General features: G+C 30.9%; 52 protein-coding genes, 7 tRNA genes, 1 rRNA gene, 1 pseudogene, 1 riboswitch and 1 other annotated feature. Of the genes and pseudogenes, 45 read left to right on the forward strand and 16 right to left on the reverse strand.

Annotation, left to right across the window (positions count from 1 at the left end):
- Nucleotides 1-84 precede the first annotated feature (84 nt).
- The 8 genes from rrf (at nt 85) to BQ7358_RS04985 (ending at nt 856) form a co-directional block, all read left to right on the forward strand.
- A 5S ribosomal RNA gene (gene rrf, locus BQ7358_RS04950) occupies nt 85-199 on the forward strand.
- Between the two features lie 36 nt (nt 200-235).
- Nucleotides 236-312: transfer RNA gene (locus BQ7358_RS04955), tRNA-Asn, on the forward strand.
- Nucleotides 313-316: 4 nt separating this feature from the next.
- Nucleotides 317-391 (forward strand) — tRNA-Glu (locus BQ7358_RS04960).
- Nucleotides 392-399: 8 nt separating this feature from the next.
- Nucleotides 400-475: transfer RNA gene (locus tag BQ7358_RS04965), tRNA-Val, on the forward strand.
- Nucleotides 476-493: 18 nt separating this feature from the next.
- Nucleotides 494-577, forward strand: a tRNA-Tyr gene (locus BQ7358_RS04970).
- A 12-nt stretch (nt 578-589) separates the two neighbouring features.
- A tRNA-Gln gene (locus BQ7358_RS04975) sits at nt 590-665 on the forward strand.
- A gap of 1 nt (nt 666) precedes the next feature.
- Nucleotides 667-739 (forward strand) — tRNA-Lys (locus BQ7358_RS04980).
- 45 nt (nt 740-784) lie between these two features.
- Nucleotides 785-856 (forward strand) — tRNA-Glu (locus tag BQ7358_RS04985).
- Nucleotides 857-1,075: 219 nt separating this feature from the next.
- Here the strand turns inward: BQ7358_RS04985 and BQ7358_RS04990 are convergent.
- On the reverse strand, nt 1,076-2,377 hold the full coding sequence (locus BQ7358_RS04990) for a cytidine deaminase (RefSeq protein WP_062174139.1): 1,302 nt from the start codon (nt 2,375-2,377) through the stop codon (nt 1,076-1,078).
- A gap of 280 nt (nt 2,378-2,657) precedes the next feature.
- Nucleotides 2,658-2,875 (forward strand) — a binding site (T-box leader).
- A 60-nt stretch (nt 2,876-2,935) separates the two neighbouring features.
- Here BQ7358_RS04990 and BQ7358_RS04995 point away from each other — a divergent pair.
- Together BQ7358_RS04995 and BQ7358_RS05000 are read left to right on the forward strand one after the other, a co-directional pair.
- Entirely contained in the window at nt 2,936-5,581 is a 2,646-nt protein-coding gene (locus BQ7358_RS04995) for a valine--tRNA ligase (protein WP_174222377.1), read from the forward strand.
- A gap of 406 nt (nt 5,582-5,987) precedes the next feature.
- Nucleotides 5,988-6,737 (forward strand): YSIRK-type signal peptide-containing protein, encoded by a 750-nt coding sequence (locus BQ7358_RS05000; protein WP_072520281.1) that lies wholly within the window; start codon nt 5,988-5,990, stop codon nt 6,735-6,737.
- A gap of 186 nt (nt 6,738-6,923) precedes the next feature.
- Here BQ7358_RS05000 and BQ7358_RS05005 read toward each other — a convergent pair whose 3' ends face one another.
- Entirely contained in the window at nt 6,924-7,082 is a 159-nt protein-coding gene (locus BQ7358_RS05005) for an LPXTG cell wall anchor domain-containing protein (RefSeq protein WP_062174131.1), read from the reverse strand.
- A gap of 16 nt (nt 7,083-7,098) precedes the next feature.
- Complete coding sequence (locus tag BQ7358_RS05010; RefSeq protein WP_072520282.1) at nt 7,099-7,680, reverse strand: hypothetical protein; 582 nt, start codon at nt 7,678-7,680, stop codon at nt 7,099-7,101.
- Nucleotides 7,681-7,952: 272 nt separating this feature from the next.
- Between BQ7358_RS05010 and BQ7358_RS05015 the strand changes: the two genes are divergently transcribed.
- From BQ7358_RS05015 to dusB, 10 genes are all read left to right on the forward strand, one after another.
- Nucleotides 7,953-8,570 (forward strand): helix-turn-helix transcriptional regulator, encoded by a 618-nt coding sequence (locus BQ7358_RS05015; RefSeq protein WP_021753345.1) that lies wholly within the window; start codon nt 7,953-7,955, stop codon nt 8,568-8,570.
- Between the two features lies 1 nt (nt 8,571).
- Nucleotides 8,572-9,381 carry a pyruvate, water dikinase regulatory protein gene (locus BQ7358_RS05020; protein WP_062174129.1) on the forward strand — a complete coding sequence of 270 codons (810 nt, stop codon included), beginning with the start codon at nt 8,572-8,574 and terminating at the stop codon, nt 9,379-9,381.
- 36 nt (nt 9,382-9,417) lie between these two features.
- Nucleotides 9,418-12,054, forward strand: coding sequence for a pyruvate, phosphate dikinase (gene ppdK, locus BQ7358_RS05025; RefSeq protein WP_062174127.1), 2,637 nt, complete (start codon nt 9,418-9,420; stop codon nt 12,052-12,054).
- A gap of 446 nt (nt 12,055-12,500) precedes the next feature.
- Nucleotides 12,501-12,713 (forward strand): AbrB/MazE/SpoVT family DNA-binding domain-containing protein, encoded by a 213-nt coding sequence (locus BQ7358_RS05030; protein WP_062174124.1) that lies wholly within the window; start codon nt 12,501-12,503, stop codon nt 12,711-12,713.
- Nucleotide 12,714: 1 nt separating this feature from the next.
- Nucleotides 12,715-13,449: an ABC transporter ATP-binding protein gene (locus tag BQ7358_RS05035; RefSeq protein ID WP_072520283.1), complete on the forward strand. Its 735-nt coding sequence runs from the start codon at nt 12,715-12,717 to the stop codon at nt 13,447-13,449.
- On the forward strand, nt 13,449-14,099 hold the full coding sequence (locus tag BQ7358_RS05040) for an ABC-2 transporter permease (RefSeq protein ID WP_062174120.1): 651 nt from the start codon (nt 13,449-13,451) through the stop codon (nt 14,097-14,099). The genes BQ7358_RS05035 and BQ7358_RS05040 overlap by 1 nt, the downstream gene beginning before the upstream one ends.
- 524 nt (nt 14,100-14,623) lie before the next feature.
- The gene (locus BQ7358_RS05045; RefSeq protein ID WP_072520284.1) at nt 14,624-16,795 is read left to right on the forward strand and encodes a hypothetical protein; all 2,172 of its coding nucleotides are present in this window, start codon (nt 14,624-14,626) and stop codon (nt 16,793-16,795) included.
- Between the two features lie 155 nt (nt 16,796-16,950).
- Nucleotides 16,951-17,334, forward strand: coding sequence for a dihydroneopterin aldolase (gene folB / locus BQ7358_RS05050; protein WP_062174115.1), 384 nt, complete (start codon nt 16,951-16,953; stop codon nt 17,332-17,334).
- On the forward strand, nt 17,331-17,801 hold the full coding sequence (gene folK, locus BQ7358_RS05055; RefSeq protein ID WP_072520285.1) for a 2-amino-4-hydroxy-6-hydroxymethyldihydropteridine diphosphokinase: 471 nt from the start codon (nt 17,331-17,333) through the stop codon (nt 17,799-17,801). Before folB ends, folK begins: the two co-directional genes overlap by 4 nt.
- Before the next feature lie 15 nt (nt 17,802-17,816).
- Nucleotides 17,817-18,809, forward strand: a complete 993-nt coding sequence (gene dusB, locus BQ7358_RS05060) for a tRNA dihydrouridine synthase DusB (RefSeq protein ID WP_062174111.1) — start codon at nt 17,817-17,819, stop codon at nt 18,807-18,809.
- Nucleotides 18,810-18,960: 151 nt separating this feature from the next.
- On the opposite strand, the gene BQ7358_RS05065 is transcribed toward dusB, so the two are convergent.
- Nucleotides 18,961-19,287, reverse strand: a complete 327-nt coding sequence (locus BQ7358_RS05065) for a thioredoxin family protein (protein WP_062174109.1) — start codon at nt 19,285-19,287, stop codon at nt 18,961-18,963.
- A gap of 447 nt (nt 19,288-19,734) precedes the next feature.
- Between BQ7358_RS05065 and gorA the strand changes: the two genes are divergently transcribed.
- Nucleotides 19,735-21,087, forward strand: a complete 1,353-nt coding sequence (gene gorA, locus BQ7358_RS05070; RefSeq protein ID WP_072520286.1) for a glutathione-disulfide reductase — start codon at nt 19,735-19,737, stop codon at nt 21,085-21,087.
- A gap of 298 nt (nt 21,088-21,385) precedes the next feature.
- On the opposite strand, the gene BQ7358_RS05075 is transcribed toward gorA, so the two are convergent.
- The 5 genes from BQ7358_RS05075 to cysS are packed head-to-tail and all read right to left on the reverse strand — an operon-like array spanning nt 21,386 to nt 25,449.
- On the reverse strand, nt 21,386-21,913 hold the full coding sequence (locus tag BQ7358_RS05075; protein ID WP_062174105.1) for an NYN domain-containing protein: 528 nt from the start codon (nt 21,911-21,913) through the stop codon (nt 21,386-21,388).
- A 33-nt stretch (nt 21,914-21,946) separates the two neighbouring features.
- A complete protein-coding gene (locus BQ7358_RS05080; RefSeq protein WP_062174102.1) occupies nt 21,947-22,831 on the reverse strand; it encodes a YwqG family protein in 885 nt (294 codons plus the stop codon).
- An 11-nt stretch (nt 22,832-22,842) separates the two neighbouring features.
- Entirely contained in the window at nt 22,843-23,652 is an 810-nt protein-coding gene (rlmB, locus tag BQ7358_RS05085) for a 23S rRNA (guanosine(2251)-2'-O)-methyltransferase RlmB (protein ID WP_062174100.1), read from the reverse strand.
- Complete coding sequence (locus BQ7358_RS05090; protein WP_062174098.1) at nt 23,636-24,067, reverse strand: Mini-ribonuclease 3; 432 nt, start codon at nt 24,065-24,067, stop codon at nt 23,636-23,638. Before BQ7358_RS05090 ends, rlmB begins: the two co-directional genes overlap by 17 nt.
- Nucleotides 24,052-25,449 carry a cysteine--tRNA ligase gene (cysS, locus tag BQ7358_RS05095; protein ID WP_062174096.1) on the reverse strand — a complete coding sequence of 466 codons (1,398 nt, stop codon included), beginning with the start codon at nt 25,447-25,449 and terminating at the stop codon, nt 24,052-24,054. Before cysS ends, BQ7358_RS05090 begins: the two co-directional genes overlap by 16 nt.
- 174 nt (nt 25,450-25,623) lie before the next feature.
- Here cysS and BQ7358_RS05100 point away from each other — a divergent pair, with 174 nt between their 5' ends.
- Both BQ7358_RS05100 and BQ7358_RS05105 read left to right on the forward strand, forming a co-directional pair.
- On the forward strand, nt 25,624-26,499 hold the full coding sequence (locus BQ7358_RS05100) for a YitT family protein (RefSeq protein WP_231723768.1): 876 nt from the start codon (nt 25,624-25,626) through the stop codon (nt 26,497-26,499).
- 291 nt (nt 26,500-26,790) lie between these two features.
- Nucleotides 26,791-27,966: an AAA family ATPase gene (locus BQ7358_RS05105; RefSeq protein ID WP_062174092.1), complete on the forward strand. Its 1,176-nt coding sequence runs from the start codon at nt 26,791-26,793 to the stop codon at nt 27,964-27,966.
- 290 nt (nt 27,967-28,256) lie between these two features.
- Here BQ7358_RS05105 and BQ7358_RS05110 read toward each other — a convergent pair whose 3' ends face one another.
- Complete coding sequence (locus BQ7358_RS05110) at nt 28,257-29,507, reverse strand: peptidoglycan bridge formation glycyltransferase FemA/FemB family protein (RefSeq protein WP_062174090.1); 1,251 nt, start codon at nt 29,505-29,507, stop codon at nt 28,257-28,259.
- A 143-nt stretch (nt 29,508-29,650) separates the two neighbouring features.
- Here BQ7358_RS05110 and BQ7358_RS05115 point away from each other — a divergent pair, with 143 nt between their 5' ends.
- Nucleotides 29,651-30,415, forward strand: coding sequence for an alpha/beta fold hydrolase (locus BQ7358_RS05115; protein WP_072520287.1), 765 nt, complete (start codon nt 29,651-29,653; stop codon nt 30,413-30,415).
- A gap of 98 nt (nt 30,416-30,513) precedes the next feature.
- On the opposite strand, the gene pssA is transcribed toward BQ7358_RS05115, so the two are convergent.
- Entirely contained in the window at nt 30,514-31,032 is a 519-nt protein-coding gene (pssA, locus tag BQ7358_RS05120; RefSeq protein ID WP_062174085.1) for a CDP-diacylglycerol--serine O-phosphatidyltransferase, read from the reverse strand.
- A 169-nt stretch (nt 31,033-31,201) separates the two neighbouring features.
- On the opposite strand from pssA, the gene BQ7358_RS05125 reads away from it, so the two are divergent.
- The 3 genes from BQ7358_RS05125 (at nt 31,202) to BQ7358_RS09030 (ending at nt 33,489) form a co-directional block, all read left to right on the forward strand.
- Nucleotides 31,202-32,107 carry a YitT family protein gene (locus tag BQ7358_RS05125; protein WP_062174083.1) on the forward strand — a complete coding sequence of 302 codons (906 nt, stop codon included), beginning with the start codon at nt 31,202-31,204 and terminating at the stop codon, nt 32,105-32,107.
- Nucleotides 32,108-32,607: 500 nt separating this feature from the next.
- Complete coding sequence (locus tag BQ7358_RS09025) at nt 32,608-33,045, forward strand: chloride channel protein (protein WP_234971578.1); 438 nt, start codon at nt 32,608-32,610, stop codon at nt 33,043-33,045.
- Between the two features lie 150 nt (nt 33,046-33,195).
- The gene (locus BQ7358_RS09030) at nt 33,196-33,489 is read left to right on the forward strand and encodes a chloride channel protein (RefSeq protein WP_231723766.1); all 294 of its coding nucleotides are present in this window, start codon (nt 33,196-33,198) and stop codon (nt 33,487-33,489) included.
- 169 nt (nt 33,490-33,658) lie between these two features.
- On the opposite strand, the gene BQ7358_RS05135 is transcribed toward BQ7358_RS09030, so the two are convergent.
- Genes BQ7358_RS05135 through BQ7358_RS05150 form a run of 4 tightly spaced genes read right to left on the reverse strand, consistent with a single transcriptional unit; the run spans nt 33,659 to nt 36,404 of the window.
- Nucleotides 33,659-34,381 (reverse strand): ATP-binding cassette domain-containing protein, encoded by a 723-nt coding sequence (locus tag BQ7358_RS05135; protein ID WP_062174080.1) that lies wholly within the window; start codon nt 34,379-34,381, stop codon nt 33,659-33,661.
- Entirely contained in the window at nt 34,381-35,379 is a 999-nt protein-coding gene (locus BQ7358_RS05140) for an ABC transporter substrate-binding protein (RefSeq protein ID WP_062174078.1), read from the reverse strand. The genes BQ7358_RS05135 and BQ7358_RS05140 overlap by 1 nt, the downstream gene beginning before the upstream one ends.
- The gene (locus BQ7358_RS05145; RefSeq protein ID WP_062174076.1) at nt 35,360-36,145 is read right to left on the reverse strand and encodes an ABC transporter permease; all 786 of its coding nucleotides are present in this window, start codon (nt 36,143-36,145) and stop codon (nt 35,360-35,362) included. The genes BQ7358_RS05140 and BQ7358_RS05145 overlap by 20 nt, the downstream gene beginning before the upstream one ends.
- Entirely contained in the window at nt 36,120-36,404 is a 285-nt protein-coding gene (locus tag BQ7358_RS05150) for a thiamine-binding protein (protein ID WP_021753315.1), read from the reverse strand. The genes BQ7358_RS05145 and BQ7358_RS05150 overlap by 26 nt, the downstream gene beginning before the upstream one ends.
- 38 nt (nt 36,405-36,442) lie before the next feature.
- Nucleotides 36,443-36,547: riboswitch (TPP riboswitch) on the reverse strand.
- Nucleotides 36,548-36,746: 199 nt separating this feature from the next.
- Here BQ7358_RS05150 and BQ7358_RS05155 point away from each other — a divergent pair.
- The 18 genes and pseudogenes from BQ7358_RS05155 to BQ7358_RS05245 all read left to right on the forward strand — a co-directional run bounded on the left by BQ7358_RS05155 (nt 36,747) and on the right by BQ7358_RS05245 (nt 54,981).
- Entirely contained in the window at nt 36,747-36,980 is a 234-nt protein-coding gene (locus BQ7358_RS05155; RefSeq protein WP_021753314.1) for a DUF1858 domain-containing protein, read from the forward strand.
- A complete protein-coding gene (locus tag BQ7358_RS05160) occupies nt 36,980-38,323 on the forward strand; it encodes a DUF438 domain-containing protein (RefSeq protein ID WP_062174073.1) in 1,344 nt (447 codons plus the stop codon). Before BQ7358_RS05155 ends, BQ7358_RS05160 begins: the two co-directional genes overlap by 1 nt.
- 502 nt (nt 38,324-38,825) lie before the next feature.
- Entirely contained in the window at nt 38,826-39,245 is a 420-nt protein-coding gene (rpsL, locus tag BQ7358_RS05170) for a 30S ribosomal protein S12 (RefSeq protein WP_021753312.1), read from the forward strand.
- Nucleotides 39,246-39,294: 49 nt separating this feature from the next.
- Nucleotides 39,295-39,765 carry a 30S ribosomal protein S7 gene (gene rpsG, locus BQ7358_RS05175; RefSeq protein WP_040461137.1) on the forward strand — a complete coding sequence of 157 codons (471 nt, stop codon included), beginning with the start codon at nt 39,295-39,297 and terminating at the stop codon, nt 39,763-39,765.
- A 105-nt stretch (nt 39,766-39,870) separates the two neighbouring features.
- Entirely contained in the window at nt 39,871-41,946 is a 2,076-nt protein-coding gene (gene fusA / locus BQ7358_RS05180; RefSeq protein WP_021753310.1) for an elongation factor G, read from the forward strand.
- 115 nt (nt 41,947-42,061) lie between these two features.
- Complete coding sequence (tuf, locus tag BQ7358_RS05185) at nt 42,062-43,249, forward strand: elongation factor Tu (protein WP_021753309.1); 1,188 nt, start codon at nt 42,062-42,064, stop codon at nt 43,247-43,249.
- Nucleotides 43,250-43,462: 213 nt separating this feature from the next.
- Nucleotides 43,463-44,002 (forward strand): TetR/AcrR family transcriptional regulator, encoded by a 540-nt coding sequence (locus tag BQ7358_RS05195; protein ID WP_062174065.1) that lies wholly within the window; start codon nt 43,463-43,465, stop codon nt 44,000-44,002.
- Nucleotides 44,003-44,142: 140 nt separating this feature from the next.
- Nucleotides 44,143-45,880, forward strand: a pseudogene (locus tag BQ7358_RS05200) (oleate hydratase).
- 847 nt (nt 45,881-46,727) lie between these two features.
- A complete protein-coding gene (locus tag BQ7358_RS09035; RefSeq protein ID WP_231723765.1) occupies nt 46,728-46,964 on the forward strand; it encodes a hypothetical protein in 237 nt (78 codons plus the stop codon).
- Nucleotides 46,965-47,060: 96 nt separating this feature from the next.
- Nucleotides 47,061-47,591 (forward strand): sugar O-acetyltransferase, encoded by a 531-nt coding sequence (locus tag BQ7358_RS05210; protein ID WP_083577636.1) that lies wholly within the window; start codon nt 47,061-47,063, stop codon nt 47,589-47,591.
- Between the two features lie 183 nt (nt 47,592-47,774).
- Nucleotides 47,775-48,290, forward strand: coding sequence for a ClbS/DfsB family four-helix bundle protein (locus BQ7358_RS05215; protein ID WP_062174059.1), 516 nt, complete (start codon nt 47,775-47,777; stop codon nt 48,288-48,290).
- Nucleotides 48,291-48,545: 255 nt separating this feature from the next.
- Entirely contained in the window at nt 48,546-49,208 is a 663-nt protein-coding gene (locus BQ7358_RS05220; RefSeq protein WP_062174056.1) for a gamma-glutamyl-gamma-aminobutyrate hydrolase family protein, read from the forward strand.
- A gap of 127 nt (nt 49,209-49,335) precedes the next feature.
- Nucleotides 49,336-49,626, forward strand: a complete 291-nt coding sequence (gatC, locus tag BQ7358_RS05225; RefSeq protein WP_062174055.1) for an Asp-tRNA(Asn)/Glu-tRNA(Gln) amidotransferase subunit GatC — start codon at nt 49,336-49,338, stop codon at nt 49,624-49,626.
- A 21-nt stretch (nt 49,627-49,647) separates the two neighbouring features.
- On the forward strand, nt 49,648-51,105 hold the full coding sequence (gene gatA, locus BQ7358_RS05230; protein WP_062174053.1) for an Asp-tRNA(Asn)/Glu-tRNA(Gln) amidotransferase subunit GatA: 1,458 nt from the start codon (nt 49,648-49,650) through the stop codon (nt 51,103-51,105).
- Between the two features lie 13 nt (nt 51,106-51,118).
- Nucleotides 51,119-52,546 carry an Asp-tRNA(Asn)/Glu-tRNA(Gln) amidotransferase subunit GatB gene (gene gatB / locus BQ7358_RS05235; RefSeq protein ID WP_072520289.1) on the forward strand — a complete coding sequence of 476 codons (1,428 nt, stop codon included), beginning with the start codon at nt 51,119-51,121 and terminating at the stop codon, nt 52,544-52,546.
- Between the two features lie 155 nt (nt 52,547-52,701).
- Entirely contained in the window at nt 52,702-53,526 is an 825-nt protein-coding gene (locus tag BQ7358_RS09180) for an ISL3 family transposase (RefSeq protein WP_062172723.1), read from the forward strand.
- Nucleotides 53,495-54,103 carry a transposase gene (locus BQ7358_RS09185; RefSeq protein ID WP_234971554.1) on the forward strand — a complete coding sequence of 203 codons (609 nt, stop codon included), beginning with the start codon at nt 53,495-53,497 and terminating at the stop codon, nt 54,101-54,103. Before BQ7358_RS09180 ends, BQ7358_RS09185 begins: the two co-directional genes overlap by 32 nt.
- 137 nt (nt 54,104-54,240) lie before the next feature.
- Nucleotides 54,241-54,981: a nitroreductase family protein gene (locus tag BQ7358_RS05245; protein ID WP_062174049.1), complete on the forward strand. Its 741-nt coding sequence runs from the start codon at nt 54,241-54,243 to the stop codon at nt 54,979-54,981.
- A gap of 715 nt (nt 54,982-55,696) precedes the next feature.
- Here BQ7358_RS05245 and BQ7358_RS05250 read toward each other — a convergent pair.
- Nucleotides 55,697-56,245 (reverse strand): DDE-type integrase/transposase/recombinase (locus BQ7358_RS05250; protein WP_159428386.1); only part of this gene is annotated, 549 nt, incomplete at its 5' end.

Consider the following 56,245-nt stretch of genomic DNA (forward strand, 5'->3'; position numbering starts at 1 on the left):
GGACTTAATCAGAGAGTAGAAGCAGAGAAGTAAAGAAGTTGACAAAAGGAGAGGAATTGATATAATATGAGTATAAAGTTTTCGTCTGGTGGCGATAGCAAAGAGGACACACCTGTACCCATACCGAACACAGAAGTTAAGCTCTTTAGCGTCGAGAGTAGTTGGGTTTACGCCCTGCGAGGCTAGATCGTTGCCAGGCTTTTGAAGTCTTTAGCAAATGCTTTAGGCTTATTATTCCACAGTAGCTCAGTTGGTAGTAGCATCTGACTGTTAATCAGAGGGTCGCAGGTTCGAGTCCTGCCTGTGGAGCCATTTTGGCCCGTTGGTCAAGCGGTTAAGACACCGCCCTTTCACGGCGGTAACACGGGTTCGAGTCCCGTACGGGTCACCATTTTTGGAGGAGGTTTAGCTCAGCTGGGAGAGCACTTGCCTTACAAGCAAGGGGTCAGCGGTTCGATCCCGTTAACCTCCACCATTTATTTTGTCATAAATAGGGGAGATAGCGAAGAGGCTAAACGCGACGGACTGTAAATCCGTTCCTTAGGGTTCAGTGGTTCGAATCCACTTCTCCCCACCATTCATTTATTATTGGGATATAGCCAAGCGGTAAGGCAACGGACTTTGACTCCGTCATTCCCCTGGTTCGAATCCAGGTATCCCAGCCATGAGCCATTAGCTCAGTTGGTAGAGCATTTGACTTTTAATCAAAGGGTCGAAGGTTCGAGTCCTTCATGGCTCATTAAATAAAAGGCTAATCAATTAGCATTAGCCTTTTTATATTTTTGGCCCGTTGGTCAAGCGGTTAAGACACCGCCCTTTCACGGCGGTAACACGGGTTCGAGTCCCGTACGGGTCATTTAAGATGTAGCATTTGCTACATCTTTTTTTCTACAAAATGAAATGTAGGAATGATGGGAAAAATTGTGAATTTCAAATCAGTTATGTGTAAAACATGGAGCAGGAGAAAAAATGTACTGATCCTAAAAGTAAGATTTTTTATATCTAATTTTTTAGGTTCAGTACATTAGTATATTTTTGGGTAATACATTGTTAAATGTATTTGAATAGTTAAATATTATTGTTTTAAATCTTTTGATGTAAAACTAAGTGGTAATACTTCTTCAAAAAAATTATAAACAGTGTAGTTATCCGGAGAATCACCTAGCAACATTTTGAAGTCTTTTTCTGCAAATTCTGCAATCACTTGGCGACAAACACCGCATGGCGGGCAGTAAGGATTTAAGTTGTCGCCTTTTTTACCGCCTACAATAGCAATTTTTTTAAAATTACGCACACCTTCACTGACAGCTTTAAATATTGCTGTTCTTTCAGCACAGTTGGTTGGTGAGTAACTGGCATTTTCTATATTACAACCGGTATAAATAACACCATTATCTGCCAATATTGCAGCACCGACTCTAAAGTTGGAATATGGAACATAAGCGTAGTCGGCAGCTCTTATTGCCTCTTTCATTAATAATTTATTTATATTATCCTCATTTAATATATTATTCTCCTTTTCCAGTATGGGAAAAATTGTTTCTGCGACACCTGCTTCAGTATTATCTTTGGTAGTAATATAGGTGGAAATATTTTTTAACTTGTCCATACCATTTATCATAGCAACACTGATATTTGATATTTCTAACATAGAAAGATCATTTAAATTATCTCCTATTGAAATTATATCTTTTAGTGAGATATTGTATTTATCGGAAATTTTTCTTAGTGCCTTACCTTTGGTGGCATTTTTATCCATAATTTCCAAATTATTGATTCCGGATGAAGTTACTGCAAGATTTTCATTGGCTGCTAAAAGTTGCTGTGCTTTTTTTAATTTTTCCGGATTGGCATCTAATCCAATTACCTTTATAGGAGGATTACTTGGTTGATTAAAATAGAATTCTATATTTTTCACTTCTGTAAGATAACCGTTTTCGACACGTTTGAAAGCATCTTTACGCAAATGTTCAATATTTGGTTCCTGACCGTTCGCACGAATAAGGTCAACATAAGCTTGAATATCAGTTTCTAAATTTTCTGTGAATACTGTGTTTTTTGTATATAATTGGTATTTTATATCTAAAGTTTTGAAAATTTCAACAGTATAGTATAAATCTTTTAGTGAGATAGGAATAATATCTAATATATCTCCTTTGCTATCATAAATTATACCCCCGTTAAAACTTATTATATCGCATTTTATGTTTTCTAATTTTAGTGCCGGTAGTGCTTCATAATATGGTCTGCCGGTTGCAACAACAAATTTTATATTATTTTGCTGAGCAATTTTTATAAGTTCAACATTTTTTTTAGGAATGATATGTTCAGAATTTAATAAAGTTCCGTCCATATCACAGGCTATTAATTTTATCATATATCAAATCATAAAGACTATTATTTTTGATCTTTATTCCTTTCGTAATAGTGTATTATGATTATAACATAATAATTAGTTTAAAATAAAGATAAATTTTAAAATTGTATAGGTAAAATAATAATAAATGCTCAATTATAATTTTCCATTTTATTAAGTAGTTAATTTCATTTTATAATATACTATCAAAAAATTTATAAAAAATTAAAATAATTACTTCTATATTGCTTGAATTATTATTTCAAATATGGTATTATAAGGAACGTATTTTAATTATAAAATATATGCGATGAGCCGATAAGTAAAAGTTCTTGCGTACCGTAGGATACAGAAAAGAGATCAGTGGTTGAGAGATTTCTCCTAGGCAAGACTTTGAAGTAGACGGTGAGCATTTAAAGTGAATGGTAGGTAGCTTTAAACGTGGAAAGAGCGTTAATCTTTAATAAGTGCTAAATTATTTAGAATAAAGGTGGTACCACGGAAACTTTCGTCCTTGTCATTAAGGAAGAGGGTTATTTTTTTTACCTAAGTAGAATTGAAACAACAGTATAGGAGGATATAGATATGACTGAAATGTCAACAAAATATAATCCAACAGAAGTAGAGAATAATCGCTACAGTTGGTGGTTAGAAAAAGAAGTATTTAAAGCAGATAACAAAAGTAAGAAAAATCCTTATACAATTGTTATTCCGCCACCAAATGTAACAGGTAAGTTACATATTGGTCACGCATGGGATACAACATTGCAGGATATGTTAACACGTTTTAAACGTCTAAAAGGGTATGATGTATTGTATTTGCCGGGAATGGATCATGCCGGTATTTCAACTCAGGCGAAAGTAGAAGCAAAAATACGCGAAGAAGGAATTTCACGTTATGATTTAGGGAGAGAAAAATTTTTAGAGCGTGCTTGGGAATGGAAAGAAGAATATGCGGGGTATATCCGTGAACAGTGGGCAAAACTGGGACTAGGTCTTGACTATACAAGAGAAAGATTTACTCTTGACGAGGGATTAAACAAAGCTGTTACAAAAATTTTTGTTGATCATTATAATAATGGGACTATTTATCGTGGTGAAAAAATTATCAATTGGGATCCTATACAACGTACAGCATTATCAAACATTGAGGTAATTCATAAAGATGTGGAAGGTGCATTTTATCACTTGAAATATTTTTTAGCGGATAATAGCGGAGAATATTTAGAAGTAGCAACAACACGCCCGGAAACATTGTTTGGAGATGTGGCGGTTGCGGTTCATCCGGAAGATGAGAGATATAAAAAATATATTGGAAAAACAGTATTATTACCGGTAATAAATAAGGAAATTCCTATAATTGCCGACAAATATGTAGAAAAAGATTTTGGAAGTGGGGTTGTAAAAATTACTCCGGCACATGATCCTAATGATTTTGAAGTAGGAGAACGTCATAATTTGGAAAGAATTATCGTTATGGACGAAGGTGCTGTAATGAATGAGTATGCTGATAAATATGCTGGAATGGATCGCTTTGAATGTCGTAAAGCATTAGTTGCGGATCTAAAAGAAACCGGTGTATGTTTCAAAATAGAAAAACATCTACACTCTGTTGGACATTCTGAACGTAGCGGTGCAGTAGTAGAACCTTATCTGTCAAAACAATGGTTTGTTGATATGAAACCATTAGCTGAAAAAGTGTTGAAAAATCAAAAAAATGATAAAGAAAAAGTAAATTTTTATCCACCTCGTTTTGCTCATACGTTGAATACTTGGATGGAAAATATTCAGGATTGGTGTATTTCTCGTCAATTATGGTGGGGGCATCGTATTCCGGCATGGTATCATAAAAAAACCGGTGAGATATATGTTGATGTTAATCCCCCAAAAGATATTGAAAATTATGTTCAAGATGAAGATGTACTTGATACATGGTATTCATCAGCATTATTCCCATTTTCTACATTAGGCTGGCCTGATTTGGAGAGTGAAGATTTTAAACGTTATTATCCAAATAGTTGTTTAGTAACCGGATATGATATTATATTCTTCTGGGTGGCACGTATGGTATTTCAAGGTTTAGAGTTTACCGGAGTACGTCCGTTTGAAGATTGTTTAATTCATGGTTTAGTTCGGGATGAACAAGGTCGTAAGATGAGTAAATCACTTGGCAATGGGGTAGACCCTATGGAGGTTATAGCAGAGTACGGAGCTGATAGTTTGCGTTACTTCTTAGCTACTAATTCAACGCCGGGGCAAGATCTTCGCTATTCAACAGAAAAAATAGAAGCAAGTTGGAATTATATCAATAAAATTTGGAATGCCTCTCGTTTTGTTATTATGAACTTGGAAGATTTCAAATACGAAGATATTGATTTGCGTGGAGAAAAAACATTAGCTGACAAATATATCTTAACTAAATTAGCGAAAACAATAGAAGATTTTGAACGGTTGTTTGAACGTTATGAGTTTGGAGAAGCGTCACGTATTCTTTATAATTTTGTGTGGGAAGAATTTTGTTCATGGTACATCGAAATTGCAAAAATTTCATTAAATGGAGAAGATGAAGAAGCTAAAAAAACAACTAAATCAGTATTAGTTCATGTACTTGATGCGTCATTAAAAATGTTACACCCATTTATGCCGTTTGTAACGGAAGAAATTTGGCAACATATTCCCCATATCGGCGATAGTATAGTAACATCAGAATTTGTTGAAGTTAACCCGGAACTGGTATTCGAGCGAGAAACTGAAAATATGCAATTTATTCAAGAAGTTATAATTGCTGTACGTAATATTCGTAGTGAAGTAAATGCTCCGATGTCACGAGAAATTCCGATTAAAATAAAATACACTCAAGATAGTGTAAAAGACATATTATTAAATGGAAGTGCTTATCTGGAAAAATTTGCTCGTCCTAGTGAGCTTATTGTGGAAAGAGATATAGCTGTAAGTGAAACGGATATTAGCAGAATTTTATCAGGTGCCGAAATTTATGTATCACTAAGTGATTTAATTGATATTGATAAAGAAAAAAAACGTCTAAACAAAGAATTGGAAAAATTAGCTAAAGAATTAGAGCGTGTTAATAAAAAGCTGTCAAATGAAAAATTTGTCGGTTCTGCTCCGGAAACGGTAGTAGCAAAAGAAAAAGAAAAACAAGTATTATATCAAGAGCAGTATGATAGTGTAAAAGAGCGTCTTGAGTCTTTGGATAATTTATAATAAATGATTAATAAAGAAGTGGGTTTATAAACTCATTTCTTTTTTTGTATTTACATGGAATATATAAAATTCCTTAAATTTTAATTTTAAAAAATATATTTATATAGAGGTTTGAAATTAAATAAAAAGTGAATAATTATTCACCCTAATACAAGATAATTATTGATTGTATTTATTTAATAAACTTATAAAAATTTTAAGTTTACATAAAATTAAATAAACACAAATATGCTGTTAAATAAGGAAATAACAACTATTTTTTCACTATTAACAATATTAAAAAAACAATAAAAAACTAAATTTTAAGTATATTTATATTGAAAAATATTAAATTATATGTTATTATAAACAATGTTCTAGGGTTGGTATACCCTAATATAAAATTTAAGAAAACGAGGAATATAAAATGAAAAATAAAGAAAAATTTTCTATAAGAAAATATAAAATAGGAGTAGCTTCTGTTTTAGTCGGACTGGGAGTAGCAATAGGAGGAAGCGCAGTTGAAGCACATGCAGCGGACACTGCCGGTACAGCAACAACTCAATCTAAAGTACAGTCTAATAGCGAAAAACCAAGTAGCAAGAAATTAACAGGTGAAGAATTAAAAAAACAAAGAGATGCATTAAAAGATGAATTAAATAAAATGAATTTAAGCGAAAAGAGAAAAGAAGAATACAGAAAAAAAATTGATAAGGAAGATATTTTTGATAAATTGTTAGAATTAAGTAACAACTTCCATGAAGAATCAAGATTAGAATCTTTAAAGAGTTTTAAAAATGATAAAGTTAAAAACTTCGCAAAAGGATTAATGGAAGAAATTAAATACCAAAAAGAAAAAATAAACAAAATGAAATCTCTAACAGAAGAAGAGAAAACAAACGCATTAGAAAATTTAGAAAAAATTGAAAAAGAAACAATAGAAAAACTTTCTTCATTAACAACTGATGCACAAATCAATAAAGTGCGATATGAGGTTATAAAAGAATTATCTAAACCAGTTGTACCATTTAAATTCTATGTAGAAAAAGAATTAAATGATTACGCTAATAAGAAATTAGAAACATTAGGAGAAGTACATAAACAAAACCTTTTAACAGGTGAAGAATCTTTTGAAGCGGATTATAATAATTTAGTGGAAAAATTGAAAAAAAATTAGATTACAAGCTTTTGATGGAATAGATAAAGCAGCTAAGAAAGATGAAATTTTAAAAATAAAAAAAGAAGCAGAAACGAAAATAGATAATGCCGTTGAAGCGTACCAAAATAACAAAAAGGTAGCTGTTAAGTAAAATAGAAAGGGGTTGACCTAAAAGGAAAGCCCAAAAAAGAAACAAGCAAGAAACTAATCTTGCTTGTTTTCATCGTTGTTATTGTTGTCTTTAATTTTTCTCCAAATGAGAAAAATTATAACAAGAATAATGATTACAATACCAATATAAACTCCGTAATTTTTAACTATTTCACCTGTTTGTGGTAGGGTGCTAGTAGATAATAGTTTCATATAATATACCTCTTATTTATTTATTATTATGTAGTACATCTGTTTGTACTTGTTCTTTAACATTTTCTAATGTTTCAATCGCATTCTTTTTAAATGCCTCTATTTTTTCCTGTGTTTGAGAATCTGTTACCGTTTGTTTAATATTTTCTACTTGATCCTTAATAGAATTTAGAGTTGTTTGCATATGTTTTTTATAAGAATCTAATGCAGGTTGTGTTTTTTCGCTGATTTCTTTTGCAACAGCAACGTTTTCCTTCAATTCTTTTGAATATTCTTTTATGTCACATGCTTGTTCTTTAATTTGAGAAACATTCTCAGATAATTCTTTTCCATACTCAACGGCGTTATTATACCTTTTTTCCAGATTATTCTTAGTTTTATTTATAACGTTTTTAAAATCATTATACATATATTTAGTTGCATCTTCGATACCATTTTTTTTAGTATAGCTAATCATACACTTAGTATAACCATAATAATCTTTAGATTTTTTCTTAATAAATTCAGCATGCTCTTCTATTTTATTAGGATTTTTTGTATAATAATTTGCTACCGCAATACCGGTTCCAATAACAAAAAGTTTAGATAATTTTGACATAGAATAAGTCCTTTCTATAAATTTTTCAATACGTTACCCTACTAATTATATCATACACAGCTTTAAAAGAAAATAAAATTATATATATTTTGTGATAGAAAAAACTAGATATTAGTATAACATTATAACATTGAATTAAACGTGTTTTTATAGAAAAAAACTAGAAAGAAACACATTAAAGAATTATTATTACATATTAATTTTATTTTTTTATTGAATTAATATGTAATATATTGTATAATTGTTAATGTAATATAAATAAAGGAGGAACAATGAAACTTACAGATAGACAAAAGGCGATAATAGAAATAGTGAAAAGTTTTGAACCGATTACTAGTGATGAGATTGCTGAAAAGCTATCTTTGGGGAAATCAACATTAAGAAATGATTTAGCCGTACTGGGAATGTTAGAAGTATTGGAAGCTAAACCTAATGTTGGTTATTACTACAATTACGACTTTTCACCGGGAGAAAAAAGGGAGGAATTTAAAAGTAAGTTAATAAAAGAAGTAATGGGAATTGCTATAACTGCCAGAAGCACAGCTAGTTACTCAGATGTATTATCAAAATTATTTATTTATGATGTAGGAACTATTTTTATTGTTGATGAAGATAATCATTTAGTTGGTGTAACATCACGAAAAGATATGCTTAAATTATCACGTAATGCAGAGGCTGATAAATTACCTATAGCACTTGCTATGACAAGGGTGCCTAATGTTGTTTATATTCACGAAGATGATTTGGTAAGTGATGCACTTAGAAAGATTATTTTACACGAAATTGACTGTTTGCCGGTAGTAAGGGAAGAATCAGGCGGCAGAATTATCGTGGGAAAAATTTCTAAAACTACATTAATAAAAATATTATTGGAGATATTGGAGGGGTAGTATGTTAACTGTGCATATTATATCGGATTCTATAGGAAATACTGCTAAAGATGTTGTAGATGCAGCGTTAGTTCAGTTTTCTTATTCTGATGTTAGTTATAAAATTTTAAAAAACTCCAATGTGGGAACAAAAGACAAAATTGAATCAATTTTAGCTAATATAGAAAAAGATGATATTATTGTTCAAACATTGGTAGATAAAGAACTGGCAAGTTATGTAAAAGAATTAGCTAAAATTAAAGGGATAGTAGTTATTGATTTACTAACTGATATATTAAATATTTTTGAAGAAAAATTAAAAGTTAAACCGGAAAATAATCCGGGGTTAATAAGAAAAATGGGAGCAGAATACTTTAAACGTGTAGATGCGTTGGAATTTGCCGTTAAGTATGATGATGGAAAAGATATTAACGGATTAAAAGAAGCGGATATAATTATTCTTGGCGTATCAAGAACATCTAAGACACCACTTAGTTTATATTTAGCTAATAGAAACATTAAGGTAATGAACGTACCTATTGTTCAGGATTTAATTTTACCGGAACAATTATACGAGGTTAAAAGAAAAATTATTGGTTTAACAAATTCTGTAGAACAGTTAAATAAATTGCGGGGAGAACGTTTAAAAGCGTTAGGTGTAGATCATGGAACAGATTATACCGATGAAGTTCAAATTTTTGAAGAATTGGAATACGCAATGAATATAATGGAGAAAATGGGTTGCCCTGTTATTGATGTTCAAAACAAGGCAATAGAGGAGACCGCGGAGCTTGTTATTAATATAATGAGAGAACGCGGATTAGAAATATAAAAAGTAAGTTTAAACAAAAATATGGGGGGGAAGACCATGACAAAAAAATATGTATATAATTTTAGCGAAGGTAATAAAGATATGCGTTCTTTATTAGGAGGAAAAGGTGCAAACCTTGCAGAGATGAAATCTCTTGGAATTAATGTACCGCCGGGGTTCACTATTACTACGGAAAGTTGTAATAGCTATTATGAAAATGGGGAACGTATTAAACCTGAAATTTTAAAACAAATTAATGAGCAATTAGAAATACTGGAAAAAGAAATCGGCAAAAAGTTAGGAAGCCTTGAAAATCCGCTATTAGTATCAGTAAGAAGTGGAGCAGTTTATTCAATGCCGGGTATGATGGATACAATTTTGAACCTTGGTTTAAATGATGAAACAACTATAGTATTAGCTAAGAAAAATAATAATTATCGTTTTGCATACGACAGCTATCGTCGCTTTATTCAAATGTTTTCTGACGTGGTAATGGGTGTAGAAAAGTATAAATTTGAAGAAGTGTTAACACGTGTAAAACAAGAAAATGGTTATGAACAAGATAGCGATATGAATGAAAAAGATTTGTTCAAAGTAGTAGAAGAGTTTAAAGCTATTTACAAAAAGGAAACCGGAAAAGAATTTCCGATGAGTGTAAAAGAACAACTAATGCTTGCGGTTGAAGCGGTATTTAAATCATGGAATAACAACCGTGCTAAAGTGTACAGACGTTTACACAGTATTAGCGATAAATTGGGAACAGCGGTTAATATTCAAGCTATGGTATTTGGTAACATGGGAGAAAATTGTGGTACTGGGGTATCATTTAGTAGAAATCCGGTAACCGGAGAAGATGAATTATTTGGTGAATATTTAATTAATGCTCAAGGTGAAGATGTTGTTGCAGGTATTAGAACACCGAAAAATATAAGTGTTCTTGAAGAAGATATGCCGAATTTATATAAGGAGTTTGTAGATATTTCTAAAAAATTAGAAAAACATTACAAAGATATGCAAGATATTGAGTTTACTATTGAGGATGGAAAACTTTATATTTTACAAACACGTAATGCTAAAAGAACACCGAACGCTGTAGTAGAAGTTGCTGTTTCATTGGTAGAAGAAGGCGTTATTACCAAAGAAGAGGCTATTTTACGAATAGGTTCTGATGAAGTAAATAAATTATTACATGCAACATTTGAAGAAAAATCTTTAAAAAATGCAAAACAATTAACGCAAGGATTAGCAGCTTCACCCGGTGCTGCTACAGGACATATTTATTTTTCAGCGGAAGAAGCTGTTGAAGCTGCGAAAAAATATCCGGTAATATTGGTAAGAGAAGAAACATCACCGGAAGATATTGAGGGAATGGTAAGTTCTCAAGCTATCGTTACATTACGTGGAGGTATGACATCACATGCTGCGGTAGTAGCTCGTGGTATGGGTAAATGTTGTGTCTGCGGTTGCCAAAATATGATTATAGATTATAAGGATAAAACACTACGAGTATCAGATGAAGTGTTGAATGAAGGTGATGTAATTTCGGTAGACGGAAGTAGCGGTAAAGTATATTCAGGCGAAGTAGAAAAAGTAGAAGCACAATTCAGTGAACGTTTCAAAAAATTATTAAGTTGGGCAGATGAAATTCGAGAAATGCGTGTATTTGCTAATGCTGATAATGAAACAGATGCAAAAGTTGCTTTTGATTTCGGAGCTGAAGGGGTTGGATTATGTAGAACCGAACATATGTTCTTTGAAGAAGATCGTATTAGTTTAGTAAGAAAAATGATTCTTGCTGCCGATACACAAGAACGTGTGAAATTCTTGGATCGTCTTCAACCAATTCAAAGTGAAGATTTTTACAAAATATTTAAAGCAGCAGACGGAAAATCAGTAAATATTCGTTTATTAGATCCACCGCTACATGAATTTTTACCAAAAGATGATAAAACAATAGAAGTTATTGCCGAAGAAATTGGGGTAACAGTAGCACAACTGAATGCAAAAATAAAAAGTATTGCAGAATTTAACCCGATGATGGGTCACCGTGGTTGTCGTTTAGGTATGACATATCCGGAAATATACTTAATGCAAGCAAAAGCAATTAGTGCAGCAGCAATTAGAGCAAGAAAAGACGGTCATGAAGTAACGGTTGAAATTATGATTCCGTTAGTAGGATTAGAAAAAGAAATTTCTGATTTACGTGAAAAAATTGTTGAGTTAGTGGAAAAAGAAATTCATTTATATGGTACAGATTTCAATTACAAAGTTGGAACAATGATTGAAATACCACGTGCTTGTTTAATTGCAGATAAAGTTGCAAAACATGCAGATTTCTTCAGTTTTGGTACAAATGACCTAACTCAATTAACATTTGGATATTCTCGTGATGACGCCGAGAAATTTATAGATATTTATAAAAAGAAAAATATCTTAGAATCTGATCCGTTCGTTCACTTAGATGAAAGCGGAGTTCTACAATTAATGGAAATTGCAGTAAACAAAGCAAGACAAACTAAACCTAATATCAAACTTGGTATTTGTGGTGAACACGGTGGAGATGAAAAATCAATTTTACTATGTTCAAAAATTGGGCTTGGTTATGTATCTTGCTCACCTTATCGTGTAATTATTGCGCGTATAGCGGCTGCTAAAGCTGCTATTGGTGCAGAAGAAAGTGCAACAACAAAATAATGATTGAATGACGGTAAAGAAACTCTCAATTAAAAAGTTGGGAGTTTCTTTATTGGCTGTATAATAAGGTTCTGTGTCAAATGTGTTGCATCTGACCTCAAAAAGTTAAACTTAGGATAGTGTAGTAGTTTTAATGACTGCTACGCTACTATTTTTTATTATACACCCCTTTTTTCAAGAACAACCCAATTATGGAAATAGAAGGATTAATAAATAGTTTTCAAACTTAAAAATTTCTTTTCTATTGACTTATAATGTGAATAGAAATCTTAATTTTTCTACTTATAAAACTAAAAAATAGAATTAGATTTATTCGTATTGGGTGTAACGGTAGCGAGTTTTATGTTATAACATCGGTGCTTGTATTTTTTGAGATTACATAGTATAATAAGTTATATAAATCATACAAGTTATACAAATCATACCAAAAAAGGAGATTAATTATCATGAAAGCACCAAAGGGAAAACATGCTTGGATAGCTACAGTTGGAGAAAAAGGTCAGATAGTAATACCTAAACAGGCACGGGAAGTATTTGATATAAAACCCGGTGATACAATTTTACTTCTTGGCGATGAAAAACGAGGTATTGCTATACCACCAAAAGGAGCGTTTGCACATTTGATGGAAGCAGCTTTTGAAGAGAAAGAGGGTGAATGATATGGAATATATTTTGGAAGTAAATGGACTTACAAAAATTTATTCAGCTTTTGAATTAAAACCTACCAGTTTTCGTATTGAAGCTGGTGAGGTTATGGGATTTATAGGTAGAAATGGCGCGGGGAAGACAACAGCACTTAAGTCTATTTTAAATCTTGTACATCCTAATGCAGGTAGCGTTCGTATTCTTGGAATGGACTATCTGGATAATGAGGATGAAATTAAACAACAGATCGGTTATGCAGTAGGTGGAATAGATTATTATAAAAGGAAAAAATTAAAAGATATTGTAGCCATTACTTGTATTTTCTATGATAATTGGGATGATGAGGCGTATCGTCATTATCTTACCGCATTTAAGCTTGACGAAAATAAGAAGATTATGGAACTTTCTGAGGGTATGAAAGTGAAATTTTACCTTACTTTGGCTCTTTCTCATCATGCTAAACTTTTGATTTTGGATGAGCCTACAAGCGGGCTTGATCCGGTATCCAGAGATGAAATGAATGAAATTTTTCGAAAGCTTGCCGCTAAAGGTGTAGCAATTTTATTTTCTACTCATATCACTAGTGATTTAGAAAAATGTGCGAATACTATTACCTATATTAAAAACGGAGAATTACTTTTATCAACGAAGAAAGAAGAATTTATTCGTCATTATACCGAGGAAATAGGTGGTACACCGACACTTGAAGATATTATGGCACATATTGAAAGAGAAGAGGTGAATTTGTGATGAAAAAACTTTTTTATAAAGAAATAAAGCTGGCAGCAAATCCTTTGAGTTATTGGTTTATCGTTTTTTCAGCTATGACAATGATTCCAAGATACCCTATTCTTGTTGGTACATTTTTTATCTGTCTTGGTATTTTTCATACTTACCAGCAGATTCGAGAATACGATGATATTACATATACGGTAATGTTACCGGTTAAGAAACAAGATGTGGTTACAGCTAAATATCTATTTGTTTTATTTATCGAATTTATAGCTTTTGTCCTATGCACACTACTAACGATTATTAGGATGAAAGTTTCAAGTAACGTTGCTCCTTATGCTATAAAAGAATTGATGAATGCAAATGTTGCTTATCTTGGATATGTAATAATTATATTTGCAATATTTAACAGTATTTTTCTCGCAGGCTTTTTTAAGACAGCTTACAAAATTTGGAAACCTTTTATAATATTCTGTATAGTTAGTTTTATTGTAGTAGTCATAGGGGAAGTGTTACATCATATCCCCGGTTTAGAAAGTTTGAATGAACCTTCAAATTTAAGTATACCTCAAGTTGTCATATTTGTAATTGGTGTCATTACATTTATATTGTGTACATGGTTTTCATATCAGAAAGCTATAAAGGATTTTGAAGAAATTGATTTGTAAGTTAAGATGTTGAAGGTAGTGATAGAACGTGATAGTATGGTTGCCATGTTCTATATACAAAAGTAAAATTTTAATAAAGTTGAGAAAAGATATTGAATTAAAGAACCGAACACAAAGAAACAGAGCTAATAATGTAAGATATAAAATCTTATATTGTTGGCTCTGTTTGTTATGAGAATTCCCGTGAATAAAATATATTACAAACCGATTTTACACGATGATTATTTAAGAGTGTGACACACCGCTATCTATACAAAAATATCTTCTGTATTTTTTTATTTTCATAAATAACATAATCAAGACACCAAGGCGCATAAATAGAGAGAATGCCGTTTTTATTAATAATAACAATAGTTCTTAATTTTCTTATAATTAATGTCGTTTTACATATACGAAGTAGTTGTTAATTTAACAAATCTAAATCGCATTTAACTAGATTTTAATATTTTTCTGTATAATAATTGACGTGAAATTTTTTAGGTAATATAATAGTAGTTGTCCATAATTATGAAAGGAGGAGAATAATGAAGTATAAGTTAATATTACCTTGTTTGGTATGTTTAGGATTTGCAAGTATAAATAGTGAAACAGTGCATGCTGATTTTTATACAGATTATAATACCAGTGTTTTAGATACTATGCTGAAAAAAAATATTTTTGATACTGATATATTTCAAAAAACTTTGAAATATTCTCCTCCTAAAATAAATACTAATATAACAACACAAATAACAGATGAGTTAGACTATACAGCAGAGTTATTAGATTATAATAAAAATTCGTACAATTATCTAATTTTTTATTCATCAGGTGATGAGAAAAATCCAACGGAATTATTTAGAATAGCAATCAATAAAACTGGAACCGGAAAAATAAAAGATCACAATTTACTAAATAAATTAAAGCCGAATACAAAATTTTTTCTTAAAGTAATGAGTTTTAATATTGATAATAATGGAAATATTGGAGAAGTAAAGTATTCTAAATCAAGTGATTATTACTATACAAAAAAAACTATACATTTAGCCGTTATGGAAGATGAAAAAACTGTAAAAAATAAAAATATAACTTTAATAAATCTACCAACCAAAGATGAGATACAGATAAATCCTTATGAATTGCAACAGCACTATAGAACGGACAAATATTATACTTACAACAATGCTAAGGTAGTAGTAGATGACAAAGAAACTCTTTTGAACGGTAATATTTTGACTATTCCTTATAATGCTGAGAAGATAGTGATAAATTTGGTGAAAAATAAGGATAATTGGAGAAACGTAAAAGTAGAATTTCCAACAGAGTATAAAAATGAAAACAAAGAATATTCTGCTAAGAAAAATACACCGTTATCAGAGTTTTTTAAAAACAATAATTTAAAAAATAATTTTGAGAAAAATGGTAATTATACTTTTCGCGGTTATTATTTAGATGACAAAGAAGTCAATACTTCCAATGACGATGAAATAACGAATAATATTACTATAAAAGCAAAATTTAATACTAAGTTGATATTAGATAACGGAAAAAGCACTAAAGAACAAAACTTAGTTACCGGAGAAAAGTTGGAAAAAATAAATAATAGCTTTTTTTATAAGGAAAAGTATCATATTGTAAGCTATAGTTTATATAAAAAAAATGGTGAAAAAATAAAAGATATTACATCATTAGCTGATGAAACTGTTGATGAAAGTATAGTTATAAAGGCTAATTATGAGGAAAATACTAATATAGTAAGTGTAAGACAAGATGATTATAATAAACGTTTTGGAAAAGTGTCGGATGATATAAAAGATGCGGATATTAAATGGAGTCAAACAAAAAAAATAGGAGATCTTTTAAAGAAATTAAGAGAAAAGGTAAAACCGAATTCCGGTTATAAAGTAGTATTTAGAATAAATAAAAAAGTAGTCGACGAATCTTCATATATTGATAAAGATATTGTTTTAGAGATCTACTTTAAAAAAATAGAAGAAGAATGGGTTAATGTGAAATTTATCGGAAAAGGAATTGATAAATTCTTATCAGACGGGCAAGAAGTTCTTTATAATTCTCGAATAGACAGTGCAGTTAATCTTCCAACAGCAACAGGAGAAACTGAACGAGAATTTTTAGGTTGGCAAGCCAATAGAGATTATACTGTATTAGATGAAAATTCAAATAAAATTCAAGTGTCTAAAAATAAATTATTGCAGACTAATGAACTGGGAGCTGTAATAGCTGAAAAAGGGAAAAATCTTGAATTTACAGCAATTTATAGGAAAATATTCAATATAGAATTTTTAAAAACTCAAACCGGTTCAGTAGAATTATCAAAAGCAAATCAAAATATTTTAAAAGTAGATGAATTTGATAGTATAGGGATGGCAACAAAAGATAACAAAATCTTGGTATTACCTAAAAGCCATTATAATTTATCCTATTTTACAGCAAATAAAAATGTTAAAATTAGTACAGAAAGTGGTTATAAGGAAATTTTTGCCGGAGAAAAAATTGCCGAAAAAGAATTGTATAATATTGTCCCAACCTCCGATTTGAAAATTACTCCGATATTTGAATTTAGTCTGTTTTCAAAAACGGTAGATGATATAATAACAAGTTCTAAAATAAAAAGTATAGATGAAGCACTAATTCTTGAATTGGAATCTACAGAAAATATTAGAAGAATATTAGGACCGCTTTACTACTTAAGATAACACACTAGATAATGCTATAGGAATTTATCTAGTGTTTTGTTCTAAAATATTTATTTTAAAGATTTGATAGAAAATGAGAATTCACTTTAATAGAGAAAAAATTGAAAATATGGTAAAATTTTGTAGTTATGTAATGAAGTTTTAAGGAGTGTTATATGCAGTCAAAATTATTTATAAAAAATTTAGAAGTATTTGCTTATCACGGTTTATTTAATGAAGAAAATAAATTGGGACAAAAATTTATTTTTGATGTTGAATGTGATGTAAATTATACTAAGGCGTTATTCAGTGATGATATGAATGATAGTATAAGTTATGCAAGTATAGCGGATATAGTGATAAAGACAGCAACAGAAAATACATTTAATTTATTGGAACGATTGACAGGAGAAATTGTTAAAAATATTTTTAATAAATTTTCTGAAGTTACAGCGATCAAATTAGAAATAAATAAACCTAACGCTCCATTAAAGTATTCTTTTGATAAATGTGGTACTAAGTTAACTATAACACGTGTGGAGTTTGATAATTTATTATGATAATTTTAGCGTTGGGTACAAATTTGGAGCCGAGAGAACAGTATTTAATTTCGGCATTAGAAAAAATGAAAAAAATCGGTATAAAAATTAAAAAAAGTAGCAGCATTTATGAAACTTCTGCATGGGGTGGCGTTGCTACTAATAATTTTTTAAATATGTGTATCGTTGTTGAATATAAAAAATCAGCATATAAGTTGCTTGAAAATATTCAACAAATAGAACACAATCTTGGCAGAGTGAGAAAAGAACATTGGGGCGATAGAACGATAGACATAGATATTATAGAATTTAATGGAAAAGTTTTTAATGATGAAAAGTTAATAGTTCCACATAAGTATTTACACGAGAGAAACTTTGTTTTGTTACCAATTTTAGAAATATGCGGTGATATATTAATAAATAATAAGAGTGTAAAAAATTCTTTAGATAAACTTGATAGTCAGATTAAGGTGTATAAAAAATTGTAAGTGAAAGGATAACTGATGTTTAAAATAAGAGAAGTAGAAATACCGAACAGAGTGGTACTTGCTCCAATGGCAGGGGTATGTAATGCGGCATTCAGATTAACAGCAAAAGAGTTTGGTGCCGGATTAGTATGTGCTGAGATGGTGAGTGATAAAGCAATTTTATTTAATAATCAAAAAACAATGAATATGTTACATATTGATCCACGAGAACATCCGCTTAGCCTTCAAATTTTCGGCGGAGATATAGATAGTATGGTAGAAGCTGCAAAATATGTTGATAAAAATACTCAAGCCGATATTATTGATATAAATATGGGTTGTCCTGTTCCGAAGATAACAAAGTCGGATGCAGGAAGTAAATTATTATTAAATCCTGCTAAAGTTTATGAAGTGATTTCACGAATAGTAGATGCAGTGGAAAAACCCGTAACGGTAAAAATGCGTATGGGTTGGGACGATGAGCATATCTATGTGATGGATAATGCAAAAAATGCAGAACGTGCCGGAGCTTCTTCAATAGCAATTCATGGGAGAACAAAGGTACAAATGTATAGCGGGAAAGCAAATTGGGATGTTATTCGTGATGTGAAAAAAGAATTAACAGTTCCTGTTATCGGTAATGGAGATGTAACAAGTCCGGAACTTGCAAAAAAAATGCTTGATGAAACGGGTTGTGATGCAGTGATGATAGGACGAGCAGCATTGGGTAATCCATGGATGCTTTATAGAACGGTGAAGTATTTAGAAACGGGAGAATTAACACCTGAGCCAACCCCACGAGAAAAAATAGATGTTTGTTTACTACATCTAAGAAGACTTATGGAAATTAAACCGGAAAAAGTGGCAGTACATGAAATGAGAAAACATGCCTCTTATTATATGAAAGGTATTAAAGGTGGAACAAAGGTAAAAAAAGAACTTAACCATCTTAACACATATGAAGAGATGGAGCAATTATTTGAAAAATTTCTTGATTATATAGACAATAAAAATAAAATATCAGTATAAAACTAAAAAGAGTTATCGGAATTTAAAGTTAAATCGAGATAACTCTTTTTTTTTTTTTTAGATTTTGGCATTGTGACATAAATTCTGTAAGTTACTTTTTGTCAGCAGAAAGCAAAACGATTTATTATGTAGATTTTGTTTATGGAAAAAGTTAAATTTTTAATAAGAAGTTTTCAACTTCATTTTGAGTTTTTGCTATTTTTGAAACAAATCTAGCAACTTCTTTATTATTTTTATAAGCGACAAATGATGGAATTCCAAAAATATTCAGTGTTTGAATAATTTCCGGGAATTTATCTCTATCAATGTAGATAAATTTTATATCAGGAAATTTATTTATAGTTTCTTCAAAAAATTTATCCAATATTAGGCAATCCGGACACCAATTTGCAGAAAAAACAAAAACTACTTTTTCGTTATTTTCTTTAGCTGTCTTAAATTCTTCAATAGTTTTTAAATATTCTATATAGTCAAACATCATATCACCTCGCAGTATTATATAATTAAGATTATACTATTAAGTAATAACATTATCACGTAAAATGATTTAGCTAAATGATAGTAGAAAATAGATAGAAACCACTATTTTGAAAAAATACTTTGAAGAATTATGATTTTTCCCCTAAGCACTTCTATTGAAAAAAATATTTCAATAGTGCATAATATACTTACAGAAAGCATTAAGTATTAATTTTATAAGAAAGAGTGTAAAAAATATTATATATTTATATACAAAATATTATTTGTTGCTGATTCTATAGTGGTGTGGCAACCTTAAGAACTAACTGCTACGCAGTGGATTTCTTAAGGTTCACCTGAGCTTATAATCTCAGGTGAAGCCAGTATTCCACCACTAAAAACAGCAACAAGTCTAATAGCAATGTTTGTAAAATAATATATTGAAATTTTTACAAGGGGAAAATATATGGTAAAACACTATGATTATATTGCAATCGGTGGCGGAAGTGGAGGAATTGCTTCAATTAATCGTGCTGCAATGTATGGGAAAAAAACTTTGTTAATTGAACGAGGCGAATTGGGAGGGACATGTGTTAACGTCGGTTGCGTACCTAAAAAAGTGATGTGGCACGCTTCTCAAATATCAGAAAGTCTAAAATTATACGCAGCAGATTACGGTTTTACATTTGATAATTTAGAATTTAATTTTGAAAAATTAGTAGATAGCCGCAGTGCTTATATTGATAGAATACATGGTTCTTATGAACGTGGATTAAGCAATAATAATGTGGACGTAATTAAAGGATCTGCTAAATTTATAAACAAAAATACTGTAGAAGTGAACGGTGAACAATATTCAGCTAATCATATTCTAATTGCAACAGGAGGGAAACCGACTATTCCTAATATTGAGGGTGCGGAATATGGAATAACTTCGAATGAAGTATTTGCATTGAAACAATTACCGAAACGTATCGCTGTGGTCGGTGCAGGATATATTGCTGTAGAATTAGCCGGTGTATTTAATGGTCTAGGCGTTAACACACACTTATTTGTGAGAAAGCATTCACCGCTGAGAACATTTGATAAAGATATAGTTGATACATTGGTAAAAGTTATGGAAAAAGAGGGACCAACTCTGCATACTCATGCTATACCGAAAAAAGTAGTGAAAAATTCCGATAATAGTTTAACATTAATATTAGAAGATGATAGACAAACAACAGTAGACTTACTGGTGTGGGCTATTGGAAGAAGTCCGTTAACACAAGGCTTAAATTTAGAAGCGGCTGGAGTTGGGTTAAATGAACGTGGTTTTATTGAAACAGATAAATATCAAAATACGAATGTTGAAGGAATTTATGCAGTAGGTGATGTAACCGGACGCCTTGCACTTACTCCGGTAGCGGTAGCGGCGGGTCGACGTTTGTCAGAGCGACTATTTAACGGTAAAGTAAATGAATATTTAGATTATAACAATGTAGCAACGGTTATCTTTTCGCATCCTCCAATCGCCGCAATAGGTTATACAGAAGAAAAAGCATTAAAAGAATTTGGTAAACAAAATGTTAAAGTATATAAATCATCATTTACACCAATGTATTCAGCAGTTACGAATAATCGTCAACCAAGTACAATGAAACTTGTAACAGTTGGTGCAGAAGAAAAAATTGTCGGTCTGCATGGTATCGGTTTTGGTGTTGATGAAATGATTCAAGGCTTTGCTGTAGCTATAAAAATGGGAGCGACAAAAAAAGATTTTGATGATACAGTCGCAATTCATCCAACAGGTTCAGAAGAATTTGTAACTATGAGATAATATAGGAAAAGCATAATGTAACTGAATTTTGGCTTTTTTAAGTTTAAAAACCGGGAGTAGAGTGTTTATTTGTTAAAAGAAATATTTTTTCTGAAATTATATTGAGAATATGAAAATAATACTAATATTAGATTATTAACAGTATGAATAAAGGAATATAATAAATTCAACTTAACAAATAAAAACTAATAATTTATTTAAAACCGGAGAGCTAAATATAAAATTTAATTTAAAAATCGAAAGTAAAATTATAAAATCAATTTTTTTAAAATTTTGATTTATTTTACTTTCGATTTTGTTACAGTTTATCACCATTAATAAGAAAATTTTCTAATTTTTTTCTGTCTCTATCGCTCATACGAATATGACGATTTCTTAATTTGTTTTTATTATGTTTTTTAGAAAGGCGAGAAACATTTTGCTTACGTTCTTTTAAGTCTTTAATAAAACGATGGCAATCACGTAATATTGCACCGTAACCAAGCGTTGTATCACGTTCATCGTGGTCATCACTAACAACAATAATATCAACGAAATGCTCAATACGAAGTTCACGTGTTTTACGTTCTATCCATTGATCCGCCTTTTCACCGGTTTTAGTGTAGACGATATTAATTGGTGCTTCTTCTTTAATATATTCTTTGGAACGAGTTAAATATGCGTCAAAGATGCAGTAAACAATATAGTTATTGCCACTTGAATATTCTTTCAATATATCAATAAGTATATCACGTTCAGTAGGGAATGTAGAACTTTTTATTAAATCATATTCTTTCATGCGAAAAAGAAGATTATATCCATCAATAAATAAGTATTGTTTTTTCATGTTATCTCTCCTTTCTTAAAATAATAAAGTTGTTTAATAGCAATCCCAAGTATAAAGAATTTTAGAAAAATCCAGTTTTTTTAATTGTTTCTTGGTAATAAAGAAATTACCTATACCACAATCTCCCCACATAATTTCACATTCAGGACTATTATATGAATTAATTTGAAGCAATAAAATATTATAATCTTTAAATTCATCTTTAAAACGTGGATCCCATTGAGTAAATGAGGGGAAGCCGCCTATTTGAGCAGCAGAGAAATTTTCGTTAAATTGTTCTTCTATATAATCATAAAGTTCTTCATCATATACGTATAACCCTGTCCAATCTAACTCTATTTTAAAAGATGGAAATCTTTTGTTCCATTCTTTAACAAAATGAGCATCGAAGTGGTGATCTGTCGGTGTCATAGATTGTTTGTCTAATTCAAATGATAATGCAAAAGGAGAACCTTTCATCAGTGGAGTTAACGTAGTATTTCCGGTTTCTTCTTCAAAATTTTTTGGTTGATATAATGTAGTTATTTCATCTTCGCTATAATGCTCTGTAATATTCGGATAATAAAGTACCCGTTTATTAGTATTAGAATTAATGTTGTTATAGTCAACTTCAAAATCCGCACCTAAATCAGGACTTCCACCGTAAATCCAAAATTGCATAATACCATTTTTTGGATAAATATTATTTTTCGGTAATTCTTCACAATTTATTTGGGCAAGAAATGTTAACTGTTCACCTTTATTATTAGTGGGAATTTCTGCATTTTTTGGTAGGTAAAAAACACCGCCAAACTTACTGCTTGTAATCTTTGTTGGAGTATTGGGAATAGGTTTTATTTTAATAACTTCAGTTTCAGTTGTTTTTTTGAATTTTGTTAAAAAATTGTCTATATCGTTGTAATCAATAAAAAGTATCATAGTTTATCCTCCTAATTATCTTTTATTCTTTCATACATCACTATACCGGCGGCAACAGATGCATTAAGACTTTGTATTTTCCCAAGCATCGGTAAATGGTATAAGAAATCACATTCATCAGCAATTACCTTACTTATACCTGTACCCTCATTACCAATAACAATGGCTAGCGGTACATCTTTAGCAATTTTGGTATAATTTTCAGAACGTTCTGAAAGTGTTGTCCCTGCAATCCAAAAACCGACTTGTTTAAGTTTTTTAATTGTATCGGTTAGATTTGGTACACGTATTACCGGTATATACTCAATAGCACCGGCTGAGGCTTTAACAGCTGTTTGACTAATGACGGCAGCACGACGTTTCGGAATAATAACCGCCTTAACACCGCATGCTTCAGCGGAACGAATAATTGCACCGAGATTATGAGGGTCTTCAATGTGATCTAAGATTAGTAATGTAGTATTTTTATCAATATCCAAAGTGCTTATTACTTCGTCGAGTTCAAAATAATTATATGGTGCAACGTAAGCGATAACTCCCTGATGTCGTTCGGTAGTTGAATTATCAAGTTTACGCTTTGGAACTTCTTGACAAATGATTTTTTTTTCATTTGCAATAGTGAAAATAGATTTTAAACGTCCTTTTTCAATACCTTCTTGAAAAAGTATTTTATTAATTTCACGTCCCGATTTTATTGCTTCGAGTATTGCATTACGTCCAGCTATTACCTCTTTATCAATTTCAATGTCATCGTTTTGAAATTTGTATTGAGATTTATTTTTTTGACGTAATTCTTTATAGTGTTTATTGTTTTTTTTCATAAAATTTAATGATGTGATTAAACATCTCCTCCAATCTTTCAAAGTTTTTTTCTAAATACAAATAACCAAAAACAGCTTCTAAACCGGTGGCTAGTTTATATTCCATAATGCTTGCATTTTTTGCTTTAGAGTTATTTTTTTGATTTTTAGCACGATTGTAAATTTTTTTTTCTTCTTCCGTTAAAAAATTTTCTTCTAATAAATATATCATAAATCCGGCTTGTGCCCGAGCTGAAACGATGGTTGACACTGTATGATGAAGATCATTTATTTTACCAAGATGATATTTCATGATATACTCCCGACTTATAATATCATAAATACTATCACCGATATAAGCAAGGGTAAGTGCCTGCATTTGTTTTGGATTATCAAAGTTTTTTTCGGTAAATTTAAATGTTATTGCTTTTTCCATCTGACTCCTTGTTTTGTATCTTCTAATACAATTCCTTGTTTTTTTAAATCATCACGGATTTTATCCGCAAGTGAAAAATCTTTGTTTTTACGTGCCTGTTCACGCTGTTCAATTAGTTGTTCAATATAAACGCTGTTGATGTTGCTATTTTCTTTTACATTAATACCTAAAATGCTGCTATAAGTTTCAAAAGCGGCATTTATAAGTTCAAGCGTTTCTTTATTGACATTATCTTGTGCAGTATAAGAGTTGCTAATTCTTACAATTTCATACCACGATGATAGAGCATTTGCAGTGTTAAAATCGTCTTGCATATATATTTCAAATTGTTCAAGTTCATGATTTATAGCATTTATAACAGAATTATCCAGCTGTTCAATAGACATTTCATTGTTTAGTCTAAATTGTAAGTTATGATAAGCTGTTCTTAATTTTTCAAAATTAATTCGGGCTAACTCAATGTTTTCATTTGTGTAGTTAATTGGAGTACGATAGTGAACACTCAACATAAATAAACGCAGTACCATCGGATCAATTTCGGAAATAATGTCTTTAACAAGTCGGAAGTTACCAAGTGATTTACTCATTTTAACATTGTCTATATTAATAAAAGCATTATGCATCCAGTAATTAGCGAAAGGTGCATGATTATGGCACTCAGATTGAGCGATTTCATTTTCGTGATGAGGAAAAGTTAAATCCTGTCCTCCTGCATGAATATCAATGGTAGCTCCTAAAGTCTCTTTTGCCATAACAGAACATTCAATATGCCAACCGGGGCGTCCTTCACCAAATGGGCTCTCCCATTTTATTTCTCCGGGCTTTGCTTTTTTCCATAATGCGAAATCAAGAGGATCTTCTTTGTGTTCACCCACTTCAATTCTAGCACCGCTAATAAGGTCATCAATAGATTGTTTACTCAATTTTCCATAATCTTCTTTTTTACGTGTTCTAAAATAGACATCTCCCTTTGATTCATAGGCAAATCCCTCATCAACAAGTTGTTTAATAAAAGTGATAATTTCATTCATGTATTCAGTTACACGTGGATTTTTAGTAGCACGTTTACATCCTAAAGCGTCGTAATCTTTGAAAAAGGCTTTGATATACTTATCGGTTAGTTCAGTTGTTGAAATATTTTCCTCATGGCTTGCTTTAATAATTTTGTCATCAACATCAGTAAAGTTAGAAATGAAGTCAACAGTGTAACCACTATGTTCTAAATATTTTCTAACAACATCAAAAACAATAATAGGGCGGGCGTTACCGATGTGAATATAGTTGTAAACCGTAGGACCACAGACATACATTTTTATTTTCCCTTCTTCAATGGTATTTAGCATTTCTTTTTGTCTGGTTAAAGTGTTGTACAGCTTAATCATTATTGCTCTCCTTATTTACTATTAATACAATTTTATAAACTTATTACTTAAATTTTAACACAAAATTACAATAATTAAAATTGTAAATTTCTATTTTCGTATCTCTTGATTTTTTTTTATTTTGTATTACAATAAAAGAAGCTAAAAAATTAAAAATAAGGAATAGTTACTATGATGTTGTCGAATGTAATTTATGAAACAAATAAACATAAGAGTTTGAAAAATATTTTTCTTTTAATACTGGGAACATTTTTATTTTCAATTTATGCAGGGATACTTATACCGGCAAATAACATTGGTGCCGGAGGTGCATTGGGACTTAGTTTAGTTCTGAATAAATTAATAGGAATAAAAATAGGGACGGCACAATTTTTATTTAATTTACCGTTATTTTATATAGGGTATAAATATATTAGTAGAAGATTTATCTTACTCACAGGATTAGTAATTAGCGTTTCATCATTTTTAATAAATAATTTACCTCATTTTATCACACCGGTTTACTTGGGAGATTCTTTGGTAGCGGCAATATTTAGTGGAATTATCTCAGGGCTTGCAATGTGCTGTTTATTAGTCGGTGGTGCTTCAACCGGAGGGACGGATATAACAGGTAAGTTTTTATCAAGAAAAACAAAAGTCAACTTACCGACAGTCTTTCTAATACAAGATATTACAATTTATTTAATAGTTTGGATTTTCTTTGATATTAAATATGTAATGTATGCTTTGGTGATGAGCTTTGTAAGAAATCAAACGATGAAAGGTGTTCAAAAGTTATTTTCAGCTTATATTCAATGTACAATTATTTGTGATTGTCCGGAGAAAATGGTAGAGATTATTAATTATCAATTACATCGAGGTTCAACAGTTCTTGATGTTGAAGGGGGATATAGTCATATGAAAAAACGTATGATTATAGTCGTTATACAACAAAATGAAATGTATCAACTGAAAAAATTAGTAGCACGAAATTGCCCGAATGCTTTTATTACGGTAACGGCTGTTAATACAATTATGGGGAATTTCAAAGAACATTCGTATAGGTTATAAAAATATAGTTAGTGTAAGGAAACTATAATTTGTATCCAATATAAAGTTTTGATTAAGATAATGAAAAATGTATTATAATAAATATAAATATTCTTATTTTAGAAAGAAATACCTAAAAATATAAATTACCTCAAAAGTTATATTAAGAAAAGAATTAACTTTAGGGGTGTTTTATAATAAAAAATGGAATTAAACTTTTACAAAAGGATTTAGAGAAAATTATCAATAAACTTTTGAAATATAAATCAATTTATGGAATTTATTAAAAGTATGTTAAGAGGAATGTAAAAAATGAAGCATAAATTATTAAAAATAAAAAAATTAGCAGTAGTATTTGGAACTTTTGCCCCAATGCACACAGGACATGTAGATTTTATAACAAAGGCGAAACGGGAAAATGATGGTGTTTTGATTATTGTTTCGGGAACAAATACTGAAGAAGATCGCGGAACACGTGACGGTCTTCATCTTAATCGCCGTTTTCGTTATGTTCGAGAAGTTTTTCATGATGATGAACTTGTAGTAGATAAACTCGATGAAGAAGGTATGTTAGCTTATCCAAACGGCTGGGAACCTTGGCTTAAAACTCTTCATAAACTTATTAAAGATAATACGGATTATCAATTTGAAAAAATGACATTTTATATTGGAGAAGAAGATTACCAAAAACCTTTGCTTAGTTATTTTAAGAAAGTATTTGCTAATGAATATCGTGTTGATAGGGATCAAATTAATGATTTTGACGAAATTAGAGAAAAAGAAGTAGCAATTACAATTATTGATCGTACTTTAGTTCCGGTATCCGGAACTGAAATTCGAAAAAATCCCCTCGTATATTGGCGTTATATTACTAAGCCTTTTCGACGCCATTTTACAAAAAAAGTGCTGGTTGTAGGTTCTGCATCAGGTGGGAAAACAACACTTATAAAAGATCTTGGGCGTGTTTTTAATGCTCCAATCTCTCTTGAATATGCACGACATTATCAGGAAGTTTATAATGTTCGTGATGATGAATTGGATACCAATGATTATATTCGTCTTTTTGCTAATCAGAATGAACAGACTTCAAACGTTATTGATAGTGGTAGCCACTCAGGTATTGTATTTGTAGATACTAATGCTACCGTGACTATGGCTTATGTAGATTACTATCTTAAAGGTGTTATCTCGGAAGAAGAATATCAAGCACTTAAATTATCATATAAGGTAGCTATCTCAAAAGAAAAATGGGATCTTATTGTTCTTATTCCACCAAAATCAGCTTATGTTAATGACGGTTTTCGTGATATGACTATGGCAAGTCAAGATATTCGTGACGGTTTTACAAACCATCTTATTGAATTACTTGAGCAGGATGGGTTTAAAGATAAACTTTTAATTCTTGATAGCGATATAGATACTTTCTTTATAGATAACTACAAGAAAACCGTTAAAGCCATAAAAGATCGTCTTAATATTGAAATTTAAGCGAATATTAAATAGGAGATAAAATATATTAATTTTGATTATAACAAAATTCAATCATATCTTTTGCACTGTCGGTATTTTTATATTGTGGATATATAAATAATAGGAGCGTCTTGAGCAAAATCGCGATTTCGTAAAAAATCGATTTTATCAAGTCGCTCCTATACATTTTATTAATTTTTGGAAAGTCTTTTAAAGTGTATTTTAAATCAATGCGCCACTATATCTAACCACTAATAGTATTATAATTTTCGGCTTTTAGGACAGTATTGTTTCTTTTTACTATAATTTTATATTTTCCAAATTTTTCCAATAGCATTACGAATTTCATAATTATCCATAAAATATTCAATATTACCGTTAAAATTACGTTTGAATTGAAGTACGCTATAATCGGTTGCATCTTCAGAGTCAAAATCTTTAGAAGTACCATAGAAGTTAAAATACTTAAAATTTCTTTCGATAGCATATTTAATCATTTCATACATAATAGCATATGTACCGTTAAATTTAGATAATTCTTTTATCATACCACCGGAAAAGTATATAAAATCTTGATTTGATTCAATAAAACTTGCACAGGATAGATAAATTATATTTCCATAAATGTTTTTAAGGTCTGTTATTTTTGATATTTTATTATTATTAAAGACAATAGATTCTTCTAACTTTGCTATTTTGTTTAAAGTTTTATCTCTATTTATTTTTTTGCTATTTAACTTTTCTACTAAATTGCTTTTATCATTAGTAATAGATAAATTCTCTTTCTCTAGGTTAGAGATAAGTAAATCACAATCTAAATAAGAAACCATTAAATGAAGTTTGTCTTTTAAAATTTTTTTTAAGATTTTGAAGTGAGTACTATCTCTTACTTCGAAATTTATTCTTTTTTCAGTATTTTTATTTATATTATCAAATATTTTTGAATAATAGTTATCAAAAATATCAATTTCTTTAATAATAATATTTTCTTTAAGAGCTTTGTTAATTGAACGCTTAGCCATTGTAGAGATATTTTTTATAAGGTTATCTGTAGTTAAGTCTGAATTTAATTCAGTTGAGTAAAGGCAACGAGGTGCTAATGTCGGATTTGTAAATAAATCATCGTTAAGTGCTTTGTAATCAAAAGATGTTAGAATATTATCTGTAGAAATAGCTTCCTCATTATACTCAATAAATTTAACATCGTCATAAATTTTTTCGTTTAAAAATGGATTTACCCTAACACATAAAACTCTTAGATTTTTTGTATAATATTTTTTTAGTTGTTCAAAATAAAATTTAACCAATTTTGTATTAGAATAATCCATAATTGGTCCATGCTGTGCTGTAACTTTATAAAAATATTTTTTATATCGAAAATAGATAAATACTCCATAAGCAAGTATCTTATCATTATCTTTAACAGCTAATATTTTATAATTTTGTTTTTTAGTTCTTAATACATTAGCAAAGTCAAAGGATTGTGAAAATAAATAACGTTCGTTATTTTCTTGTTGAAAATTTTTTAATTCATCATTACTAATTTCGGTAAATATCATTAGAAAACTCCTTATGTAATTTTTTAAACATCTATACGATTATATAATAAATATGCTGAAAAAAAAAGAAATAACCATTTAGTAAATGAAGAAGAGGTAAATAAATGATATAATAAAATAAAAAAGGTATGGTGGATATGCTTATGAAAGAATATCAATTAAGAAATAGAAATTATAAAATTAGGTATAATGATTTTCCGGGGGAACAAACACCTATAATATTTATTCATGGTATGGGTTGTGCCGGGTCATTTGATTATGTTGAGATAGCAGCAAATAAAAAATTTTTAGGGTATAGAAAGATTTTAATTGATTTATTGGGAGCCGGATATAGTGATAAACCACTGGATTTTGTATATAATGTGAAAAATCACGCACAATATTTAAGTGAATTTTTGGAAGATTTGAATTTAGACAAGGTTATACTTTTTGGGCATAGCTTGGGAGGAGCTATTTCAATAGAATTGTGTTCTTTGTGCCAAGAAAAAGTAGAAAAACTTATTTTAACAGAACCTAATTTAGATCCTGCAAAAAAAGGGCGTAGTAGTTGGGCAGTAGCACAATATACAGAAGAAGATTACAAAAAAAGACTAAAAGGATTGATAGAGCTATGTGAAAGTGGTAGAAATACTATGTGGGCTGCGACCTTGCGTAACTGGTTACCGGAAGCAGCATATCAAATTTCAAAAGATGCAGTTAGTGATAGGGAAGTGTCTTGGCGAAAACTGTTTTATAGCTTTCCAATACCGAAATATTTTATTTTTGGAGAAAAAACATTGCCGAATGACGATTTAGAGGAGTTGCCGAAGAATGGGATTGTTGTTAAGACAGTTTCTAATGCAGGGCATTCTATGGCATGGGATAATCCGATTGGTTTAGTTGAAGTAATTAGCAGTTGCTTGGAGTAAAATTAAATCTGATAGGTATATTTTATTTTGTTCACACAGTTTGATTTTGTTTAATAAAAATTAAAAACTCAGATTAATTTCTGAGTTTAATTTTTAAATTATATTTTTTTAATTTTTATATTACTTACCATTAAATAAGAACCTAAAAGGGTAAGTATCAGCATTATAATACTAGGTAATCCGAACAATGATACAATAGCCAAAATAGTTCCGCACGTTGTAATAGGGACACCTTGATAAAATCCTTTTTTCATCGTAGTAACGTTGAATCTTGCTAGGCGATAAGCACCGCAGCATGCAAAAATCCCACAAATAACAGCGACAATAACCATTAAGGAAATAGAAGGTTTATCAGTTGTTACAAATTTTTCAAAAACAAGAACTGCCGGAGCAACACCAAAACTCACAACATCGCATAAAGAATCTAATTCTTTTCCAAGATCAGAAAAAACACCTAATTTTCTTGCAACGATACCATCGTATCTATCAGCAAGCATTGCTAAAAAAATAAAGACACTAGACCATATATAATACCCGTGAATAGTGGTTAGTATAGAAGTAAAACCACAAAATATATTTCCAAGGGTAAGATAGTTCGGTATGAAATTTTTATTCATGACTTATCCCTCCAATATTGATACATATAATTATAGTATAAAATGTTGAGAATGTCTAAAAAAATATAAGATTTTTTTGGGGAATTCAAAAATATTTTTTGAAGAATATTGTTTTTTAAAAAATATATTGATATAATTATGATGAGATTAATATTTTCGGGAGGTTGTTATGAAACAAGAAAAAAAGGTAGTTAATAAAAAAAGAATTGCAAAAGAATTATTTTTTATTATGCTCGGTTGTGCAGTGTATTCTTTTGCACTTTTACATTTTAATGTACCGAATCATCTTGCAGAAGGCGGTGGAGCTGGAATAGCATTATTTTTATGGTATGCCTTTGGATTTCCGGTATCATATGGGACTTTGCTGATAAATATTCCGTTATTAGTATTGGGGTATAAAATGTTGGATAAAAAAACAATGATTTATACGATTTATGGTATTATTATGTTGACACTTTGGATAAATATTTTCGAAAATTATCATGTTGTAATAGATATTGGCGGAGATAGATTGTTAGCTTCTGTTTTCGGTGGAATTATAGCAGGGGTTGGGTTAGGCACTGTTTTTGTTTTTGGTGGTACTACCGGTGGTGTTGATATTATAGCAAAAATTATTCAGTTACATTTTGGTGTTTCTGTGGGTAGAGTTATCCAAATAATAGATGGAGTAATTTTGCTTCTAAACTTTATGGCATTAAAAAGTTATCCTGCAATTCTATATACTTTAATTTATGTTTACATTAGCACTAAGTTAATTGATGTTTTTGTTGAAGGTGGAGTTCCGGGTAAAGGTGTTATGATAATGTCTAAGAAAATAGACGAAATAACAGAAAAAATTAATACAGATATGAAACGTGGTTTAACATTTTTAAAAGGGCAAGGCAGTTACTCACGTCAAGATATGAATATCGGTTATTGTGTTGTAGCAAGAACGGAAATAGGTAGATTAAAGTCATTGGTATATGAAATAGATCCAAACGCATTTCTAACTATTACTGAAGTTCACGATGTAATAGGGGAAGGATTTAGTTTTGATCAACCTAAGAAAATAAAATTAAAGAAAAGTAAGAAATAAAGAGTGATTTAAGTGGTTTAAAAGTGATAAAATAGAACACGTTAATAATATAATTTTAATCGACTTTTTAAAAAGTTTAATAGATTTTCAAAGGTGGAATAGAAAAATTGATTTATAAAATCAAAATTTTTTATTCCACTTTTTAGGTAGTTTGGTACAAAAATTAAAAAAGAAATATACAAGGTTTAGAAAATTTAATATTAATAGTGTGGAAAGGGGTATTGATTTTAATTGAAATTTTATATAAGAGTATTAATAATTGTCTTTTTGACAAGTGTAACTTGTTCATACTTCGGTCAAATATTATTATTTTTAATAGAATATGGAAAAAATTATTATCAATAATTAATCTGTTTAACTCCGGTTGTATTGATATTCACTAAACGTAGTAATAGATATTTTAAAACCGGTAATATAGGAATGAAATATTTAATTACCGGTATACAGACAAATATTAAAAAAATAAGCTGGTATTTTCCGATTTTATTGGTAATAAATACATTTTTGCTCATTTAACAGGGGTAAGTGTAGGAAGAGAAGGTGTTGCGGTTCAACTAGGTGGAACAATTGGGAAAAATTTTGCAGATGAAAAATTTAGTGCCGATCAATGTAATTATTTAATTAGATTGGGTATGATTTGTGGATTTTCCGCATTATTTCAAACACCGTTGGCAGCATTATTTTTTATCTTAGAGATAACTGGAAGAAAAATAAAAATCACAAGAGAGTTTTTATATGAATTAATATCTTACGTAGTATTTTCTTTTACGGCTACAAAGGTGTCAAATTTATTAGGTTTAGAAAAGTTTTTTGTTTTTGTTGATTTTAGTTTTAAAAATATAACCTTGGAAATGTATTTAAAAATTGTAATAGCAAGTATATGTTTTATTTTAGTTGGAATGTTGTTTGTGATTGTTCAGAAATTTCTAAAAAAATAACAAAGATAAATAAAATTATTACTTGGATTTTGGTATTCTTATTTATAATTATTAGTTTTATTACCCAATTTAAGTATACGTCATTGGGTACAAATTTAATAAATTTTTCTTTTTTTTGATACCGGTCAAATAACAAGGTTTGATTTTATTTTGAAATTGTTGTTAACAGTAATATGCACAGCAGTTGGTTTTAGCGGTGGAGAGGTAACGCCATTATTTGCGATAGGTGCAAGTTTTGGTGTTGTATTATCCGGAGCATTAGGACTACCAATTTATATTTTAGCCGGTATAGGTTACTCATTAGTTTTTTCATCTGCTACAAAATCATTTTTAACACCGATTTTATTAGTATTAGAAGTGTTTGGAATTAAGCTAATGCTTTTAGCATCGCTTTCTGCGTTAATTATTTATTTTATTAATCGAAAATACAGTATTTATGAATAATAAAAGCGACTTAAAAATCGTGATTTTGCTGGAAATTGATTTTATAAGTCGCTCTTTGCACAGTTCATTAGATTTTGGAAAAACTCTTTAAAACGAATGTCAAAATCAATGAATTGCTATGGTCAATCACTAATAAGAAAATTGAATTTGTAGATTTTAGATTGAGCTTTTATAAGCCGAGAATATTTAAGATTTCTTTTTTGTATTGCAGTTTTTGTTCGTCTTTATCTTTAGTCTTGTCAAGATTAATAGTTAATTCAGAAACTATTTCTCCCGGTTTATTTTTAATGATATATATTCTGTTACTAAGCTCAATAGCCTCATCTATGTCATGGGTGATAAGTAGTGTGGTCAGGTTCAAAGTACGACTAATATCTAAAAACCAACTGTGAAGAGATATCTTGGTAATTGCATCTAAAGCACTAAACGGCTCATCCAGTAAAAATAACTTCTGTTTGAACATATAAGTTCTGAGAAGTGCAACACGTTGACGCATGCCGCCGCTGAGTTCACTGGGATATTTGTCTTTATATTCATAAAGATTAAAAAGTTTCAAATTTTCAATAGCTTCTTTTTCAGCCTCTTTTTTCTTAATTTTTTTTATTAGTAAAGGCAGAATAATATTGCCGATAACAGTTTTATGTTCAAGTAATAAATCTTTTTGTAGCATATAACTGACTTTACCTTTAAAGTTAGTGTTATTTTCTATTGCTATTTCACCTTGACTAAGTTCTATTATGCCGGCGATAAGATTAAACAAAGTTGTTTTACCTACACCGCTTCCTCCAAGGATAGAAACTATCTCTCCACTATTAACATGGATATTAATATTTTTTAATATATCATTATTTGGATAACTATAAGTTAAGTTTTTTATTGATAATACGGTCATTATTTTACAAAGTCATTGGTAAATCCTGTGTTATCTGCTAGAGGTTTTTCAACGATGTTATTTTTGTTTACCCAACGGTAAAACGCATTCCAACGTTCAGCATCAAATTCGCCCCATTTATTTTTATCGGTTGCATAACGTTCTGATAAATATTTTTGTGAATTAATGATAAAGTCACGTTTTTCTTTTAATTCCGGTGCATTTTTGATTAAAATATCAGCAGCTTCTTCAGGATGTTCCATTGCATAGATATATCCTTTCTTAATTGCTTGAATAACTTTTTTTGCTTCTTCTTTGTTCTCTTTTAAATAATCGTTATTAGCGATAATTACCGGAGAATAGTAGTCCAGTTCTTTAGCAAAATCTTTTAAGTAGAAGTAGTTAATATCTAAATTCATAGATTCAGCCAGCTTACCATCCCACGCATAATAAATCCATGCAGCATCAAACGCTCCATTTTCCATTGGAGTGACAGAATTAGTATCTGTATTAGGGGTAAGTTTTACCTTGCTAAAATCTCCACCTTGTTTTTCAACTAATGATTTAATCATGGCAAGTTCCACAGGATCATTCCATGTTCCATATTTTTTCCCTACTAAATCTTTAGGTTCTTTAATGTCACTTTTTTTCAATGAAATAACACCGGAAGTATTATGTTCTATTATTGCCGCAACAGCGGTGATACCTGCCCCTTTAGAAAGTTTATTAGCCATAGTGTCTTGGTAATAAATCCCAAATGGTGCTTTATTATTAATAATTAAATCAGAAGTACTATCCTCCGGTGCCGGTTTAATATCAAGATCAATACCTGCTTCAGCAAAATAGCCTTTTTCTTTTGCAACAAAAAGTCCGGTGTGATTTGTATTTATCGCCCAATCTAAAACGAAATCCACTTTTTTTAAATCTTTTTTTTGTTCTGTATTTTGTTTATTAGTACCGCAAGCTGTAAGCGTTACAGCAAGAACAATGGCAAATAAACTAATTATTATTTTTTTCATAATTGTCTCCTATATATTTCCATTTAATAATTTTCTTTTCACTTAGTTTTACTAATTGAATACTTAGCAAACTAATTATTGATACTAGAATAATAATCGCAAACATAGTATCATATTCAAATAATTTTTTAGCTTTAATCATATAAACACCAAGTCCTTCAAAACCGCCAAGCCATTCAGCAACCACCGCAGCGATAAAAGCATATGATACACTTACACGAAGCCCTGCATAAAAATATGAAAGGCTATTCGGGATTTTGACATGCCAGAGTATTTGTAGTTTGCCGGCATTCATAAGTTTGAGTAGAGTAATCATGTCCTTATCGCAGTTTCTAAAACCATCGAGAATACTGACAATAATCGGAAAAGTTGTGGTAAGTATTATTAATACTATTTTAGGTGTAAGACCGTAGCCTAACCATAAAACAAGTATAGGTGCTATAGCTATAGTCGGGATAGTTTGTGTTAAAACTAAAAGCGGATAAATGGCTTTATTAAAGGCAGGGATGCTATCCATTATTAAAGCTAAGAGCCAAGCTATTACAATTCCTAAAAATAACCCGATAATAGCCTCTATTAAAGTGATTTTACTATGAAAAATTAATGTTTTATAGTTTTTTATAAAAGCATGTATTATTTCCGTTGGAGTAGGAATTATATATTTTGGGAGTAGATTCAAATATCCTGCTCCTTGCCAAATAATAAGCAGAAAAATCATAGTAATAGCGCTGGTATATTTATTAATTAAATTTACTAATTTTTTCATCAATTGTTAAAATACTCCCGTAATTAATTTTTACATTGGCAAAAATATTATTGCAATTTTCCCCAGCGATAAGTAAACATTCTTTTAAAGTCGCCATTAAGTCATTAAAATCACCTTCAATTACCGTTTCAAACGGCGTAACGACGGCGGTGGAATGTTTTGATAAAATAAAGTTTATAACTTTATCAATAGTTTTTAATCTTCCAATATCATCTTTTTCTAATGGAAGAATTTGTAAAGCGATACTGCAATTTTGCAAAATAAAAAACCTCCTTATAAGTTTAAGGGGTCTAATTATGGTCTTTAAGATTAACTTTCCTACGCTGGCATTATCCAGATCAGGTTCGGTCGAAATTATAGAATTTCCTCTCAGACTGTTTACAGACTCCCGTATAAGTTATTATAACATATCATTAAAGAAAAACAATAAAAATGCTTAAAGTAAAGACCTACAATTTAAAAACATTGTAAAAATAAGTGAATGATATTAATCTATAATTTATAAATATATCACTTAATAATAAATATTGATAATTGTTAGAGAAAATTTTTCAGATGTGATATAATAAATCCACAGGAAAAAAGAAGTGAGGTTAGTAAAATGGATAATATTATTGATGTAAGTATTCCGGTAGCGGAGGTTGTAGATAAACATCCGGAGGTGTTGGATATTTTAGTAGACTTAGGTTTTAAACCGTTAGCCAATCCTATTATGAGAAATACTATAGGTAGAAAAACATCGTTAAAAATGGGTTCTAAGTTGGCAGGGATAGAGTTGGAAAAAATAATTTCTACATTAAAAGCAAATGGATACGAAGTGGTAGGACTGGATTAATGGCTACTAAACGTATAGAGGTCTTAAAATCTATTCTGTTGCGTTTGCATAATGGAGAGAGTGCAGAATCTGTTCAAGAAGAATTTGATAAGCATTTTACAGGAGTATCAGCGATAGAAATTAGCCTTATGGAACATGAACTTATGAATTCTAATTCGGGTGTTACGTTTGAAGACGTAATGAAATTATGTAATGTTCATGCCAATCTTTTCAAAGGAGCAATAAAAAATGTAGAAATTGCAGATACAGAACATCCGGGACACCCTGTTCAAATATTTAAGCAAGAAAATTTTGCCCTTAGAGCTGCTATTATGCGTGTAAGACGTATTTTAGCAAATTATGAAAAAATAACGGATGAAATGACTAAAAAAGAAGTATTAAAAGGACTTTTTCGTCAGTTAAATTTATTAGGTCAGTTTGATATACATTATCGTCGAAAAGAAGAATTGATGTTCCCTATTATGGAACGTTATGGTCATACCGCACCACCTAAAGTTATGTGGGGCGTGGATGATAAAATACGTAAATTATTTAATAAAGCCTTAAAAGATGCAGAAAAATTTCCCAACGTTGATATAGAGGAAGTTAAAGCAAGTTTTGAAGTTTTTGTTAAAGAATTTGAAGAAATGATTTTTAAGGAAGAATCCATATTACTTATGATTCTTATGGAAACATTTAATCAAGATGATTGGCTAAACATAGCTAAAGAGAGTGATGTGTATGGATATGCAATAATTAAACCGACAGAAAAATGGGTTCCACATAGGGAGCCATTTGGAAAAGAAATAGAAAATTCGAAACAAACACAAGAAATATCCAATGAAGAAAATAATTTAACACAAAAAGTTATAGATACTCCGGAAGGTGAATTTACCATCACTTTTAAACCCAAAGAAAATAAGAATAAGGTTATTGACAGAAATAGCGAACAATCTTTTGGTAATGGATATTTGTCAGTAGAACAGGCAAATTTAATACTTAATCACTTGCCGATGGAAATTACCTTTGTGAATAAAGATGATATATTTCAATATTATAATGATAATGTGCCAAGTGATGAGATGATCTTTAAACGTACTCCAAGTCAAATAGGACGTAATGTTGAACTTTGTCATCCTCCACAATATTTAGAAAAAGTACGTATAATTTTTAAAAATTTGCGTGATGGAAAAAAAGATAAATATGAAATGTGGTTTAAATCTAAATCACGTGATAAATTCGTTCATATAACTTATGCGGGAGTATATGATAATAACAATGAATTTCAAGGTGTTCTTGAATACGTTCAGGATATACAACCATATCGTGAAATAACAAGTGATTATTATCGTGATATAGAGTAAAAAAGAATTAGGTGGGGCAATCAATTTTTGGTTGTACAATGATACGGGCATGGGAAAAAATTTCCTTCCCGTATTATTTATGGCTTTGTGTCAAATACGTAGCATGGGGAAAAATATTTTATAGTATACAAAAAGACAAATATCCAAATATAATTAAAATAGTAAAAATAATAAATTACGGATGGATATTTGATATAAATAATTTTAATATAAACAAATAAAAAATAATAGTGTTTATATTAAAATTTTTATTTAGATAATTTTTACGATACACCCGGTTATGTGTAAAAATAAGATATTATTAAATAGGTATATGAGAGAGTAGAAAAAATTAAAAAAACTATTGACAATAAAAAAAAAAAATGTTATTATTTAGTACGTGAGTGTTTTGAACGCTCTGTGTAAAGCCACTAGGCTTAAAAAAATTGTAATTTTATGAACCACCTGGATATGTGATTCATAATAAAAATAAAATTTTTATGGAAAGGAGGAAACCAAAGAAATGCCAACTATTAATCAATTAGTTCGTAAACCTCGTAAATCAAAAGTATCGAAATCAGATTCACCGGCTCTTAACAAAGGGTATAACTCTCAAAGAAAGAAAGAAACTGATATTTCTTCTCCACAAAAAAGAGGAGTATGTACTCGTGTTGGGACTATGACACCTAAAAAACCTAACTCAGCTTTACGTAAATATGCGCGTGTTCGTTTATCAAATCAAATCGAAGTAACAGCATATATCCCGGGTATCGGACACAATCTTCAAGAACACAGTGTTGTACTTATTCGTGGAGGACGTGTAAAAGACTTACCGGGGGTACGTTACCACATTATCCGTGGAGCTTTAGATACTGCAGGAGTTAACGACCGTAAACAAGGACGTTCTCTATACGGTGCTAAAAAACCAAAAGAGAAAAAATAATAATTTGAAAATAATTTGATAAAAGAATTTCGTGAAAGGAGGCAACATTATGCCACGTAAAGGTCCGGTTGCAAAACGTGATGTTTTGCCAGATCCAATTTACAACTCAAAATTGGTTACAAAATTGATAAATAAATTAATGCTAGATGGTAAACGCGGTACAGCTCAAAGAATTCTGTATTCTTCATTTGATATAATCAAAGAAAAATCAGGTCGTGATGCTATGGAAGTGTTTGATGAAGCATTAAACAACATTATGCCTGTACTGGAAGTACGTGCTCGTCGTGTAGGTGGTTCTAACTACCAAGTACCGGTAGAAGTACGTGCTGAAAGAAGAATTACATTAGGATTGCGTTGGTTAGTTAACTACTCTCGTTTAAGAGGAGAAAAAACTATGGAACAACGTCTTGCTAATGAAATCCTAGATGCAGCAAACAATACAGGATCAGCAGTTAAAAAACGTGAGGATACTCACAAAATGGCTGAAGCTAATAAAGCGTTTGCTCATTATCGTTGGTAATAATAAGGTGAATATCAAGCTAGTTAATGTTAGCTTGAGTTTTTCACTATAAAATAGACATTGTCAAAAATATTTAAACATTATATGAAAGGAGAAAATTGACTCATGGCTAGAGCATTTTCTTTAAAAGATACTCGTAATATCGGTATCATGGCTCACATTGATGCAGGTAAAACTACTGCAACAGAGCGTATCTTGTTCTACACTGGGAAAATTCATAAAATAGGTGAAACACATGAAGGTGCTTCGCAAATGGACTGGATGGAACAAGAACAAGAACGTGGGATTACAATTACATCTGCTGCAACAACTGCCGAATGGAAAAATCACAGAATCAATATTATTGACACACCGGGACACGTAGACTTTACAGTGGAAGTTGAACGTTCATTACGTGTACTTGACGGTTCTGTTGCTGTTCTTGATGCTCAATCTGGTGTTGAACCACAAACTGAAACTGTTTGGCGTCAAGCAACAACTTATGGAGTTCCTCGTATTGTATTCGTTAATAAAATGGATAAAACAGGAGCTGACTTCCTATATTCAGTAGGAACAATTCATGACAGATTACAAGCAAATGCACATCCGATTCAATTAGCAATCGGTGCAGAAGACCAATTTGAAGGTGTTATTGATCTTGTAGAAATGAAAGCTATCTATAATGAAGGTAGCGTTGGTGAAAATCTTGTTGTTAAAGAAATTCCGGCGGAATACCAAGATCAAGCCGAAGAATACCGTGAAAAATTAATCGAAGCTGTAGCAGAATTTGATGAAGAATTTATGGAAAAATACTTAGGTGGAGAAGAAATTACCGTTGCAGATTTAAAAGCTGTAATTCGTAAAGCTACTTTATCAGTAGAATTCTTCCCGGTTGTGTGCGGTTCGGCGTTCAAATATAAAGGAGTACAACCAATGCTTGATGCAGTAGTAGACTACTTGCCATCACCATTAGATGTACCTGCTATTAAAGGAACAGATCCGGATACAGATGAAGAAGTAGAAAGACATTCTTCAGACGAAGAACCGTTTTCAGCATTAGCATTCAAAGTTATGACTGACCCATTTGTAGGGAAACTTACATTCTTCCGTGTGTATTCAGGTGTTTTATCATCTGGTTCATATGTTAAGAACTCAACAAAAGGTAAACGTGAACGTGTAGGGCGTATATTACAAATGCACGCTAATACTCGTAACGAAATTTCAGAAGTTTATGCAGGGGATATTGCAGCAGCAGTAGGTCTTAAAGATACTACTACCGGTGATACACTTTGTGATGAGAAAAATGAAGTTATTTTGGAATCAATGGAATTTCCGGAACCGGTTATTCAACTTTCAGTTGAACCGAAATCTAAAGCTGACCAAGATAAAATGGCTACAGCTTTACAGAAACTTCAAGAAGAAGACCCGACATTCCGTGCGGGTACAGATGAAGAAACCGGACAAGTTATCATTGCCGGTATGGGTGAATTACACTTAGATATTATTGTAGATCGTATGCGTCGTGAATTTAAAGTTGAATGTACAGTAGGTGCTCCTATGGTATCATACCGTGAAACATTCAAACAATCTGCACAAGTACAAGGTAAATTTACTCGTCAATCTGGTGGTCGTGGACAATATGGGGACGTATGGATTGAATTTACTCCAAACGAACCGGGAGCAGGATTTGAATTCGAAAACGCTATTGTCGGTGGGGTAGTTCCTCGTGAATATATTCCGGCGGTAGAAGCAGGACTTAAAGATTCTATGGCGAACGGTGTATTGGCAGGATACGAATTAATCGACGTTAAAGCTAAATTGTTTGATGGATCATATCATGACGTCGACTCATCTGAAATGGCGTTTAAAGTAGCAGCATCATTAGCGCTTAAAGAAGCGGCTAAAAAATGTAATCCTGTTATCTTAGAACCGATTATGAAAGTTGAAGTAGTTATGCCTGAAGAATATCTGGGAGATATTATGGGAGATATTACTTCACGTCGTGGTCGTGTAGAAGGTATGGAAGCTCGTGGTAATGCACAAGTAGTAGCTGCCCAAGTACCGCTATCAGAAATGTTCGGGTATGCAACATCTTTACGTTCTTCAACTCAAGGACGTGGTACTTACACAATGACATTTGATCACTATGAAGAAGTACCAAAATCAATTTCAGAAGAAATCATCAAAAAAAATAAAGGGTAGTCAATAGTTACCCTTTATAGTTGCAATTTTTATTGTAACATTATAAAATATAGTTATCATAGAATGCTATGTGGCTAATGTATATTAAATTAACTTTAAGGAGAGATTTTATAAAATGGCAAAAGAAAAATTTGACCGTAGTAAAACACATGCTAACATTGGAACAATTGGTCACGTTGACCATGGTAAAACAACTTTAACAGCAGCTATTGCAACTGTTTTGGCTAAAACTTATGGAGGAGAAGCTAAAGACTACGCTTCTATCGATAATGCGCCTGAAGAAAGAGAACGTGGTATTACAATTAACACTTCTCATATCGAATATGAAACTCCAACACGTCACTATGCACACGTTGACTGTCCGGGACATGCTGACTATGTTAAAAACATGATCACAGGTGCTGCACAAATGGACGGAGCTATCCTAGTAATCGCTGCTACTGATGGTCCTATGGCTCAAACTCGTGAACACATCTTATTATCACGTAACGTTGGGGTACCTAAAATTGTAGTATTCTTAAACAAATGCGATATGGTAGATGATGAAGAGTTATTAGAACTAGTTGAAATGGAAGTTCGTGAACTATTATCTGAATACGGATACGATGGAGATGATCTACCTGTAATCAAAGGTTCTGCTCTTAAAGCTCTTGAAGGTGATCCTGAAGCAGAAAAAGCTATTATTGAACTTATGGAAGTTGTTGATACCTATATCCCAACTCCAGAACGTGATAATGCAAAACCATTCATGATGCCGGTTGAAGACGTGTTCTCAATTACAGGACGTGGTACAGTTGCTACAGGACGTGTTGAACGTGGACAAGTTAAAGTTGGTGATGTAGTAGAAATCGTTGGTTTAACTGATGAACCGGCTTCTACAACTGTAACCGGAGTAGAAATGTTCCGTAAATTATTAGATTACGCTGAAGCAGGGGATAACATCGGTGCTTTATTACGTGGTGTTGCTCGTGAAGATATTGAACGTGGACAAGTTTTAGCAGCTCCTAAAACAATTACTCCACATACTCAATTCGTAGCAGATGTGTATGTATTATCTAAAGAAGAAGGTGGTCGTCACACTCCATTCTTCAGTAACTACCGTCCACAATTCTACTTCCGTACAACTGACGTAACTGGAGTGGTTACATTACCTGAAGGTACAGAAATGGTAATGCCTGGTGACAACGTAGCTATCAATGTTGAACTTATTTCTCCAATCGCTATCGAAGAAGGAACTCGTTTCTCAATTCGTGAAGGTGGACGTACAGTAGGTTCAGGTGTTGTTACTTCAATCATTAAATAATTTAAGTAATATAATAAGAAATAAAGTCTTGATTTTTCAAGGCTTTATTTTTTGTTTAACATTGTTTTTTTTAATTGACTCAACGAAAAATCGGATTGATGAAAAACTCAAGTTCGATTTTTTTATAACAAATTTACTAAAAGATATAGAAAAAAATGTAAATATCCGTTATAATTTAATCGACTAATACTAAAAGAAAGGGAGTGATTAGCTATGGCTATAGTAATAAAAAAAGTACTGGCATCTACTTTAAAGAAAATGGCAGAGAAAAAATCATTATCTAAAATAACAATTAACGATTTGACACAAGCATGTGAAGTAAGTCGTCAGACATTTTATAGCAATTTTAAAGATATTTATGATTTAGTGGAGTGGATTTATCTTCGCGAAGTAGTAACTTCAATTGGTAGAGGTAAAACTTATGAAAAATGGCAAGATGCATTAACCTCAATTTTTCAATATATCTCTGTGAATCATGTTTTTGTCCTAAATACTTATCACTCTTTTGGAAAAGGTTTTTTAGAAAAAATTTTAAAAAAAGAGATTGAGTTGTTCTTAAGTCGACAAATATTTCAAAAAATCGAAGTTACTAATGAAGAGGCGAAACAAGTGGAGTTTTCTTATTCTTTTTATACTTATGCTTTAGTTGGTGTAGGATTAGATTGGATTGAAAAGCAAATGCCTGAAACTGTAGAAGAGCTTGTTGAAAGAATTGAAAAAGTTATGCTAGGTGAAATTATTTCCCTACTTTAATAAAGAAAAAATAGCTCCTTTACAATTCGAAAAATTTGTAAAATAGTTAGGCAAAAAGCGGAAATTGTAAATTGTTTTATTTATATGAAAAGTGTATATTAATGGTGATATTAATATACACTTTTTTAGGAGGGGTTTTTATGTATTATTCAAATGGAAATTATGAAGCTTTTGCTAAACCGAAAAAACCGGCAGGAGTTGATAAAAAATCAGCTTATTTAATTGGTTCTGGACTCGCATCTCTTTCTGCGGCAGCCTTTTTAATTCGAGATGGGCAAATGAAAGGGGATAGAATCCATATTCTTGAAGAACTTCCGATAGCAGGAGGTAGTTTGGATGGTATTATGAATCCAACACGTGGATTTATTATCCGTGGTGGTCGTGAGATGGAAGATCATTTTGAATGTCTTTGGGATCTTTTCCGTTCTATTCCGTCATTAGAGGAAGAAGATGCATCAGTTTTAGATGAGTTCTACTGGCTAAATAAAGAAGATCCTAACTATTCAAAATGTCGTGTTATTGAAAAACGTGGACAACAAATCCCTAACGATGGAAATTTTGCTTTACCTGATAAATCTAGTCAAGAAATGGTTAAATTATACTTAACTTCAGAATCAGAACTACAAGGTAAAAAAATTACAGATGTATTTAGTGAAGAATTTTTTGAAACAAATTTCTGGATTTATTGGTCAACCATGTTTGCTTTTGAAAAGTGGCATTCAGCTACAGAAATGCGCCGTTATATATTGAGATTTATTCATCATATTAATGGACTTCCAGATTTATCAGCACTTAAGTTCACTAAATATAATCAATGAAAGTCATGGGGTTACTTTTGAATATAATACTGTTGTTAAAGACATTAAAGTAGAAAAACATGGAAAAAATCTTATTGCTAAAAACTTAATTTTAGAAGTAGAAGGAGAATCGGTTGTTAGAGAATTAACAGAAGATGACCTTGTTTTTGTTACAAATGGTAGTATCACTGCTTCAACAACTTATGGCAATAATGATACATCAGCACCTGTCAATAAAGAACTTGGCGGAGCTTGGCAACTTTGGAAAAACTTAGCCAAACAAGATGAACGTTTTGGTCGACCGGAAGTATTTTGTGAAAATCTTCCGGATCAAAGCTGGTTTGTTTCTGCGACAGCAACTGTAAAGGATAAACGAATTGGAGAATATATCGAAAAAATTAGCAAGCGTGACCCTTATGCCGGTAAAGTAGTAACAGGCGGTATTGTAACAGCTCGTGATTCAAACTGGATGATGAGTTATACGCTTAACCGCCAACCACACTTTAAATCTCAGTCTAAAGATGAGCTAGTTGTTTGGATTTATGGTCTATATTCAAATATCCCGGGCAACTACGTTAAAAAACCAATAGAAGCTTGTACCGGTATTGAAATAGCAGAGGAATGGCTTTACCATATTGGCGTTCCTGAACAATTTATTCACGAATTTGCTAGCAAAGGATGTAGTACAGTTCCATGTTATATGCCGTATATAACTAGTTACTTTATGCCAAGATGCGATGGAGATCGTCCGTTAGTTATTCCGGAAGGTTCGAAAAACTTAGCATTTATAGGAAACTTCTCTGAGACAGCCCGTGATACTGTCTTCACTACTGAATACTCTGTTCGTACAGCGATGGAAGCTGTTTATACATTATTAGATATTGATCGCGGTGTGCCTGAAGTGTTTGCTTCTGCTTATGACTTACGAGTAATGACTAAATCTACGAGTCGTTTAATGGATGGTAAAAAACTAGAAGAAGTAAAACTCCCTCTACTTGTCAAAGTATTTAGTAAACGTGTATTGAAAAAAATTAAAGGAACATATATTGAAGAAATTCTAAAAGATGCCGGTTTAATTTAGTTATTAGATTTCTTATTCATACTTATAACAATAAAGTAATTAGTAAAGACGATAGCGAATGCTGTCGTCTTTTTTATAACTTACTATTGCACTTTATTGTAAAAATTATTAAAATTCAAATAGTCATTACAATTCATTATTGTTCTTTCAAATTAAATACATTATAATATTATTATAAACTTTTTAGCAAATTTATATGATGATTAGAAATAATTCGTAATTAAAATTAAAGAAAATAGTGTGAATAATTTATATTATGTATTAATAGTAATGAGTGGGTTATTATTGTTTTTTTGAAAATATATCGCGAAAATTATAATAAATAAGCGATATGTGAACTACCTTACAGAGAAAAGGAAACTACTTTTATGGTAAGAGAATATGGAAAATATTCTATATGGTTAAAAAATTTAATATTTTCAAAAAGAAAATTAGAGATTTAGGAATAACAATTATTAGCAAAAATACTGGCGAAGAAAAGCGGTTAGAAGAAATATTTCGCAGAACTGTGGTTCATGACGTTAATAGTTAAAGGTCAGAAATATATTCTTTTGATGCTTAAGAGGAAGAATACATTATTTCATATGCTGGAGATGAAAGGTTTCGAAAATACATGAGTATATCTATTCAAGTACGTAATGGAGAAAATGAAATCTATTAATTTAACTTTTAAAATTTTTAAGCAGGAGGAAAAGAGATACTTTTATTAGGTGTAGAAAAAGAAAATGGATGGTTATTTGCAGAATATAGATTAACCTATAGGGTTGGTTGGGAACATATTTGCAAAGCAGTTAATTTAGCTTATGATTACTATGATAATGTAGAAGTCCTTGTTGACGATAAAATCGTGAGTATTAATTCGAAAGAAGAAGTTTTGAAATTAGAAGAAGCGGGAAAAATGACAATACGTGGTATATCTAAAATAATAGGTGTACCGTTAATGATAACATTTTTTAATCAGCTTCAAGTTGTCAGATGTTCAGTTGGATGTCTGACAGAGGAGTTTCAAGTGGCTGAATATGAGAAGTTTAACAAGTCATTAGCTCAATATATGGATAGTTTAGAAATATCTATGTACAGATAAATCTAAGTATTAATAATATAAAAGGAGATTAAGATGGACTTGTTGGAAATAATGAAGTGAAATACATCGTATGCAAGTGGGTATGAAAATACGCCTATGGAAAAACAATATTATGCAAAGGAATTATGTTGGGAATATAATCAAACCTTACCAAAAGAACAAGATAAACGTATTGAAATTTTAAAAAAATTATTTGGAACTTGTTCAGATTACGTGTTTATTGAACCAAGTTTTCGTTGTGATTATGGATTTAACATTCATATACATGGTTTTGCTTTTATTAACTATAACTGTGTAATTTTAGATAATTCGCCTGTTAATATAGGGAATGGTGCATTTATTGCACCGGGAGTGTGTATAGCTTGTTCAGGTCATGCGATACATCCTGAACAACGAGCAAAAGGTGTATCAACCTCGGCACCTATAACTTTAGAAGATAATGTTTGGATCGGAGCAAATTCAACAGTTTGTGGTGGTGTAACAATAGGAAAAGGTTCAATTATTGGTGCTGGAAGTGTTGTTAATAAAGATATTCCAGCTGGTGTTATTGCAGCCGGTTCACCATGTAAGGTGATTAGAAAGATAACAGAAGAAGATAAAATTAAGCCAGAAGATATTTTATATTAATCAACCTAAATCATAAGAAAATGATGCTGTTTTGGTAATCGTGTCAAGGAAAAGTTACTAATACTTGATAGCGATGCAAATACTTTCTTTATCGATAACTATGAAAAACTATTCAAGCCATAGAAGAAAGTCTTAACATAAGAATATAATAAGTCTATGTGTTGTATGTAAAGGAGAAGCGTAATGAAACAATATAATTCTAAAAAAGAGTTGATTAATGAAATTAACAAAGCATTTGAAAAATATATTACAGAATTTTTAACAATAAAGGAAGTAGATAAAAATCTACGAATAGACGGAGTAGATAGGACGCCGGCAGAAAATTTATCTTATCAATTAGGGTGGACGACTTTGTTATTACAATGGGAACGAGATGAGCTTATTGGAAAAATTGTTAAAACACCTCACCCCAACTTTAAATGGAATGAGCTTGGTAAATTATATTCTTGGTTTTATGAGCAATATTCTAAAATGACTTTAGAAGAATTAATTATTGCGCTAACAAATAACGTGAATGAAATAACCGTATGGTTAGAAAATATTTCTGATGAAGAATTATTTATGCCGCATAAAAGAAAATGGGCAGATAGTGCAACTAAAACAACAATATGGCCTATATGGAAATTTGTTCAAGTAAATACAGTTGCACCTTTTAAAACATTTAGAACAAAAATAAGAAAATGGAAAAAAGAAAGATAAATTATGAAATATTAAATAGAAAAAATATAAATTATGTTTTTATAACTTATTGATACATTATTTAAACTATGTGATATATTTTTTGTTAAGAATAATTCCTTTTTTGGTATAGTAACGTATATTTTAAAAAAATTTATTTTTTATTTTTTTAGTAATAAGTTTATTATATATTATAATTTATATTTATTGACAGAACGGTTGCTGAACAACTATAATAGTAAATTATATAGTTTTACGTAGAGGAGGTTAAGTGATATGAAAGTGATTGCAATTTCAACACGTAGTGAAGAATATAGATCAGATACCGGTATAAATAAACGGCGTTTATATACCAACGGCTATTTTTCGGAGATTGCAGCTGAAGTCGATTTTATTTTATTTCCGGTTTGTTCTGAGGTAGGGATTGAGAAGATTGCTTCCATGTGCTGTGGTCTAATAATAGCAGGAAGAGATAGAGATATTCATCCACGTTATTATGGAGAAGAACCAAAAAAAGGATTAGTGTATCAAGAAGATAATTATGAAGATTCATTAGATTTTAAATTAATAGAGGAATTTTCTAAGAGAAATAAACCGATTTTTGGAATTTGTAGCGGTTTGCAAAGTATAAATGTATATTTTGGTGGAACTCTTATTCAACATATCGATAATCATACTGATAAAGTGAAATTAATGAGACATGGTATTGCAGTAAAAAGAGGTTCTTTTGTTCATAAAATGTGTGGCGATAGAGCAAGTGTAAATTCAATCCATCATCAAGGTATTAAAGAAATAGCCAAAGGTTTTAATATTACTGCTGTGGCAGATGATGGTACTATAGAAGCAATTGAAAAGGGAAATTTAATCGGTGTACAATGGCATCCGGAGGTTGATATGGATATAAAAATGTTCGAACAATTTATATCTTTATGTAAATAAAAATTATTACTAGGTGTACATAATGAAAGAATATTTGTATGCTTAGTTTTTTTATTTTAATACATTGATAAAAAGGCTATTTTATGCTATTATAAAGTAGTTAGATTATAAAAAATTGGAGGATTATATGACAACTATTACAAAAGAGCAAGTAGAACATATTGCCCACCTTTCACGTTTGGAAATTCAGGTGAACGAAGTCGATGGAATTATTGAAAAATTGGAACAGGTTGTTGACCTATTTAATGAATTGAATAATGTAGATACTAATAATGTAAAACCTACCTACCATGTACTTGATTTGGTAAATGTTTTTAGAGAAGATATTGCAGAACAAGGAATAAACAGAGAAGAAGTATTGAAAAATTCCAAAGAAACGGAAGCGGGACAGTTTAAGGTGCCTACAATAATAGAATAATATTAGTAAGGAGATAATTTGATGAGTTTAATTCATGAATCAATAGAAAGTTTAGAAACTAAACTAAAAAATAAAGAAATTAAACCGAGTGACTTAGTACAAAGTTCGCTTAAAAGAATTAAAGAAACAGAAGATAAAGTCGGTTCTTTTATTACAATTACGGAAGAATTGGCTGTGGATAAAGCAAAGCAATTGGATAAAATGCAAGAAGCAGGAAATTACAATGGTAGATTATTTGGTATTCCAATGGGAATTAAAGATAATATTATCACCAAAGATATTCAGACAACGTGTGCTTCAAAAATATTAGAAGGTTTTAAACCGATTTATGATGCAACAGTAATAAATAAACTAAATGTAGAGAATCCTATATTAATGGGTAAACTTAATATGGACGAGTTTGCAATGGGGGGATCTACTGAAACATCATATTATAAATTAACGAAAAATCCACATGATTTGGATGCCGTTCCCGGCGGTTCAAGCGGAGGTAGTGCTACTTCTGTTGCAGCGGGACAAGTAAGTTTTTCACTAGGGAGTGACACCGGCGGTTCAGTGCGTCAGCCAGCCTCATATTGTGGAATTGTAGGTTTGAAACCAACTTATGGACGTGTATCACGTTTTGGTTTAGTAGCATTTGCTTCATCTTTAGATCAAATTGGACCTATGACACGTACTGTAAAAGATAATGCACGCATCTTAGAAATTATTTCGGGGGTTGATGAACACGATATGACAAGTGCACCCGTAAAAGATCCGGAATATAGCAAGATTATTACCGGAGATATAAAAGGTAAAAAAATTGCCTTACCGAAAGAATATTTCGGTGAAGGTATTGATGAAGATGTAAAAAAAGCTGTGCTTGATGGTGTAAAATATTTAGAAAGTCAAGGTGCTGTCGTAGAAGAAGTATCATTGCCAAATACAGGATATGCCATTTCTACATATTATATTATTGCTTCTGCGGAAGCAAGTTCTAATCTTTCACGTTTTGACGGTATTCGCTACGGGTTTAGAAGTCCAAATGCAAAAAATTTAGAAGAAATTTACAAAAAAACAAGAGGAGAAGGCTTTGGAGCAGAGGTTAAACGTCGTATTATGCTAGGGACATACGTATTATCTTCCGGATATTATGACGCTTATTATAAAAAAGCACAACAGGTTAGAACATTAATTAAACAAGATTTTGATAGAATATTTGAAAAGTATGATGTTGTTATAGGTCCGACAGCACCGACAGTGGCATTCAATGTTGGAGAAGAAATTGGCGATCCGGTTACAATGTATGCAAATGACATTTTAACAATTCCGGTAAATATGGCAGGATTACCGGGGTTAAGTATCCCATGTGGATTTAAAGGAAAACGCCCAATTGGTATGCAAATAATAGCAAAACCATTTGCCGAATCAACACTGTACGATGTTGCTTATAATTTTGAACAACACTATAATTTACATGATAAAAAAATAGAAATTTAATAGGAGAAGTACGATGCATTTTGAAACAGTAATTGGACTAGAAGTCCACGTAGAATTAAAAACAAATTCAAAAATATTCTCACCATCTCCGGCACATTTTGGAGCAGAGCCGAACACAAATACAAATGTAATCGACCTAGGGTATCCCGGTGTGCTACCGGTTGTTAATAAACGTGCAGTTGAATGGGGAATGAAAGCTGCTATGGCACTTAATATGACAGTGGCAAAAGAATCAAAATTTGATAGAAAAAATTATTTTTATCCGGATAATCCAAAAGCATATCAAATATCTCAGTTTGACCAACCGATTGGAGAACACGGCTGGATAGATATTGAAGTAAACGGAAAAACAAAACGTATTGGTATTACAAGAGCACACCTTGAAGAAGATGCAGGGAAATTAACACATAAAAATGGATATTCACTGGTTGACTTAAATAGACAAGGGACGCCGCTAATAGAAATCGTTTCTGAACCTGACATTAGAACACCGGAAGAGGCATATGCTTATTTAGAAAAATTACGTTCAATTATTCAATATATAGAAGTATCGGATGTGAAAATGGAAGAAGGCTCTATGCGTTGTGATGCAAATATTTCGATAAGACCTTACGGACAAGATAAATTCGGAACAAAAACAGAACTTAAGAATTTAAACTCTTTCACTTTTGTGAGAAAAGGTCTTGAATATGAAGAGAAAAGACAAGAACAGGTAATACTTTCCGGAGGAGAAATTAAGCAAGAAACACGCCGCTTTGATGAAACAACAGGGACAACAAAATTAATGCGTGTTAAAGAAGGGTCGGATGACTATCGATATTTTCCGGAGCCGGATATAGTACCTATAATTATTTCGGATGAATGGATGGAAGAAGTAAGAAAAACTATTCCCGAACTTCCGGATGCACGTCGTAAACGTTATCAAGAAAAACTTGGATTGCCTGCATATGATGCCCATGTTCTAACATTAACAAAAGAAATGTCAGATATGTTTGAAGAAACTGTAAAACTGGGAGCAGATCCGAAATTGGCATCAAATTATTTAATGGTTGATGTAAATGCGTACTTAAATAAGGTTCAAAAGGAATTAAAAGAAACATCTCTAACAGCCGAAGGGTTAGCCGGAATGATTAATTTGATTACGGATGGCACAATTTCAAGTAAGATAGCTAAAAAAGTATTTGCTGAATTAATTGAACACGGTGGTGATGCAAAACAAATTGTTAAAGAAAAAGGTTTGGTTCAAGTATCAGATACCGGTAAACTTATGGCTTGGGTAAATGAAGCGTTGGATAATAATCCGCAATCAATTGAAGATTACAAAAACGGTCGTGATCGTGCAATAGGTTTCTTAGTAGGACAAATTATGAAAGCATCAAAAGGACAGGCAAATCCGCAAATGATTAATAAAATGCTTTTAGAAGAAATAACGAAGAGATAAAAAGTATAAAAACTGGTACTGTTATAGAATGGTTGTATAATAAATACGGGGCATGGGAAAAATCCATACCTCGTATTGTTCTTTAATATACAAAAAGACAAATATCCAATATAATTAAAGTGCAAAAAAAAATAAACTATGAAAGGATATCTGTCATGAATAATTTTAACACAAAAACAAAAGAAATAAAAGAGGGAGAATTCATTAAAAACCTACTACAAATAAAAGATAAAAATATAACTATTGAGAAAACACATAACGAAACTATAAAAAATAATCAAAAGTACTTTGTATTCAAAGGTACCTTAACATATAAACCCAAGAAGTGTGAATGCTGTGGTTGTCTTAATAAAGGTTATACTGTAGTTAAAAACGGCTTTAATGAACTTACTAGAATTAATCTATTAAAAATATCAGGTATCCCTGCTTATTTGGAACTAAGAAAGCAACGTTTCAAGTGTAAAACTTGTAATAAAAAATTTGTAGCTACTACTTCTTTTGTAGATAAATACTGTAGTATTTCTAAAAATGTTAAGTTTTCTATAATGAGTGATTTAGCTGATACTTTATCTTTTAAACAAATAGCCAAAATGAATAATGTATCGGTTAATACTGTTATAAGAACTCTTTATAAATGTAAATCCCATGTAGACATTCTTAACTATAATACCTTACCTGAGTATTTATGCTTTGATGAGTTAAAGTTTACTAAAGATAGTAAAAATGGTATGAGTTTTATTTTTTTAGATGCTTTAACTCATGAGATTATTGATATAGTTGATGGTAGAACTGAGTATATTTTAAATAATTATTTTTCCAGATTTTCTAAAGAGGCTAGAAGTAATGTTAAGGCTATTTGTATTGATATTTATACTCCTTATATGAAGTTGATTAGAAATAAGTTTCCTAATGCTGAAATTGTTATAGATAGGTTTCATATTATTCAAAATGTTAATAGAGAACTTTATTCAAAATGTTAATAGAGAACTTAATAGAACTAGAGTTAAGCTAATGAATATTTACAAAAAACAAAAAGGTATTAATTATACTCTTTTAAAAAATAATTGGAAGTTAATATTAGAAGATGAAAGTAATGTTACTCATGGTAGGTTTTTCTTTAATAGGAGTTTTAGGAGTTTAGTTACTAGACGTGATATTTTAGATTATTTATTAGGATTAGATTGTATATTTAAGGCTAGCTATGAGAGAGTTCAGGATATTAGATATGCAATAAGGTATAGAAATGAGTTGGAGTTTAAAGAATTAATTGAAAAATCTACTATCGATTTATCTGATGGTGTTAGTAAGGCTATTAATACTATGAGAAAACATAAAGAGTATATGCTTAATAGTGTTAGGTATTCTATTTCTAATGGTTCTTTGGAGGGTATTAATAATAAGATAAAGGTTTTAAAGAGAGTTTCTTATGGTTATAATAGCTTTTATAACTTTAGATTACGCATTTTAGTTGTTTCTAGGTTATTTGTTTCTGAGTATAAAAATAATATTTCTTTTAAGGGCGTTTTGAAAAATGCCAAGCAACACTGCATTGCTTAGCATTTTATCCTTATNTAGAATTAAGTATCAGTTTTTATTATGTAGGATAAAGTTGTTAAAAATTAAAGAGTAATCGCTTTCTAAAATTAATTTTTAGCAGTATAATATAGATATAATTATTTTAAAGAGGTGAGATTATGAATGCTACTATAGAATTATTAAAAAATCACAGAACGCATAGGCATTTTATTAAAGGAAAACATATTCCGATAGAAGAACTTACGGCAATTGTAGATAGCGCTCGTCAAGCACCGAGTTGGATGAATGGACAACATTATAGCATTGTTGTTGTGGACGATGAAAAAATAAAAACTGAAATTGCTGAAGTTAGTGGTGTTAATAAAAATCATATATACAATAGTGGAGCATTTTTGATTTTTTATGCTGATTTTAATAATATTAAATTAGCGTGTGAATTAGAAGGAGTTAATTTTAATATAGAAAATAGTTATGAGGCATTAATTACAGCAACGACAGATGCGGCGTTAGCAATGCAAAATGCAGTTATTTCAGCTGAATCTTTAGGATATGGTACTGTCTGCTGTGGTGGCATACGTTTTGTTAGTAAAAAAATATCAAAAATACTTAATGTTCCGGAAAACTCATTTATGGTATGCGGATTAAGTATTGGTGTTGTAGATACAAAACTTAATGTAGAAAAAATTAAACCTCGTTTGCCAAAAGATGCAAATGTAGGATATAACGCATTTCCTACATCAAATAAAGAATTAATTGGTGAATATGTAAATACAATGATAAAATTTGCTGAAGCACGTGAAACTAAAACTTGGACAAAAAAATTTGCAGATTTTTACGGAGCAAAACCGTTAGAGATGGTGACGCAAGAAGTTTTGAAAGAACAAAAATTTATTAAATAATAAAATATAATAGACTACATAATTGATATGTACCCCTTTTACTGGACAAAGCAGTGAAAGGGGTATTATTATGCGTTATAGTTATGAATTTAAAATAATTTTTGGCAGCTGTTACCAAAAAATTACAGTTTTATTAAGTTTATAATACTTTATGTACATTTGTAAATGATGTGAGACAAAAAAGTAAAAAATAAATACTGGATATAATAGAATTACATAGAAGCTAGCTTCTATGTAAACCGTATGAAGCCCCCGACGTAAATTACATTATTTGATTAGATTTGCCAGCTTTAATTCCTTAGAGAACATTTCAGATTTCTAAAACTTATTTGTCAAGGATTTGAAAAAGGCGTAGCCCTTGTCCTTGACAAATAAGTTGTGAAATCTATTATCTAACAAGGAATTAAAGCCGGCATATTTTTATAGACTCTTTCCGNAGTTTTATTAAGTTTATAATACTTTATGTACATTTGTAAATGATGTGAGACAAAAAAAGTAAAAAATAAATACCGGATATAATAGAATTACATAGAAGCTAGCTTCTATGTAAACCGTATGAAGCCCCCGACGTAAATTACATTATTTGATTAGATTTGCCAGCTTTAATTCCTTAGAGAACATTTCAGATTTCTAAAACTTATTTGTCAAGGATTTGAAAAAGGCGTAGCCCTTGTCCTTGACAAATAAGTTGTGAAATCTATTATCTAACAAGGAATTAAAGCCGGCATATTTTTATAGACTCTTTCCGTAACTCTTTTCTTTTTTCAACAGGAGAAAGCCAATTTAAAGTCTGCATAGGAAGACGGTTAGAGCGATATAGATACTTTTTCATCTGAGATATAAGATCATCATACGAAAAGAAAGATAAATGCCTGTAAAAACGTTCATTATCATTTCTATGACTACGTTCAACCTTACCGTTATGTCTAGGAGTTCTAGGTCTAATAAGTTGATGTTTAATGCCAAGATTATTACACAATACATCAAAAGGGTGTATTCGTTTAGTATCTTTAAAATGCGTAAATTCAAAACCATTATCAGTTTGAATTATCTTGGGTTTATACCCAAAATAATCAATAGCCATTTTAACAAATTGAACAGTAGAGTATGATGATTGTTCTTTAAAAGGGAAAATAAATCTTTCCCTAGTAGCTTCATCAATGATAGTATATTGATAAAATTTATCAGGAATTTCTCCTACATAACAACGTTTAGGAACATATTTCACATCAAGTTGCCATTTTTTACCAATTTCAGTAGGTGT

The sequence above is a fragment of the Gemella massiliensis genome, assembly GCF_900120125.1.
Lineage (GTDB): Bacteria > Bacillota > Bacilli > Staphylococcales > Gemellaceae > Gemella > Gemella massiliensis.

What these genes read in the sequence shown, in the direction of transcription:
- BQ7358_RS04990 (WP_062174139.1), bottom strand. Translation starts at nt 2,377, where the DNA reads ATGATAAAATTAATAGCCTGTGATATGGACGGAACTTTATTAAATTCT.
- BQ7358_RS05000 (WP_072520281.1), top strand. Translation starts at nt 5,988, where the DNA reads ATGAAAAATAAAGAAAAATTTTCTATAAGAAAATATAAAATAGGAGTA.
- BQ7358_RS05005 (WP_062174131.1), bottom strand. Translation starts at nt 7,082, where the DNA reads ATGAAACTATTATCTACTAGCACCCTACCACAAACAGGTGAAATAGTT.
- BQ7358_RS05010 (WP_072520282.1), bottom strand. Translation starts at nt 7,680, where the DNA reads ATGTCAAAATTATCTAAACTTTTTGTTATTGGAACCGGTATTGCGGTA.
- BQ7358_RS05015 (WP_021753345.1), top strand. Translation starts at nt 7,953, where the DNA reads ATGAAACTTACAGATAGACAAAAGGCGATAATAGAAATAGTGAAAAGT.
- BQ7358_RS05020 (WP_062174129.1), top strand. Translation starts at nt 8,572, where the DNA reads ATGTTAACTGTGCATATTATATCGGATTCTATAGGAAATACTGCTAAA.
- ppdK (WP_062174127.1), top strand. Translation starts at nt 9,418, where the DNA reads ATGACAAAAAAATATGTATATAATTTTAGCGAAGGTAATAAAGATATG.
- BQ7358_RS05030 (WP_062174124.1), top strand. Translation starts at nt 12,501, where the DNA reads ATGAAAGCACCAAAGGGAAAACATGCTTGGATAGCTACAGTTGGAGAA.
- BQ7358_RS05035 (WP_072520283.1), top strand. Translation starts at nt 12,715, where the DNA reads ATGGAATATATTTTGGAAGTAAATGGACTTACAAAAATTTATTCAGCT.
- BQ7358_RS05040 (WP_062174120.1), top strand. Translation starts at nt 13,449, where the DNA reads ATGAAAAAACTTTTTTATAAAGAAATAAAGCTGGCAGCAAATCCTTTG.
- BQ7358_RS05045 (WP_072520284.1), top strand. Translation starts at nt 14,624, where the DNA reads ATGAAGTATAAGTTAATATTACCTTGTTTGGTATGTTTAGGATTTGCA.
- folB (WP_062174115.1), top strand. Translation starts at nt 16,951, where the DNA reads ATGCAGTCAAAATTATTTATAAAAAATTTAGAAGTATTTGCTTATCAC.
- folK (WP_072520285.1), top strand. Translation starts at nt 17,331, where the DNA reads ATGATAATTTTAGCGTTGGGTACAAATTTGGAGCCGAGAGAACAGTAT.
- dusB (WP_062174111.1), top strand. Translation starts at nt 17,817, where the DNA reads ATGTTTAAAATAAGAGAAGTAGAAATACCGAACAGAGTGGTACTTGCT.
- BQ7358_RS05065 (WP_062174109.1), bottom strand. Translation starts at nt 19,287, where the DNA reads ATGTTTGACTATATAGAATATTTAAAAACTATTGAAGAATTTAAGACA.
- gorA (WP_072520286.1), top strand. Translation starts at nt 19,735, where the DNA reads ATGGTAAAACACTATGATTATATTGCAATCGGTGGCGGAAGTGGAGGA.
- BQ7358_RS05075 (WP_062174105.1), bottom strand. Translation starts at nt 21,913, where the DNA reads ATGAAAAAACAATACTTATTTATTGATGGATATAATCTTCTTTTTCGC.
- BQ7358_RS05080 (WP_062174102.1), bottom strand. Translation starts at nt 22,831, where the DNA reads ATGATACTTTTTATTGATTACAACGATATAGACAATTTTTTAACAAAA.
- rlmB (WP_062174100.1), bottom strand. Translation starts at nt 23,652, where the DNA reads ATGAAAAAAAACAATAAACACTATAAAGAATTACGTCAAAAAAATAAA.
- BQ7358_RS05090 (WP_062174098.1), bottom strand. Translation starts at nt 24,067, where the DNA reads ATGGAAAAAGCAATAACATTTAAATTTACCGAAAAAAACTTTGATAAT.
- cysS (WP_062174096.1), bottom strand. Translation starts at nt 25,449, where the DNA reads ATGATTAAGCTGTACAACACTTTAACCAGACAAAAAGAAATGCTAAAT.
- BQ7358_RS05100 (WP_231723768.1), top strand. Translation starts at nt 25,624, where the DNA reads ATGTTGTCGAATGTAATTTATGAAACAAATAAACATAAGAGTTTGAAA.
- BQ7358_RS05105 (WP_062174092.1), top strand. Translation starts at nt 26,791, where the DNA reads ATGAAGCATAAATTATTAAAAATAAAAAAATTAGCAGTAGTATTTGGA.
- BQ7358_RS05110 (WP_062174090.1), bottom strand. Translation starts at nt 29,507, where the DNA reads ATGATATTTACCGAAATTAGTAATGATGAATTAAAAAATTTTCAACAA.
- BQ7358_RS05115 (WP_072520287.1), top strand. Translation starts at nt 29,651, where the DNA reads ATGAAAGAATATCAATTAAGAAATAGAAATTATAAAATTAGGTATAAT.
- pssA (WP_062174085.1), bottom strand. Translation starts at nt 31,032, where the DNA reads ATGAATAAAAATTTCATACCGAACTATCTTACCCTTGGAAATATATTT.
- BQ7358_RS05125 (WP_062174083.1), top strand. Translation starts at nt 31,202, where the DNA reads ATGAAACAAGAAAAAAAGGTAGTTAATAAAAAAAGAATTGCAAAAGAA.
- BQ7358_RS05135 (WP_062174080.1), bottom strand. Translation starts at nt 34,381, where the DNA reads ATGACCGTATTATCAATAAAAAACTTAACTTATAGTTATCCAAATAAT.
- BQ7358_RS05140 (WP_062174078.1), bottom strand. Translation starts at nt 35,379, where the DNA reads ATGAAAAAAATAATAATTAGTTTATTTGCCATTGTTCTTGCTGTAACG.
- BQ7358_RS05145 (WP_062174076.1), bottom strand. Translation starts at nt 36,145, where the DNA reads ATGAAAAAATTAGTAAATTTAATTAATAAATATACCAGCGCTATTACT.
- BQ7358_RS05155 (WP_021753314.1), top strand. Translation starts at nt 36,747, where the DNA reads ATGGATAATATTATTGATGTAAGTATTCCGGTAGCGGAGGTTGTAGAT.
- BQ7358_RS05160 (WP_062174073.1), top strand. Translation starts at nt 36,980, where the DNA reads ATGGCTACTAAACGTATAGAGGTCTTAAAATCTATTCTGTTGCGTTTG.
- rpsL (WP_021753312.1), top strand. Translation starts at nt 38,826, where the DNA reads ATGCCAACTATTAATCAATTAGTTCGTAAACCTCGTAAATCAAAAGTA.
- rpsG (WP_040461137.1), top strand. Translation starts at nt 39,295, where the DNA reads ATGCCACGTAAAGGTCCGGTTGCAAAACGTGATGTTTTGCCAGATCCA.
- fusA (WP_021753310.1), top strand. Translation starts at nt 39,871, where the DNA reads ATGGCTAGAGCATTTTCTTTAAAAGATACTCGTAATATCGGTATCATG.
- tuf (WP_021753309.1), top strand. Translation starts at nt 42,062, where the DNA reads ATGGCAAAAGAAAAATTTGACCGTAGTAAAACACATGCTAACATTGGA.
- BQ7358_RS05195 (WP_062174065.1), top strand. Translation starts at nt 43,463, where the DNA reads ATGGCTATAGTAATAAAAAAAGTACTGGCATCTACTTTAAAGAAAATG.
- BQ7358_RS05210 (WP_083577636.1), top strand. Translation starts at nt 47,061, where the DNA reads ATGGAAAAACAATATTATGCAAAGGAATTATGTTGGGAATATAATCAA.
- BQ7358_RS05215 (WP_062174059.1), top strand. Translation starts at nt 47,775, where the DNA reads ATGAAACAATATAATTCTAAAAAAGAGTTGATTAATGAAATTAACAAA.
- BQ7358_RS05220 (WP_062174056.1), top strand. Translation starts at nt 48,546, where the DNA reads ATGAAAGTGATTGCAATTTCAACACGTAGTGAAGAATATAGATCAGAT.
- gatC (WP_062174055.1), top strand. Translation starts at nt 49,336, where the DNA reads ATGACAACTATTACAAAAGAGCAAGTAGAACATATTGCCCACCTTTCA.
- gatA (WP_062174053.1), top strand. Translation starts at nt 49,648, where the DNA reads ATGAGTTTAATTCATGAATCAATAGAAAGTTTAGAAACTAAACTAAAA.
- gatB (WP_072520289.1), top strand. Translation starts at nt 51,119, where the DNA reads ATGCATTTTGAAACAGTAATTGGACTAGAAGTCCACGTAGAATTAAAA.
- BQ7358_RS09180 (WP_062172723.1), top strand. Translation starts at nt 52,702, where the DNA reads ATGAATAATTTTAACACAAAAACAAAAGAAATAAAAGAGGGAGAATTC.
- BQ7358_RS09185 (WP_234971554.1), top strand. Translation starts at nt 53,495, where the DNA reads ATGTTAATAGAGAACTTTATTCAAAATGTTAATAGAGAACTTAATAGA.
- BQ7358_RS05245 (WP_062174049.1), top strand. Translation starts at nt 54,241, where the DNA reads ATGAATGCTACTATAGAATTATTAAAAAATCACAGAACGCATAGGCAT.